Source organism: Ruegeria arenilitoris (assembly GCF_013031355.1).
Classification (GTDB): Bacteria; Pseudomonadota; Alphaproteobacteria; order Rhodobacterales; family Rhodobacteraceae; genus Ruegeria; species Ruegeria arenilitoris_C.
In genome coordinates this window covers 1-57,671 of record NZ_WPZO01000009.1, presented here as the reverse complement: position 1 = coordinate 57,671, position 57,671 = coordinate 1, and the positions used below count along the sequence as shown (strand labels likewise).

Here is a 57,671-nt window from a genome sequence, read left to right as displayed (position 1 = left end):
TCGAAGTCTGGATCCGTCCAATAGGCGCCCAACACCGGTGCGCCGATCGCATTGGTGTAAGTTGCATTTTCCGGATCGACGGTGTTGCCGACGGGGGCATCGCACCGATGATCCGACGCCGGGCCGCGATTGCCCGCGCAGGCAATGTCATAGATGGCCTCATACGTGTTGCCCTCGGCATCCAGCCATCCTTTGACGACCTGCACACGGTCCAGATTGGCGCCATCCGGATCACGCAGGGTGCGGACCAGAAAGCGTGGCGCCTGACCGTCCGCGGGGGCTGTCAGATCACCCCCCATGGGGACGCCTGCCGCATAACCATGGGCCGCGAAATCCGGGCGGGCCAGGTCCTCTTCGACAAAATCAAAGCCGGCAAAGACACGCACGTGCAGGCGGGTGCCGGTGGTCGCATAGACTTCGCGCCGTTTCATCGCGTCCCAGATCGCTTCGCGGGTGTTTTCGCGGGCCCAGACTGCGGCCAGACCCGACGCCGAACTGTAGGCAGCCGTGATGTCGTCAGATGGGTCATCCGGCGTCAGCGCCCCGGTAATGGCTTCTTCCATGCGGATGGGATCATTGGTGGGCTCCAGCGCGGAAACCTTGCCGAAAAAGTTATCCTCGGTGGATGTGGCAAGGCCGGTATGACTGTCGGTTGACCCCACCACGCCGATTTTAAAGGGATTTTCGCCCAGATCGCGTTGATAGGCCAACCCACGTTTCAACGCTTCGCGCGCGTACTCGCGCGGCAGCATGTCGGGGGTCTTGAGTTGCGTTCCAAAGCTGCCCTTGTCCCAGGTTTCGAAATCGGCGAACTCGTCTTCAGGTGACAGGAAAGGATGGGCCTCACCGTCACCTTTTATCTGGGTGACCTCGTAGATCGGCTCCCACCTTTGGCGACGGGCGGCGTAGTCCGCACTGAGTGGCTCACCCGACAACGTGACGTCATCGAACATCAAGCCATTGGACAGGTTGCCGTTATGGGCCAGCGCCAGAACCTGCCCGCCGGTCTTGTCTTCATAGGCCTGCAGCCAATCCCAGAGCTCTTCGGGATCTTCCGTATCATATGAAGACAGGGGAATGATCTGATCCGCCATGTCCTTGCCGTCACGGAAAATGACGTTTCGGTGCAGGTTGTTTCCAGTGGGCGAGCTAGTCCACTCGAAGCCGATGAAGGTTGTAAACGCGCCGGGTTGATAGTGGCGCTCGGCAGCCTCGGTGGTTTTGGCCCAATAGGTTTCGGCCAACCCTGTTCCGGCCATCGGGTCCGTTGCGCCGGGTATGTTTACCTCGCCGAACCAGATACCATACGCTTCGAGAACGGCGTCCATCGTTCTTGGCTCAAAAGCTTCGGCGATCGAGCGGCTCCAATCATTCGATTGCATCACAGGATCGCCCGAATTCAGCGCGGCGGGAAGGCCCAGATTTTCGGCGTGATCCGTCACCACCATCCAATCCAGCGGCCGCGCCAGACGGGCGGGAACCCCCAGAGAGGACGTCACGGCCTCACCTTTGGCGAACCGATAGGCGTCGTCAGGGGACAGGGAGGCCAAAGCCAGACCGGCATCGGCCGAATAGGCCGTATGCAGGTGGGTGTCGCCGAAAAATACCTGATTGGGGAAGTCCTGTTCCAGATATGGCGAATACCCGGCGCTTTCCGGCGGAATCTGAATCGCTTCCTGAGCTGCGGCCGGTGACGCGGCAAGAACAACGAGGATGGTTTTCAGCATAGGTGTTAGACGCATTTTTGCCTCCACTGCCAAGACACAAAACTCAAGGGGAAACGCCACCGTACGCAGTACCTGAGTCCATTGTTATTCACATGTTAGAATGAAAATTTCACCGCAACGCAATGGAGCATTTCTTGAGGAGGGATAACTTCTTGCGAGTGCCAAAGGGCGGTAGGTTTTAGATCAAAGCCGTTGCCCGTTGGGAAGGTTAAGTCGATCTAAGCGTCAGATTTTAAAATACATTTGATCCCCTAGGTGGGCTTCAATCTGATAACGTGTTGCGCTCCGCACGATCTGCCAGATAACGATCGCCTTCCGGTTATTCCGAGCGGGACCCAGTGAAACGCTGGACGGCGAAAACCAGCACATTGGACATATTTCTCCAGATGCTGTTCCAATGGGAAGGCGACACCACCTGTTTGGGGCAGCGTGTTCCAAAGATCCGGTCCATTGTCCAAGCGGTCATGAACCGGCCAGCCATCGCACCGGTGCAATATTGGCATTTCGACCCCGGGCTTGGCTACGAGGACGCCTGAAACACTCTGCCCTGTGATCAATTGGCAGAAAGGGTTGAAGATATGCAGTATTTTGATTTGGGAAACTATTCATGGCCGGTCACAACACAATTCCCGGTGGCCCAATTGTGGTTCGATCGCGGGCTTGCCTGGGTCTATGGTTACAATCACGAAGAAGCCATCGTCTGTTTTGAAAACGCCCTGAAAGAGGACCCCGGCTGCGCTATGGCTCATTGGGGGATCGCCTATGCAATCGGGCCGAACTACAACCGCTGGTGGTTCACCTACAGCCCCGAGGAGCGGGCAGAAGTCCTTGAGACGGCGCATTCCGCCCTGCAGGCAGCGGACGCGCTGAAATCCGAAGTTTCACCGCTTGAGGCCGCGTTGATCGAGGCTTTGTTCATGCGCTACCCGACCTCGGCCGATGTGGAGGAGTTCGGCCCCTACAACGATGCCTTCGGCGCGGCGATGCGTGACATCTACAAGGCCAATCCCGGCAATCTGGATGTCTGCACGCTGTATGTCGAGGCGCTGATGAACCGAACGCCATGGCAATTGTGGGACTTGCAGACAGGGGAACCTGCCGAAAACGCGGACACTCTGGAAATCGTTGCCGCGATGGACCACATCTTTGAAACCGACCCGAAGGCCTGGAACCATGCCGGTCTGCTGCACCTGTACATTCACACGCTGGAAATGTCGCCTTTCCCCGAGCGCGCTTTGCGTCATGGCGATGCGCTAGGCGGTTTGATCCCTGATTCAGGCCATCTGTGGCATATGCCGACCCATGTTGATGTGCTGTGCGGCAACTACCAGATGGTCGTTGAACGCAACCAGAAGGCCTCCGAAGCGAACGCCAGATACTATGCCTATCGCGGTGGAAACAACTTTTACACCTTCTACCGGATGCATGACTATCACTTCAAAATCTACGGTGCGATGTTTCAGGGGCAACGGTCCGTTGCCCTGAAAACGGCTGACGAAATGGTTCAGTCCATTCCCGAAAGCGTCATCATTGAACTTGGCGATTTTCTGGAATGCTATCTGTCGATCAAACAGCATGTGCAAATCCGCTTTGGCATGTGGCAGGAGATTCTGGCCGAGCCTCTGCCGGACAAGCCCGAAATCTACAGCTATTCCATTGCGACGTTGCGATATGCACGGACCATTGCGCTGTCCAACCTAGACCGCCTGCAAGAGGCCGAAGCCGAAAAAGCGCTGTTCTATGAAGCGGTTGCGCAGGTGCCAGAGTCTCGGCGAGTGGTGAACAACCTAGCATCAGACGTGTTGAAAATCGCCGAGAATATGATGCTGGGTGAGCTTGAATACCACAAAGGCAATTACGAACAGGCCTTTACGCATCTGCGCGAAGCGATCCATTTGGACGACACCCTTGAATATGACGAGCCTTGGGGATGGATGCAGCCCACGCGCCATGCTCTGGGGGCCTTGTTGATGGAGCAGAACCAGTTGGAAGAGGCCGAACGCGTATACCGGGCGGATCTGGGGCTGGACAAAACCCTTAGCCGAGCCTGTCAGCATCCGGGCAATGTCTGGAGCCTGCGTGGATTAATGGAATGTCTGGAACGGCGGGACGAGACTCAGGAACTGCCCCATATCCGGCGCAGTTTCGAAATCGCCGCAGCGCGATCGGAAGTTCCGGTGAAGGTCTCGTGCTATTGCAGGACGGTCGGGATTTCCTGACCAAAAGTGCAGGGCCTGGGTTTCCAGGCCCTGCAGACGAAGCCCGGTTGCCTGCCTCCTAGTGGAACAGCGTATCCCCGACACCCAAAGATATAGTCGTGCCCTTTTCCCCTCGAACCGCGGCGGGGACATCGGCCAGAGCGCAAATGATGGCCCGACCACCGGTCTCTCGCACGAAATCCTGCGCGGCCTGCACTTTTGGGCCCATCGAACCGGCGGGGAAATCGTATGCGTCCAAAGCGTCGGGCGTGATTGACCGGATACCTTTCTGGTAGGGCGCACCCCAGTTCAGGAATACAGCCTCGGCATCTGTTGCAATGACAAAGAAATCTGCGCCAAGGTTCTGGGCCAGTAGGCAGGAAGCGAAATCCTTGTCGATGACGGCTTCGACACCCACCAGTTTTCGGTCGGCCTCCTTGTCGTACATCGTCGGAATTCCACCACCACCGGCGGCAATGACCGTTGCGCCTTTTTCAAGTATCCAGCGGATCGGCTCGACCTGAAAGATGCGCTTTGGACGGGGTGAGGGCACGACACGGCGCCAATACTCTCCGTCCGGTTTCACCGTCCAGCCTTTCTCGGCCGCTTCCTTCTTAGCGTCGGCTTCAGAATAGACCTGACCGATGAACTTGGTCGGATTGTCGAAGGCAGGATCGTTGGGATCAACCTCGATCATCGTCAGCAAGGTGGCGATGTGGTGTTCGAAGGGCAGGATGTTGCCCAACTCCTGCTCGATCATGTAACCGATCATGCCCATGGTTTCGCCGACCAATACGTCCAGCGGGTATTCCTCGACATCGGTGTACATGATCTCTTGCAGGGCCAGCATCCCGACCTGCGGACCATTGCCATGGGTGATGACGGTCTCATGCGCTTCGCAGAGCGGAGCGAGGGCTTTGGCGGCAATCTTGGCATTCTTACGCTGATTGTCCGCCGTCATGGCCTCACCCCGTTTGAGAAGCGCGTTGCCGCCGAGGGCTATAACAACGCGTCCCATGGATCAGGACCCCAGCGTGGCGACCAGGATCGCCTTGATGGTGTGCATCCGGTTTTCGGCCTGTTCAAAAGCGATGTTCATATCGCTTTCGAATACCTCCTCTGTCACTTCCATTTCCGTGATGCCGAACTGTTCGTGGATATCCTGTCCCACCTTGGTTTCCAGATTGTGGAAGGCGGGCAGGCAGTGCATGAACTTGACGCCCGGGTTCCCGGTTCTCTTCATCATGTCCATGTTGACCTGATAAGGGCTCAGCAGCTTGATCCGCTCGGCCCAGACCTCTTTCGGCTCACCCATCGAAACCCAGACATCGGTATGGATGAAATCAGCCCCTTCGACGGCCGAGGTATCGTCGGTGATCGTCACCCGCGCGCCCGACTTTGCGGCGCGTTCCATCGCCAGTTCGCGCACATCGTCATGGGGTTGCGTTTCCTTGGGTGAGATCATGCGGACGTCGCAGCCCATAATCGCACCCAACATCAGCAGCGAATTCCCCATGTTCGACCGGCAATCACCTGAATAGGCATAGACGATGTCTTTGCGTGGTTTGTCGGCATGTTCGATCATGGTTTGCATATCGGCGAGCATCTGGGTCGGGTGCCAGTTATCCGTCAGGCCGTTGTAGACAGGCACACCGGCATAGTCCGACAGGGTTTCAACCATGTCCTGTCCCGCACCGCGAAACTCGATCCCGTCGAACATACGCCCCAATACGCGGGCGGTGTCTTTCATGGATTCCTTGTGACCGATCTGCGAGCCCGATGGGTCAAGATAGGTGATGTTCGCACCCTGATCGTAAGCCGCAACTTCAAACGCGCAGCGGGTGCGGGTCGAAGTTTTCTCGAAGATCAAACAGATGTTTTTCCCCTTTAGCGACTGCTGTTCGGCACGTGCGTATTTTGCACGCTTCAGGTCGCGGGCCAAATCCAGCAGATACAGCATTTCACGTTGGGTGAAGTCGGCAATTTTCAGATAACTGCGGCCTTTGAGATTGAATGCCATTTTTGTTTCTCCCTAACAAAAAGTCTTTGGGCGCAAGGGGTCGCGCCCATCATGAATTCAGTACGCGGGGTCACGATCGATCGGGCAGGTCATGCAGTGTCCGCCACCGCGGCCACGGCCCAACTCTTGTCCCGAGATTTCGATCACCTCGATCCCCGCATCGCGCATCTTGCCGTTGGTGAAAGTGTTGCGCGCATAGCCAACGACAACACCAGGTGAGAGGGCCACGACGTTGTTGCCATCGTCCCATTGTTCGCGTTCGGCCTGAAATTCGTTGCCCCCGGTCGAAATGACTTGCAGCGAGTTCAGCCCCAAAGATTCTTTGTAGACGTCGAAAAGGTGCTCTTTTTCCACACGGATATCCAATTCCCCGCGATCCCCGGGGCGGATCGAGATACAGGTGATCTGATCGGCAACCTCTTTGAATGCGGTTACCTTGTCGTGGTCGAGGCAGGTAAAGACCGTATCCAGATGCATGGCGGCGCGGCTTTTGGGCATTGCACAAGCCACAATACGCTCAGCCCCGCCTTTGCGGAACAAGGCTTCGGCCACCTGTGCCACGGCCTGCCGGGTTGTTCGCTCGCCCATGCCGATAAAGACAGTGCCGTTGCCGACTGGTTGAACATCGCCGCCTTCGACCGAGGCGAGCCCGAAATCGCCGTCACTGTCGCCCCACCAGAATTCGAACTCGGCGTTTTTGAACATCTTGTGGTGCCGGTAGACGGTTCGCATGATCAGGGTTTCCGGCTTGCGTGCGGGCCAATACATCGGGTTCGTCGTGACGCCGTTGAAAATCCAGCAGGACGGGTCGCGCTGGAACTGTGCATTGGGAATGGCGGGCAGGATGAAATCCCCCAGCGTGACCAGATCGCCGAACTGTTCATCGATCATGCCTTTGGGAAGGTCCGCAAAGATGATCCCGCCCAGCATGTGACGCGCCAGCAATTTGGCGTCCATTTCGTCCAGCCAAGCCCGCATTTCGACCGAAAAGCCAAGTCCGACCATGTTCGGAGTGATCAGACGATCCAGCAGGAAGGCCCGTGCCGCCGGATCTGAGGCAATCGCTTCGGCCAGCAGATCCTGAATGTCATACACCTCGACCCCGCGTTCGCGCATCAGCGAGCAGAATTCGGCATGGTCCTTGCGGGCTTGTTCAACCCAGATAACGTCGTCGAACAAAAGCTCTTCGCAGTTTCGCGGTGTCAGGCGGTCATGCGCCAGTGAGGGACGCGAGACGATCACCTTGTTGAGCTTTCCGATCTCGGAATGAACGCCGAATTTCATGGCAACTCTCCTTTCGAGGCATCATTTTTCTGAATGTCTTCTGCTTCCTTTGCCTGGCTCCAGCGGACCCAGACATGGATCGGCACACCCGCCAGTAACAGGACGGTGCCGATCAGAACGGTTTCGGCCCCTGATCCGATGAAGGCCCAGACCGAATAGATGAACCCCAGCGCGCCAAGCACGACCACCTTGGCCAGTTCAGGGCCGCGCAGCAGCTCTCCGCCTTTCAGGCGGATCATGATCTCTGCAACGGAACAGATGGCATAGGGAAGAAGGCTTGCGACAACGGCTAGCAGGATGACGAAATTGAACGCGGCCACGAGGCCCTGGGCGTAGTTCAAGATGATCAGGACCGAAGCCAGCACGTTCGACAATATCAGCGCGTTGGCAGGTGTCCCGAACTTTGATTTCTGCGCAAACGTGGCAGGGAATACCCGATCCAGCGCGGCGCCGTAAGGGACCTGACCGCTGAGCAGTGTGAATCCGTTGAGTGTTCCGAATGTCGAGATTACCGCACCGCAGGCAATGAGAATGGCCCCGAACGGGCCGAACATAATCTCTGCGACCGCGGCCAGAGGGGCGGCAGATTCCGCGAGGATATGCGGAGGCAGAACCCCCATCGAAACAGCGGTGACCGAGATATAGACCGCCGCGGCGATGATCACGCCGATGACGGTAGCCCGCGGGATGGTCTTTTCCGGCTCGATCACATCGCCCGAGGGCACAGTGGCAGATTCAAGACCCAGATAGGCCCAGAGCGTTAACGCCGCCGCCGCCGAGATCGCCGAAAACGCCGTTGTTCCACTGTGGTTGATCGGGATGTAGTTTGCAGGTTCGATCCAGAAAACGCCCAGAATGCCGATCAGAAGCAACGGTGCGAGCTTCAAAACTGTGGTCACGACCTGCACCGCTCCGGCGCCTTCGACGCCTCGAATGTTGATCAGCGTCAGGGACCAGATCGCAACCAGCGCGGTGGCCAGCCCGTACATCGGAACCTCCACGATGATCGGGAACAGGAAGCCCAAATACCCCACTAGCGCAACGGCGACTGCCGCGTTCCCGGTCCAGAGCGCGATCCAATACCCCCAGGCAATGATGAACCCGGCGAAATCCCCGAAGGCTTCTTGGGAATAGGCGTAAGGTCCTCCGGGTTTAGAGACGATCCGCGACAGGCGCCCGAAAATGATCGCCAGTACGAGCGCGCCCGCCGAGGTCAGAACCCATCCGCCGATTGCAATCGGGCCAAGCGGAGCCAGCGAGGCCGGCAGCAGAAACACTCCGGACCCGATCATGTTCCCTACGACCAAGGCGATACATGCGGTCAGCCCGAGGGCGCCGGATGTCGTCTTGGCTGAGGTCTGATCGGTCATGGCGAAACCTCAGTTCGCTGTGCTGTCCGAGGTCTCAGTCGCTGGCCCGTCTATGCCCGGATCCACCATCGCGCCAACCGTCAGTGCCGCGCAGATGATGACGGCCAGAATGAGCAGCAGCGGGAAAATGAAGCGTAGCCAGCGGTCATAAGAAACCCTCCCGATGGCCAAACCACCCATGACCACCGCAAAGGTTGGGTTGAACAGGTTCACCCAGCCGTTCGCCGACTGGTATGCAGTCACGACCAGATCGCGCCCGACGCCCGCAAAGTCGGCCAGCGGCGCCATGATCGGCATCGACAGCGTCGCCAGCCCCGAGGACGAGGGCACAAGGAACGACATCAGAATCTGAATGCCAAACATGGCGTTGATGAAGGCAAACTCGCTGAGCCCCGAGACAAACCCCTCGGCGCTGGCCAGGATCGTATCGGTGATCTTGCCCGCGTCCATGATGACGACCACACCGCGCGCGACTCCGATGATCAGCGCGACGGCCAGCAGGTCGCGAGCCCCATCAACGAAGGTGTCGACAAAGGCCGCCTCATCCATGCGCGACCCTTCGTCCAGCTTGCCGACCCACCAGACGATGATCGACATGACCAGAAACAGGCCCGACATCTCGGCCATCCACCACCCCAGCGCGACCACGCCATAGATCATGATGGCAAATGTCAGGCCGAATAGTATCAGGATGACCGACCGGATGCGGGTCATCTCGGGGAAGGCGTCATCGTCTTGGGACCCTTTAAGGAAATGCGCCCGGTTCGACTCGGCCTGATCCGCCACAACGGACCGCGAGGGGTCGGCCTTGACCCGCGACGCATAGCGCATGACGAACGCGATCCCGGCGCCCAGGCACAAGGCCAAAATGATGAACCGCAGCACGATCCCGTTGGTGAACGGAATACCGGCCCCCTGTGAGGCGACAACGGTTGCGAAGGCGTTGAAGGTCGATCCAAGCGTTCCGATGCCCGCGCCCAGCATGATCACCGCAACGCCAGTCAATGAATCGTACCCCGCCCGGATGAACACTGGAATAACCAACGCGTAAAAGGCCAGCGACTCTTCGGCCATGCCGTAACTTGTTCCACCAAAGGCAAAGGCGGTCATCAGGATCGGGATCATCAGGATTTCCCGCCCCGCAAGCCGATGCAACAACCACCCAATCCCCGCATCGATCGCGCCCGTTTTCGTCACAACCATAAGGAAGCCGCCAATAATCAGAACGAAGAACGCAACATCAATTGCGGCACTCGACGAACTGCCCAGAAGGCTCGGGTCATACATCCCCGCGATAGGGGCCAGAATGACCGAGGTAATCCCCTGCGGGTTTGCCTCAACCTCGTGATAGGTGCCTGGAACCGGTGCCTCGCTGCCAAGCGCTTCGTTCATCTGGCGTTCGTATTCACCGGCGGGAATGACCCAAGTCAGGGCGGCCACAACGGCAATCAGGATGAACAGGATCGTGAACGCGGTAGGAAATTTGAACTTCGACATAAAGAACCTTCGCTATGCGGTATCTTTTTCAAACATTCGAATTTTATGGTATCAAATTAATACTAAGATGACAGATTTTCGTTTACGTCAACAATTTGTAACGCTGACGTGGGAGCACCTTGGTACCGATCGCTGTAGCCCTGCTACTCGCCTGAAAGATGAGGCATCAGGAACGGAACGTGCTGATTGGCCTGCCAAATTCTTTGGTGAATGAGCGACCCAGCGCTGACGCGCAGGAAAATCCGCATCGCAGGGCGATCTGCTCAGTGCTCAGGCGCGTTTCCTGCGCCAGGTATCGCGCGTGCTGCAGGCGATAGAGCTTGTAGTATTTTCCGGTCGTCATCCCCAGTTCCTGCGCGAATGCCCGGTTCAGGGTCCGTTCTGACAACGAAACACGTTCGGCCAGTTCGAATGTGGTCAGGGGGTGTTCGACATTCTCTGCGATGATGTTGAGCGCATTCAGCAGTTTGGGTGATCCGCGGTCGCGCAACCAGGCAGCGCCGCGCTGTTGATCCTTTTGGCGGGCGGGATCGAAAAGGAACATGCTCGACGCGTCAAATGCCGCTGCCGGGCCAAACGTGTCCTGGATAAGTTCAAGAACCATTTCCAACGCGGTGCTGGCCCCACCGCATGTCATGAAAGGCCCCGATCGTACAAACCGGGCGTTGGAAACATCCACGTTTGGAAAGGCCTCCTCGAATGCATCCAGCTCCTGCCAGTGGATGGTTGCGCTATGGCCGTCCAAAATCCCCGCTTCGGCCAGCAGCCACGATGCCGTATCCAGCGCCAGCACACGCCGCGCGTTACGGGAAGCCACCCGGATCAACGAAACCAGTTCCCGGTTGACCTGTTCGCGCACACTGTAACCGGCCACGATGACAAGTGTGCCTTTGGTCTGGTCGGGGTCAAACCGTCTGTCCGGCGAAAGCTTCAACTTGCTCGAGCTGGTCACGGTCAGGCCATCCAGAGTTGTGACCTCCCAATCCAGACTGGCGAACATCGCGCGCATTTTGACGTCGCGCAGAGGTTCCAGCGCGCTGGCCAGAACCATGTTTGAAAACCCGTCCAGCAGCAGGAATTCGAACTTTTCGTGTGATTCTGACGACAAATGTATTCCTCCTGACGAAAATTGTATCGTTTCCGCAGGAAAGTTGAAAGTAGCTTCGCGTCAATTCGTCACCAGACGATTCACACTTTCTGCCGACCGGAGGCCTGTTTCACCATGCTGGATGCTGACCTTCTCTGGACACCCAGTGTCGAACAAATCTCGCAAACCCGGCTTGCTGCGTTTCGCGACCTTGCAAGCCAGCAGGCGGGAAAGGCGTTTAACGCCCACGCGGATTTGCATCGCTGGTCGGTGGATCAGCCCGGCGCATTCTGGCGTCTTGCATGGGAATTCTGCGGTCTGGTCGGCGAAGCAGGGGACGCGGCGCTGATCCCAGACGCCGATCCTCTGAATGTCCGGTTCTTCCCCGAGGCACGCCTGAACATTGTCGAGACCTTTCTGAAGAATCCCGACGACCGCGATGCCATCATCTTCTACGGCGAAGACGGTCGCCGCCTGCGGTGGAGCCGCGCCGAGCTGAAGCAGGAAGTCGAGCGTCTGGCCGCCGCCCTGAAAGACGCGGGCATTGTCGCGGGCGACCACGTCGTGGGCTATGTCCCGAACATGCCGCAGACCGTGGCGGCCATGTTGGCGACGGCGTCGTTGGGGGCGGTGTGGTCCTCTTGCGCGCCGGAAAGCGGGCCGGACGTGGTCGTGGACCGTTTCGGGCAGATCGCGCCGAAACTGATGTTCGCCGCCGACGGCTATTTCTACAATGGCAAGGTTTTTGATACCCGTGAGGCCATCGCCACTGTCACATCCCGCGTGCCGACGATCGAACAGGTCATCGTCTGGCCCTATGCAAAGGACGGGGCTGACCTGCCCGAAGGCACGACCGCCTATGACAGCTTCAAGCCCACTGACGCGCCCACGCTGAACTGCCGTCCGATGGGGTTCCGCGATCCTCTTTACGTGATGTTCTCGTCTGGCACGACGGGCAAACCGAAATGCATCGAGCATTCGGGCGGTGGCACCCTGCTGCGCATGTTGGTCGAGCAACAGTTGCATTGCGACCTGCGCGCGGGCGACCGGATGTTCTATTACAGCACCTGCAACTGGATGATGTGGAATTGGCAGGTTGCCGCGCTGGCCTCTGAGGCCGCTATCATCCTGTTCGATGGCAACCCGGCCTATCCGGGTATCACCCGCCTGTTCGACCTGGTCGAGGCGGAGCAGGTCACTCATTTCGGAATCTCGGCGAAATTCATAGATGCCGCGCTCAAACGCGGTGTTCGGCCGGTCGACAGTCACTCTCTTCCTTTCCTTCGTGTAGTGCTGTCGACCGGTTCGCCCTTGTCTCCGGACGGGTTTGACCATGTGTACCGGGACTGGAAAGCAGATGTGCAGCTGGCCTCGATCTGCGGTGGCACGGATATTCTGGGCTGCTTCATCGGCGGCTGCCCCACGCTTCCGGTTCACAAGGGCGAGATTCAGGCCCCGATGCTGGGGTTGGACGTGGCTACGCTGGATGCTGATGGCAACCCGGTGTCAGGTTTGGCCGGAGAACTGGTCTGCCGCAATGCGCACCCGTCGATGCCTACCCGTTTCCTGAACGATCCGGGACAGTCGCGGTATCGCTCCAGCTATTTCGAAACTTACCCGAACATTTGGCGGCAGGGCGACTTCACCATCCAGACGAACCAAGGTGGCTATGTCGTTCTGGGCCGGTCGGACGCGACGCTGAACCCCGGCGGCATCCGGATCGGCACCGCCGAGATATACCGGCAGCTGGACAAGATCGAACAGGTCGAGGACTCGGTCGTTGTCGGCCAGAACATCAACAATGATGTGCGTGTCGTCCTGTTCGTGACCACTCCCACGGATGTGACCCTTGATTGCGAATTGGTGTCCCGGATCAAATCCGAAATCCGCACCAATGCCTCACCGCGGCACGTCCCGGCAAAGATCATCAAAGTCGCGGATATCCCGCGTACGAAATCCGGCAAAACCGCCGAACTGGCCGTGCGGGATGCCGTTAACAACCAACCCATCCGTGACCTGACCGGCCTGATCAATCCCGGCGCGCTGGCACAATTCACGGACCACCCTGACCTTAAATGTTGATTGAAGGATACTCATCATGCCTCTCGCAATGAATCGTGAAGTTTTCATCACCTGCGCCGTGACCGGTTCGGGCGGCACTCAAGACAAATCCCCCCATGTTCCGCGCTCTCCCGAGCAGATCGCGAACTCGGCCATCGATGCGGCCAAGGCGGGTGCTGCCGTTGTGCACTGCCACGTGCGTGACCCTGAAACCGGTGCGCCGTCGCGTGATCTGGGCCTGTATCGCGAGCTGACCGACCGGGTCCGCGATGCCGAGGTGGATGTGGTTCTGAACCTGACCGCCGGTATGGGCGGCGACATCGTGTTCGGCTCGACCGAAAGCCCGTTCCCGGTCAACGAAGCAGCGACTGACATGATTGGTGCGACCGAGCGGATGGCGCATATCGCCGAATGCCTGCCCGAGATCTGCACCCTGGATTGCGGCACCATGAACTTTGCCGAGGCCGATTATGTGATGACCAACACCCCCGGGATGCTGCGGGCGATGGGTCAGATGATGACCGATCTCGGCGTGAAGCCGGAAATCGAAGCCTTTGACACTGGCCACCTGTGGTTCGCCAAACAGCTGGTGAAAGAGGGCATTCTGGAACCGAACGCGCTGGTGCAACTGTGCATGGGTGTGCCGTGGGGTGCGCCGAACGACATCAACACCTTCATGGCGATGGTTAACAATGTGCCGTCCGACTGGACCTGGTCGGCATTCTCGCTGGGCCGCGACCAGATGCCTTATGCCGCGCAGTCGGTTCTGGCAGGCGGCAATGTCCGCGTCGGTCTGGAAGACAACCTGTTCCTGGACAAGGGTGTTCTGGCCACCAACGCGCAACTGGTCGAGCGCGCCGTGACCGTGATCGAAAACATGGGCGCCAAGATCATCGGCCCCGACGCCGTGCGTGAAAAGCTGGGCCTGACCAAGCGCGCACCCGTCGCCAAGGGCGTTGCGGCATGACGCAACGCGTTCTCGTAACAGCAGGCGCGGCTGGAATTGGTCGCGCCATTGCCGAACGCTTTCTTGAAGATGGTTGCCGCGTTGCGATCTGTGATGCAGACCCAACAGCCGTTGCCGAATTTGCGCAAAGCCACCCCGACGCTGTGGCTTCGGTTGTCGACGTGACCTCCGAAGCAGGAATGGACGCATTTCTAAGCGGGCTTGAAGTCGATTGGGGCGGCATTGACGTGGTCTGTGCCAATGCTGGCACCGGTGGTCCTGCCGGTCCGATCGAAGACCTTGATTATGACGCCTGGCAACAATGTGTCGCCACCAACGTACACGGGTCTTACCTGACCTGCCGGTGGGCGGCACGGGTGATGAAAGCGCAGAAAAGCGGGTTGATCGCAATGACCTCATCGACAGCTGGCATCATGGGCTATCCGCTGCGCTCGCCCTATGCGGCGGCGAAATGGGCCGTCGTGGGTATGACGAAAACGCTGGCGATGGAGTTGGGACCGTTCGGCATCCGCGTGAACGCGATCTGCCCCGGCGCGGTCGAAGGCGAGCGGATGGACCGCGTGATTGCCAACGAAGCCGCAGCACGTGGCGAAAGCGAAGACACCGTTCGCGCGTCTTATGTGACCGGCGTGTCCATGAAAACATGGGTCAAAGCGCAGGACATCGCAAATAGCATCCATTTTCTTGCCTCGGAGGCAGGTAACAAAATTTCTGGACAGGTCCTGTCCGTTGATGGCCATACGGAGACACTTGCACCATGACACAAAAAGCAACCATCGTCGGCGGCGGCGTGATCGGCGGAGGCTGGGTCGCCCGGTTCCTGCTGAACGGCTGGAACGTATCAGTTTTTGACCCGGACCCCGAAGCAGAGCGCAAGATCGGCGAAGTGCTGGCGAACGCCCGCCGCGCCCTGCCTGCGCTCTATGACAAGGCGATGCCTGCCGAAGGTACATTGACCTTTCATGACGACATGGGCGAAGCGCTGGCCGGTGCTTCATGGGTTCAGGAAAGCGTGCCAGAGCGTCTGGACCTCAAGCACAAGATTCACGCGCAGATTGACGAACTGTCGCCAGCGGAGGCGGTGATCGGATCGTCGACTTCGGGGTTTAAGCCCTCCGAGTTGAACGAGCATGGCGGCCGCGTCGTTGTTGCGCACCCGTTCAACCCGGTTTACCTGCTGCCGCTGGTTGAGCTGGTTGGTGAGGCGAAAACCTGCGCCACAGCATCGGACATCCTGCGCTCGGTCGGGATGTACCCGCTGACCGTCCGCAAGGAAATCGACGCCCATATCGGTGACCGTCTGCTTGAAGCTGTCTGGCGCGAGGGCCTGTGGCTGATAAAGGACGGCATCTGCACCACAGAAGAGCTGGACGAAGTCATCCGCATGGGGTTCGGCCTGCGTTGGGCGCAGATGGGCCTGTTCGAGACCTATCGGATCGCCGGTGGCGAAGCAGGCATGAAACACTTCATGGCGCAGTTCGGCCCGGCCCTGCAGTGGCCCTGGACCAAGTTGATGGACGTGCCCGAGTTCACCGATGAACTGGTCGACCTGATCGCCGGTCAGTCCGATGCGCAATCCGGCCATATGTCGATCCGTGAGCTGGAACGTCTACGCGATGACAACCTGATCGGCATGATGCGCGCGCTGAAGAAGACCGGCAGCGGCGCAGGCGGCGTGCTGAACACGCACGAAGCCACCATGCCCGAACCGGCGATTGATGATCTGCCCGTCACCGTGGATCGCACCATTCCGCAAAGCTGGACCGACTATAACGGCCACATGAACGAGGCGCACTACCTTGAGGCTTCGGCCCAGGCGACCGACCGGTTCATGGAGATGATCGGCGCGGATGCGGACTATGTCGCGGCAGGCAACAGCTATTTCACCGTTGAAAACCACATGCAGTTCCTGGACGAGCTGCACGCGGGCGACCGGCTGAAAATCACCACGCATGTGCTGCAGGGTGAAGGCAAGAAAATGCAGCTGTTCCATTGCCTTTATGGTGAGAACGGCCAACTGGCCGCCACGGTCGAAACCCTGCTGATCCACATGGACCTGAACGCACGCAAGACGTCCCTGCCGACCGACGCCGTGGCCGCGAAACTCGCGACTTACGCTCAGGATCACGCAAAACTGCCTGCGCCTCAGGGTGTCGGTCGTCACGTCGGCCTGCGGGCCTAAGAAACGCATGTGCCGCCTCTTCCTCTCCCCGATTTAGAGACGGCATTCACTGGCGGATCGGGTCAACAGAACCCGATCCGTTTTTTGGGAGACATCCAAACCAAAACATCAATGACAGATCATTGTCAGAAAGGGAGGGCTCGATGGACGAGCAACATCAAAACTCACATCTTGTGGCGAAGGAGGGTTTCTTCACCGGCCTTCACCCGGGAATGGGCATTGCAGCGAAAGGAATGATCGCAGCCTTTGTCATTTTCACGGTCATGAACGTGGAATTTGCAGGCGGTCTGTACAAATCCATCCGCAGCTGGATCGAAAACGGCCTGAGCTTTTACTACATCACGCTGTTTGCCATCGCGTTCTTTTTCTGCCTCTGGCTGATGTTCTCGAAATTCGGGTCACTGCGTCTGGGGGACGATGACTCGCGCCCAGAGTTTGGGAATTTCAGCTGGGTCGCCATGCTGTTCTCGGCCGGTATCGGTATCGGCATCCTGTTCTTCGGGGTGGCGGAACCGATCTTCTACTTCGACAACTCCCAGGTCTGGGGCTATCCGAACAACCCCCATGCCGATCTGGCGGGCCACACGGAAATGAACATGCAACGCGCCATTGACGCAATGCGTGTCACATATTTCCACTGGGGTCTGCATGGTTGGGCGCTGTATGTACTCGTCGGACTGAGCCTCGCCTATTTCGGTTTCCGCAAGAAATTGCCGCTTACCATGCGCTCGGCTCTGTACCCTCTGATCGGTGAACGTATCTATGGCCCCTGGGGTCACGCTGTGGACCTGCTGGCGGTGTTCGGCTCGATCTTCGGGATCGCCACCTCGCTTGGCCTGGGGTCAAGTCAGATGGTTACGGGCCTCAACGTGCTATTTGGCATCGAAGGAACGACGGCGCTGCAAATCGGCCTGATCGTTTTGGTCAGCATCATCGCCATCGTCTCGACCGTATCGGGCGTCGGCAAAGGCATCCGTATCATCTCGGAATGGAATATCTGGCTGTCGATCCTGCTGCTTGCGCTGTTTGTCATCATCGGCCCGTTCCAATGGCTGATGGGCTTTTTCGTGACGTCCATGGGCGACTACCTGTGGAACTTCGTTCCGATGGGGTTCTGGGCGGCATCCTCTGATGAACATATCGCCTGGCAGGGTGGCTGGACCATCTTCTATTGGGGCTGGTGGATCGCATGGGCACCGATGGTCGGCATGTTCATCGCACGCATCTCGCGCGGTCGCACGATCCGCGAATTCATGGTGGGCGTTCTGTTTGTACCGACCGTCATGGTGTTCTTCTGGCTCTGCATGTTTGGCGGCAATGCCATTTGGCAAGAGCTGCACATGGGTGCGGGTCCGGCCTCGGAAAACGGGGCAGGTGTGATTGCAACCGTGCGGAACTGGGATCTGCCCGCCGCGCTATACGGCACCATCGGCAACCTAGGTACCACCTCGTGGATGGGCGACATGGAATGGATGGCGTGGCCGATGTCGGCACTGGCGACCATCCTGCTGTTTTCGTGGTTCGTAACTTCGGCAGATTCGGGCACGCTGGTCATCACCACCATGCTTTCGATGGGCGACGACAACCCACCCAAGAAGTTCCGCATCATCTGGGGCGTCGGGATCGGTGCGACCGCGATTGCATTGATGTTGGCGGGCGGTCTGGCCGCATTGCAAACAGCATCGATCGCTGCAGCCTTTCCGATCTCCTTCGTGTTGATCGCAATGGTATGGGGCCTGATGAAGTCGCTGAACGAGGATCCGTCGGCAGCCCCGATCCAGGAACAGAGTGTTGCGCCTGATGGCACGAGGCTTAAACAAGACCTGCACGCGTAACAGCCTGCGGAATTGAAAACTCCACTGGGCGGTTTCGCCCAGTGGTCAAGGCAACGACCTTGCCCAACCAGCAGCGCTTTCAAATGGTGCGCGTTACGCTGGCAGGCGCATTTGATGCGCAAATGCCCCGAAATCGCTCAACTTTGGATGGACGGTGTCCGGCGTTCTCTTTACCAATCACCAGAACAGAAAAAGCACGCGCTTAACGCCTGTGCAGGGGTATCAGAGACCGGAGCATACATTATGGCCCAAGGCCAAACGATTTCTATTCAGGATGCCTTTAAACTGGCGATGTCGCATTATCAGAAGGGCGAACTGAAACCGGCGGCCACGTTGTTTTCCGAGATTGTCAAAGCCGCACCAGCCCATGCGCACGCGCATCAGATGGTCGGCCTTACCGCATTTCTGGCAGGGCAGGGGGACGTTGCCGTCAAAGCCATGCGCGAAGCGGTTCGGCTGCAGCCGAACGACGCCGTGTTTCTGGCGAATTTCGTGGAAATCCTGCGCTCGGCCGGTGAGCTGGACGAAGCCGTCGAGATTGGGCACCGCGCAATCCGTCTGGCGCCTGGCAGTGCCGCGGCGCATTCCAACCTCGGCCTTGTTTACTACGACCAGAACAACTTGACCGAGGCCGAAGCCTCGCAACACCGCGCGCTGGCACTGGACCCCGATTTTGACCGCGCCATCAACAACCTTGGCAGCATTGCCCGCGATAATGGCGACAGGACGAAAGCGGCAGAGTTTTACCGCAAGGCGCTGCGGATCAACCCGACCTCGACAGAGACCGCCAACAACCTGATTTCCGTTCTGATCGAGGCCGAGAACCCCTCAGACGCCCGCACCGTGGCCGAGGCTCAGATGCAGCGCACCCCGCAGGATGCGGAATTGCATCGGAATTTCGGCAGGATTTTCCTGCTTGAAAACGATCTGGACAAGGCGGAGGCCGCCTTTCGCAACGCGATTGCGATCGACGGGAAAAAGGCCGAAAGCTATGTGGGGCTGGCACAGGTTCTGTTTGAAAAGAACCATCCCAAACTGGCCTTGATCGAGGCCGAAAACGCCGTGCGCCTTGATCCGGACTGCGCTGTGGCCTTCCATCACGTCGCCATGGCCAAGGCTCATCTGGGCGACCTGACCAGTGCCATTGCGAACTATGAAAAAGGGCTGGAGCTGAAACCGGACATGGCGGCCAGCCTGCTGGCGCTGGGACATCTGGCGCTGGAACAAGGTGACGCTGACATCGCCCGCGCCCGGTTCGAACAGGCCGCTGAGACCGCGGAAGACAAGCTGGGCGCGTTGCTTGCGCTGTCAAAGGTGGACAAGACCACCCCGGACAGCCCGATCTTTCACCAGATGGAAGCGGCTCTGCCCACCGCTGCCGACATGCTGCCCCAGAAAGCGGCGGCCTATCACTATGCGATGGGCGAATGTTACGAGCAGTTGAAGCGGTACGATGAGGCGTTCCGGCAATTTGATACCGGCGCCCGGTTAAAGCGTGGCTTGGTCGACTATGACGCGGCGGAAACGGATCGGTTGACGGACGATCTGATTACCACCTTCGACAGCAAGATGATGGACAGGCTGCGCGGTTGTGCCGTGGACAGTGACCGGCCGATCTTTGTGCTGGGGATGCCCCGATCGGGCACAACGCTGACCGAGTCTATTCTGGACGCGCACAGTAATGTCTTCGGCGCAGGTGAGCTGAATGACATGCAAAACCTGTTCAGCCGCTTGGATGGCAACCCGGCCACGGTGCCGGAAACTGTCAGGGCCCTATCGGATAGCCGGCTGAATCAGCGGGCCGAGGACTATGTCGACATTCTGACCGCGCACGCGCCTTCAATACCGCACATCGTGGACAAGATGCCCGCGAATTTTCAGCTGCTGGGCCTGATCCACGGTCTGTTCCCGAACGCCAAGATCGTTCACGTCGCCCGCAACCCGTTTGACACCTGCCTGTCCTGCTACACACGCCTGTTCGAGCGCAGTCAGCTGCACAGCTATGATCTGGTCGAATTGGGACGCTACTTTAACAACTATGTGCGCCTCATGAACCACTGGCACGACACGCTGCCCGAAGGCGCGTTTCTGACGGTTCATTACGAAGCGTTGGTCGATGATATCGAAGCCCAGACCAAGCGCCTGTTGGACTATTGCGGGTTGGACTGGGACAGCAACTGTCTTGACTTCCACGCTCGCAAACGGCGCGTGCGAACCGCGAGCGTTCAGCAGGTGCGCCAGCCCCTTTACAGGTCATCCAAGGCCAAATGGTTGAAATACGAAGATCAACTGAAGCCGTTGGTCGAGACAATCGGCGACCATGCGATAGATTTCTGAACGCCGCGCCTGCTGGGCCAAAAGCCCGGCAGCTCTCGCTTCAAATGAAGGCGGGGTAGGGCGGTTGATCCGCCATACCCCAATGCTCATGGTCTGACCGGTTCTGAACCTATCAGAAAGACCACCGGAGTCCGGCCCGGAAGTTCGGTCCCTGCGCGTCGCTGCCAATTTCCTGCTCGGCATTGGCCTCGAACTGCATGTTCGGGACGAACTCATGCTCGTACCCGACCAACACGCTGCCGCCGGTGAAATCGTTCGAGGCAAAAGACAGGCTCTGCGTGGTCGAGAACACCGTCACCGATGCATCGGAATCGCCCAGATCCCGCCGCAGCACGCCCGACAGCTGACCAACCAGAATGCCGCCATTGTTCAGCGCCCTCTCCACATCGACACCCAAGCGGGCCTCGATCACTTCGGTTGTGCTGTCCCCGACCGTGGCATTGGCCGAGGAACCGGTCTCGGTATAGCCGTCATCCTTCTGGCGGGTATAGCGCACATCGCCAAAACCCATCAGCGAGAACGCGTTGCTGACGTCGAATGGCCGTTCGGCGCCCAGATAAGCGGTCACCAGTGTGCTGTCATATTCGGCATTCGCATCGGCGCTGCCGGTGATTTCGCGGGACCGGTCGGTGGACAACCAGCCGAAACCCAGACCGGCTTCAACCGTATACAAGCCGAACTGACGGCCCACAGAGGCATCCAGATACACGCCATCAGTGTCGAAATCCGTGGTGTCCGTATCCCCGTCCGAGCGGAACAGCCCCAGCCCCAGAGCTAGCGCCAGACCATTGTCCAGCTGTCCGGAGTACCCGACGCTGCCGTTGAACAATGTAACATCGGTGTCGGTTCCTGCGTTTTCGAACTGGCGCGATGCGGCGTCGATCATCACATAGGGGCGGAAGGGGCCAAAGCTGATACCAGGCACCCGGCCGGTAGTCGAGTTGCGCGTGACCTGAGCCTGCGCCCCGTAGTTCAGCGCATTCACTGAGCCGTTGACCGCAACGCCATAAAAGGCCGTCACATCGGCCGACGTCAGCAGTTCCGAGGAATCGACACTGGCGTATACAGGTGCCGCACCGCCTTCATCCTGCACGAACCAGCCCGAGCGCCCATCCGAAACCGTGGTGGTAAACACCCCGGACCCCACTGCGGCATCTTCGAAGTAAAACACCGTGCTGCCGCCATTGGCATCCAGATTGACGTTGTGATCCTGCACCCGGATCAAGCCGCCGACCGTGTCGGTGCTGACCAGGTTCAGGGTCCCGGTGCCGGTGCCCAGAAAGATCGCATAGGCATCGCCAGCTTCGGAGGTTGCCGAGATATTGCCAACTGCCGTGATTTCACCATCAAAGTTATCGAAGTACAGTCCATAGGCGTTGACCATTTTGCCGCCCGAAGCGGTCGCCTGAATAACCCCGCTGTTCGAGAAATTGCCCTGCATGTCTTCGATGTAGAACCCTGCCGCGGTGCCGTCGGCGCTGGCTGTTGGATTGACCAGCGCAGCCGTTGCCGTCACGGTCCCCGAGTTGGAGACATCCCCCGCCATCGTGTCGTAGAGCAGAACGGCTTGCGCCCGCGCGCTCTCGGCCCCTTGGGCAAAAGCGGTGATGTCACCGCTGTTTTGCACTGACCCGCTGGTGCCCCCGCGTATGTAAATGCCGCGAGCCGAGGAATCCTCTGTCGGGGACACGCTTTGTGCGGTGATCGTGCCCGAATTGGTCAGCGAACCATCAAGACCATCGCGGATGAACACACCTGCCACATAGGCGCTGTGACCCTGTGCCTGAACCGCGATTGCACCGCTGTTGCTGACGTTACCGTTGACGCCTGACCCGGTGTAAAAGCCATAGGCCTGCGCCTCGGTGTCCTGAGAGGTTGCGTGTGCCGTCACCGAACCCGAATTCGAAAAGTCACCGTTGACGGTTTCATCGACATAGAACCCGTGGGCCTCAGCTTCGTCTTGCGCCGAGGATTGCACGGTTACCGAACCAGTGTTTGTGATGCTACCGTTGAAGTCATCGGCGCTACCATCCCCACCGACATAAAATCCGTTGGCGATTGCAGTGTTATTCGATGAACTCGCCGTGACGGTAATTGCGCTTTGGTTGCTGAAGTCACCCGTCATCCCGTTTTGTGAATAGACCCCCGATGCAAGCGCCTGTTCCCGGGCTTCTGCCTGAACTACCACTGATCCTGTGTTGGTCACATTGCTGTTGGGCGCTTCATGATCAAAGTAGATCCCGTAGGCGTTGGCATATTCATCATCTGAACTGGCTTTTACTGCGAAAGTGCCAGAGTTGTTGATATCCGCATCCACCGCGTCATTTCGGGTCAGAACGCCATAGGCTAACGCCTCTTCCTCGCCGGCATCCGCAATGGCAAGGATGGTGCCGGAATTGTTCAACGCACCGTTCCAGTGCTGATTGACGTAGATCCCGGCAACGGTGACTTCGGTCGCGCCGATCCCCTGAACCGAGATTGCGCCCGAATTGATGATATCGCCGTCCAGCCCCGAAACGATGGAAATGCCGTACCCCAGCGCGTCATCGGTATGGCTCTGGGTGACAATTGAGATCGTGCCCGAGTTCAGGATGCCTACCTCGGCCTCACCGGACACTCTCAGCCCGATCGCTTCGGCCTCACCACCGGCATTTGCCTGCAACGTAATCACGCCGCTGTTGCTTATATCATCAGTGGCACCGTCGCGAATGCTAACGCCGTAAGCGTCCAAATCATCCTCATCCGTGTGGCCGATGACCTCGATCGTGCCCGTGTTCGAGAATGCGCCGTCCAGACCGCCATCGATCCGGATGCCGTAGACATCGGCCGAGGTCCCACTGTCCACTTCGCTGCGGATCAGGCCGGAGTTTTCGACATTCCCGGTTACACCATCATGGGCAAACAGGCCAAACACATAAGCCTGCCTGTTCTCTCCAGTGCCTTTGATCGACACGGTTCCGGCGTTGCTGAACCCGCCCTGAATGTGGCCCGTGACATCCAGCCCCGTCACCATGACATCCTCGTGAAAGGCGTGCGAAGCGGAGGCTTCAACAGTCAGGCTGCCCGTGTTTGAAAAGATTCCCGTCAGATCGCCATTGATCTGGAAACCTGACGCGGTAGCCGTGTCCACCCCTGAAGCCGAAATGGAAACCGACCCACCGTTCGAGATGTTTCCGGTCATGTCGCCATAGGACACCAGACCATAAGCCAAAGCTTCTGATGAGCCCGCAACAGACTCGGCACGGATCGAGCCGGAATTGCTCACATTCCCGACAAAGCCTCCGCCGACACGCAGCCCGGCTGCATTGGCTGTTTCCGATCCTGCATGTGCAACTGCCGTAACACTGCCTGAGTTGGTGATGCTGCCTGTTAGTCCGCTGGTGATGTCCACGCCGCTGGCCCGCGCGCTTGAATTGCTGGCATCAGCCTTGACCGTGATGTCGCCGCCGTTGTTGAGGTCGCCTGTTAGGCCGCCGGCAATGTCGATCCCGTTGACCGAAATCTCGTCAGACCCCGAGGCATTGACGGTAATTGTGCCGGTATTTGTCACTGTCCCCGTCAGGCCGCTGCTGATATCAAACCCATCTGCGCGGACCTCTGACGACCCGGACGCGGTGACTGTGACGGTGCCCGAGTTCGTGAGGTTTCCAGTCATCCCACCGGCGATGTGCAAGGCCTCTGCCGATGCTCGACTGAAACCACCAGCCGCATTGACCGAAACTGTTCCGGAGTTCGTGAAATTTCCATCAAACCCACTGGAGACATTGAAAGCACTGGCGTCGGCCGCCGACGTGCTGTTCGATTTGACCGTGACCGTACCGGTGTTCGTGATGTCCCCGGTCATGCCACTGCTGACGTAGAACGCGTCCGCATCGCCTTCGCTGAAGCCGCTGCTGGCTTTGACCGTAATGCTGCCGGAGTTCAGGAAGCTACCGGTCAGGCCGCTGCTCACATAGAACGCGTCCGCATCGACCGAGGACGAGCCCGCCGCGTTGACTGTCACTATGCTGGAGTTGGTGATGTCGCCAGTCATCCCGCCGCTGACATAGAATGCATCGGCATCGGTTTCGTTAAAGCCACCCTGCGCGTTGATCTGGATGCTGCCCGAGTTCAGGAAGCTGCCCGTCAGGCCACTACTGACATAGTATCCATCAGCGGCCACGGATGATGACCCCGAAGCGGAGATTGTCATCGTACCCGAATTGGTCACATTCCCCTGCAGGCCGTTGTTGACGCGGACACCATCGACATCTGAGCTGGTCTGACTGTTGAGTGCTTTTACCGTGATGTTCCCGGAGTTCACCACGTTGCCTGTCAGGCCGTTATCAACCTGTACACCTGTGACTTGTGCCGTTTCGGCACCGGAATTGGTCTGAACGGTGATGGTGTTCGAATTGACAATGTCTCCGTTTACCGCGCCCTCTACATCGACACCGGCCGCCGAAACACTGGCGCCGCCGGCCGTTGTTGCACTCAGGGTTCCGGTGTTGCTGATGGTGGTGTTGACGTCATCGCCAAACTGCAGCGCCGCCGCTGTCGCGTTCGAGGATCCGGCTGCAGCCACAGCGGAAATTGTTCCTCCGTTATGGACCGATCCGGTTGCCTGAACGCCGTCCTCGAACCCGGCGCCGACGGCGACTGCATTATCTGCAATAGTCGCGGCGTTGGCCGACAGCGTACCGGAATTCTGGAACGTCCCGTCGAAATCGCCGTTGGTCAAAAAGCTCATCGCCGTGGCATTGCTGGTTCCAGCGGCAACAGTTGCGCTGATCGCGCCATTGTTCACGATCTGGCCGGAGGGCAGCACCTGAGTGTCCACCAGCAGACCAATAGCTGTTGCATTGGCCGTTGCCGACACGGTGCCATCGTTGGTCAGAGTGCTGGAATAAACCGGATCGAGCGTCACGGCGGGGGCCGTGGCCGTGGAAACGACCACCGAGCCTGTGGACGTGATGCTGTTATCCTCGTCGTTTGCAAAGATCACCGGAGAGGTTTGCGGAGTGGAAATAACCTCTGCCACGGCCATTCCCGAAGGCACTGTCCCTATGGATGCCGAGGCCAGAAACACCGAAGGTGCAATGCTGGCAATCCTGCCTTTCCATTTGACAACACGACCACCTCTGGCCACGCGCGCCTGCACGGACCGCCCCAAACCGCCTGTATTCACGGATGTCTCCCCTCAAAGGCTTTTTTTATTAGCTAGAAGGTTCTCTAAGAACGAAACCCGGCCTAAATGTGGCAAACTCAAACGCTGTGAATGTAAAATTCGCACGCAGCGTTTCAATCTGAGTCCGGCAAGTTTCAAATTGATATTTTACAGCAATTTCATATTGATACACTTCAAAGCGAGTTGGGCGTTAACTTGAAGGTATGTTTGGAATTAAGCCCGCGGGCAGTGGCATCTCGGACCTAGCCAATCAGCGGGTAAATCGGGCGGTGTATCGACGTTCTCGCCCCTTTTGCACGCATGCCCAAAGGCAGGAAACGGCTTTGAACCGGTCCTACAACATCAGGCGCACAGGGTCTGCGCCCATCGTTACCGAGCTGCGTCCTTGTCCGGAGCATAGTGCGACAGGAACATGTTCACACAGTCATCCATTATGCCCGACGTATCCTGACGCTCGCCCAGCAGATAGACCGGCCAGAAGAAGAACGTCTTGACCAGACCAAGAAGTTGGCTGGCCGCATAAGAGGGATCGGCCTTGCGCATGGTCCCGGCCTCCATCGCACTGGCGATGAGCTGCGTGATTGGGTAATCATGCGTTGTCAGTTCGGCATAAAATGCCCGGGCGCGGTCGAGATCTCGCAAAAGTTCTGCGTTGACCATGCGGTTCAATCCCAACGTTTCTTTGTCGGTGATCACCACGACGTACTGATCAAGCGCGTCTACAAGCTGCGCCTTCAAGTCACGATCCGCGTCATAGGGGACCGGCGCCATGACGCAGTTTCGCTCGATCATGATCTGGGCGATTGCTTCGAACAGCGCGTCCTTGCTTTCGAAGTGGTTGTAAAGCGTTCGGCTGGAAACTCCGGCACGTTTGGCGATTCTTGTCGTGTTGGCACCGTGAAACCCATGCTCGCGGAACTCTTCAACCGCGGCTTCGATGATATTTTGTCTTTTTATTTCAGTCAGTTTCATAAGGCGGCCCACGGGGTGCAACTGCGCGTTACCTGTCAGTGCGCATCCAGCACACAATGCGCAAAGCTCTTGATACACCGTTTGACAACGGCTGACTACCAAGTCTGTCGCTGTTAGTCCGTGATGCTATAATGGCTTAAGCATCTATGATTGTTCGATAAATCGCAACAACACCGCCGCAACCTGTCACGACGTCAGGTCATTCGGCCCCCAACGGCTGCCTCAATGGGACCCATTGCGCATCTGGATTGTCAGGCTGTCAGTTTTTTCGACTTCAATGCCTGATAGTGCGGAAGGTGATGGTCGAGGTACTCGCGCAATTGCGGCGCTGTTGCGGCCTGAGCTTCGAACTTGTCGATCTGGCGCTGGCGCTCACCTTCCTCGATCGGGCGGATACCGGTCGCTTGACTCACGTCTCCGTGCCATCCTTCGACCTGGCCCCAATCCCTTGGCACATCGCTTTGCCAGTCAAAGGCGTGATCCGCAGGGGCCAACCCCCAAGCGCGCCACAGCGCATTCATCACACCGCGAGGGTCGTCGCGCATGTCCTCGGCGGAAATGACCGGAGCCGCCTGACCGGTGACTGCCTTGATCCCGTCATGCAGCCATCGCTGCGCTTCGAGGCCAATTTCCTCCTCCGTCACCTCAGGGTCCAGTCGGTGGTATGACGCAATCGAGGCTACGGGCTCGCGCACCAGAAATCCGTGGGTCAAGCGGTTGAGAAACGCCACGTCTTCAAGAATTTGAGGCAAAACGTAGTAGGCCATGTCCTTGAAGAACACCGGACGGGTTACGGCCCGGGACAGCAGCATGTCACGAATGTCCTCATACCGCGTAGGATGGCCTTCCTGCACGTCAAAATGCGGCATGACTCGCCTTTCGCGATGCACATAGTAGTCATACATGAACGGCTCGTGGGCGCAGTCCATATCGCCGCGTTCCCGCATGATCCGCTCGGTCGCGGTGGACATCGAGCGGGGATGAGACCAAAGCACGATAATCGGGTGTGTCGCCATGGGATACCTTCAGTTCTTCATGCGTTTGTTGTCCGGGTCATAGGGCGGTTGGTCAAGAATTACCGCAGCGCGCCTTTGACCCAGAACCTCGACACTCAGCCCGCTCCGCACGGTCCGGTCGCGCAGATAGGCCAGCGCCAGTGTCTTGCCGGTGCGATGCCCGAAAGCGGCCGAGGTGACGATGCCAACAACGCGGTCGCCCTGATAGACACCGTGGGCGTAATACGGATCGACGTCGGTGGTTTCCACGTCCAGCAACACCATGTCCCAGCGATCTTCGGCCTGCATCCGTGTGGCTAGGGCATCCTTGCCGATGAACTCATGATCCATCTTGATCATCGGACCCGCACCCGTTTCCGTCGGGGTGCGTTCAGTGGTGAAGTCTGCGCCCCATGCGCGGTACCCCTTTTCCAGCCGCATCGCGTTCATCGCATAGGCCCCGAAATAGTCCAGGCCATGCGGTTTACCTGCCTCTTCCACCGCATCAAACAAGGTGGGCATGTCGGCAGATTTTACATGCAACTCCCAGCCGAGTTCGCCGACATAGGACACCCTCAGCGCCCGGACGGGAATACCAGCCACGTCGATTTCTCGCACGGACAACCAGGGGAAGTTCACCCCAAGATCGGTATTGGTAAGCGCAGCCAGTACATCCCGCGATTTCGGCCCCATCAGGCCAAGCACCCCGAAATCGTCGGTCACGCGGGTGATGGTGACGTCAAATCCTTCGGCACGGGCGCGTAGCAGATCGTCATCCATCTCTTCCGCGGCTGCGGCTGAGGTCAGGTAGACGTGATCCTCTGCCAGAACCGATACGGTAAATTCCGACTGAGCTCCGCCTGCCGGAGTCAGGGCATGAGTCAGGCTGATCCGCCCGGGCTTAGGTGCTCGGTTCGCGCCAATGCTGTCCACGAAAGCGCGTGCGTCAGGGCCGGTTACGTCGAACTTGGCAAAGACCGACATATCGGCCAGCCCGACGTGGTTGGCGACGGTTTCACATTCCACCGCCACCCGGTCGAACCAGTTGGATCGGCGGAAGCTTGGTGCGGCTTCGTCCCCCTGTTTGCCCGAAAACCAGTTAGGCCGTTCCCAGCCATAAGCGGCGCCCATCACCGCGCCCCGTGCGACCATCCGGTCATGGACCGGCGACAGCCGTTTGCCGCGTGCGGCGGGGCGTTCTTCGTGCGGGTAATGTACGCCGAACTGCAAGCCGAAGCACTCGATGGCCTTCTGCACACGATAGTCGCGGTCGGCCCAGCTGCCGAACCGGCGGCTGTCCACGGCCAACGCATCCATCGGCGGCGCACCATGCGTCATCCAATGGGACAGGAACCAGCCCGCGCCTCCGCCTTCCATCACTCCCATCGAGGACCCAGTCAACAGCCAGGCGTTGGGCAGCCCGTGGGCGGGACCGATCAGCGGGTTGGCATCTGGGGTGAAGGTAATTGGGCCATTGACCACCGATTTGATCCCGCCGGTTTCCAGCGCCGGAATACGCGCCATCGCCATCATGATGATGTCCTCGACCCGGTCCAGATCGGGCGGCATCAGGTCGGCGCCAAAATCCGGCGGACAGCCGTCAATCGACCAGGCCTCGGCGTTCTTTTCATAAGGGCCAAGGATCAGCCCGTCGCGTTCCTGCCGGACATACCAGCTTTCTTCCGGGTCACGGATCATCGGCAGTTCGGGCAGGCCTGCCGCGATGCGATCGGCCACGGCTCCGACTGTGTCGGTTACAAGGTATTGGTGCAGCACCGGAACCGAAGGGATGTTCAGCCCCATCATGTGACCGATTTCCCAGCCCCAGGTGCCCGCAGCATTGACCAGATGGTGGGCGTGAATCGTGGTCTTTTCGGTCTCGACCACCCAGAACTCGCCCTCGCGTCGGATTGAAGTCACAGGGTTGTAGCGCAGGATCGTGGCGCCGTTCCGGCGCGCCACCTGCGCCATTGCATTGGTTGCCAGTGTCGGGTCCACATGGCCGTCATCGGGTTCGTAAATCCCGCCCAACAGGCCTTCGGTCCGTGCCAGCGGATGCAGGCGCTCCACATCGTCGGGGGTCAGCATCTGCAGATCATAGCCGGTGAACCGGCTCAGCCCCGCCACATGGGCGAACTCATCCATGCGATCTGGGTTCGAGGTAATTCGCATCGCGCCCGAGCGGTGAAATCCGCAGGTGCCGCCGGTCTCTTCCGGCAAGATATCACGATACAGCCGGACCGAGGTGGCGCGCAGTTCCTGAATGGTCGGGTTATGAGCGAAATGCGTGCACAATCCCGCCGCGTGCCAGGTCGACCCGTGGGTCAGATCGTTCTTTTCGGTTAGTACTACATCCGACCAACCCGCCTTGGTCAGGTGGTACATCAGCGACACCCCCATGGCACCGCCGCCGATGATCAGGACCTGAGCTTGCGTGACCGTCATGATTTCATCCGTTCGTTCTTGGGGTCAAAGGGCGGGCGCATCAGCGGGATCGCCGGATAGTGTTTGCCGGCCACCTCGATGGTGAAGCTGCGGTCGCAGGTCTGGGGCAGGGTTTCACCTGGCGCGATCTCGACCAGCCCCAGTGCATAAGTCTTGCGGGTGCGGGCACCTCGTGCGCCCGAAGTGGTGGCACCGACCACGCGACCACCTTCGTGGATCAATTCGTCATGCAGAATGAGCGGTTTGTCCGGCAGCTCAAAGATCACCGCGCGACGACGCGGGCCTTCGGCCTTTTGCCGGACCAGTGCCGCCTTGCCCAAAAACTCTTTGTCCCACGCCGCGGCAAAGCCCAGCCCGGCCTCCAGCGGAGAAATATCAGGGCCAAGGTCATGACCCCAATGTTTGAACCCTTTCTCGATCCGGCACCCGTCCAGCGCGAAATGACCCATCGGCCGCGCACCTTGCGCGTAGAGCGCATCAAATACCGGCCCGCCTTGATGAGCGGGAATGTAAAGCTCCCACCCCAACTCCCCTACGAAACTCACCCGCAGCGCACGGCAGGGGATGCCGGCCACGAAAACGTCACGGGCGTTGGAGAACGGGAAGTCCTGCCAGTCGGCGTCAGACAATGCCGCCAGAATATCACGCGACCCGGCGCCCATCACGCCGATCACCACCACGTCTTCGGTGACGTCCCGGATCACTACGTCACGCCCTGTGCCGTGACGCCGGAGCCACGCAAAGTCCTTCTGCCGGGTTGCGGCTCCGGACACCATTCGGAAATGATCCGAGCCAAGGCGTAGGACAGTGACGTCGGCCTCAACCCCTCCGCGAGCATTCAAAAGTGGCGTATAGACCGCGCGTCCGGGCGCGACGTCCAAATCGGCAGTTGCCAGATATTGCACCAGCGCCAACGCATCCGACCCGGTGATGTCGAACTTGCCAAATGGCGACAGGTCGATCAGAGCCGTGCCATGCTCCATGATCGCGGCCTCGCGGTGGATGATCTCCTGCCAGGGCTGTTCTCCGACGGAGTAGGGCAGTTCCCGTTCGCTATCGTCCCGCGCATACCACAGCCCGCGTTCCCAACCCACGGTGAGGCCGAATTCGGCCCCTGCCGCCGCCCATTTGTCGTGCAAGGCCGATTTGCGCAGACCGCGCCCGGCCTTGGGCTGTTTGAACGGCCAGTGCAGGGCAAAGGCGTCGCTGACCGCCTCTTCCATCCGGGTTTCGATATGGTCGGCAGCGGAAGCCAGAGGATCGACGCGCGCCACGTCCACCTCCCACAGGTCCATCGGCGCTTCGCCCGCGATCATCCAATCGGCCAGAACCCGTCCGACACCGGCCGACGACATGACACCGACCGAGTTCATACCCGTGGCCACATACAGCCCATCCACTTCGGGGGTCTGACCGATCAGGGGGCGAGTGTCATGGGTAAAGCTCTCGGGACCGTTCATGAAATGCTGGATGCCCGTCTCGGACAGCGCCGGGATCAATTCCAGGGCACCCTCCATGAAGGGCATGAACTGGTCCCAGTCCTCGGGCAGTTCCAGAAACGGGCGGTCGCCCTCGGGGCCGAAGGCATCCCAGCACTTCGCGTTCGGCTCAAAGCCACCAATCACCAGCTTGCCCGCATCACCTTTGACGTAGAAACCACGGTCCAGATCACGCAATACCGGATAGGGGTTAGGCAATCCGGCCATCGGCTCGGTCACTACATACATATGTTCCACCGCCTGTAAGGGCAGGGCTACCCCCGCTGCATCAGCCAGCTTTTTGGACCAGGCTCCGGCACATAACGCCACGCGATCCGCCAACAACTCGGTCCCGTCGGCCAGAGCGACACCTTTGATCCCGCCGCCTTCGACCAGCAACCGGTCCACCCGCACACCTTCCCGGATCTGCACCCCCTTGGCGCGGGCGGCCTTGGCGTAGGCCATGCACAGATCCACGGGGTTCACGTTTGCGTCCTCTTCAACCCGCAACGCGCCGACCAAGCCATCTGTGCTGAGGCCGGGGACGTCGATTTGATCGGGGGACAGGATGGATGGCGTCAGCCCAAGATGTCGACCTAGCGACGCAATGCGATGCAGTTCATCCATTCGGTTGGGGTCACGCGCCAGCCAATAGCCACCGGTTTGACGATACCCGGTGGACAGGCCTGATTCCTCTTCCAGCTTGGGGAATAGCGTTCCGGCATACATCGCCAACTGGGTCATGTTCGGCGTCGCGCGCAACGGGCCGACAATTCCGGCCGCGTGCCAGCTGGTGCCCGAGGTCAGCTGGTTGCGCTCAAGCACCTGCACATCTGTCGCCCCGGCTGAGGCCAGATGATAGGCCAGGCTCAGCCCGATCGCGCCGCCTCCAATAATGATGGTTCCCGCCATGAATGGCACTCCTCGCTCTTGCCGTCCATGTTCGCCGCGACATGAAAGGGATCAAGTGTCACCTATCATCATAACTACAACTAATGATAAGCAGAGCTTGCGCCGTTCCTGCCCAGGGCGTATCGCGCAATCGGCTGCAATTAACGGGAAAGAGGGCGCAAATGACGCGCAATGAGACTGAAATCAACCTGTTTCGGGCCATCGAAGTGTTCATGGCCGTCGCGGAGATGCGCCATGTGACGGCGGCAGCACATGCCTTGGGGATCACCCAATCGGCAGCCTCGCAGCATCTGAAAAACCTGGAAAGCGCCTTTGGCGTGACATTGGTCGACCGATCTCACAGGCCGCTGGGGCTGACCCATGCAGGTGAGGCGATGCAGCGGCACGGGTATCGCATTCTCAACGAGATCGAAGACCTGAAATCGGACCTGCGCCACCTGAAAGCTGCCACGCTGCCGGTGTTGCGCGTTGGGCTTCTGGCCTCAATCGCCACGACGCTGACACCGGGCCTTTTCGACTTTGTCGAACATGACCTGCGGGTGCCGGAATTGATCCTGTCGGCGGGCTTGGCCAGCGACCACCAAAGTGCGCTGACCGCGCGAAAGATCGATATTGCCGTTACCTCGGAGCTGTTTGTGATGAGCGACGATTACGACACCTATCCCGTTATGGAAGAACCATTTTTTCTGGTATTGCCCGAAGGTTACGACGGTCCCGAAGACGATATCCACGCCATTTCCAAACGCTTGTCACTCGTGCGATTTGGCGCGCTGACCCCAGTGGGTCGACGCACGGATCAGCACCTGCAACGCTGTCGCCTGAACCTGCCCCGCGCGATCGAGGCGGACCGGTCCTCGATGGTGGTGGCCGGCGTAGTGACCGGCAAGTGTTTCGCGATCCTGACGCCCTCACTGTTGATCGACGGCGTGGCCGAAGGGATGCCGCTGCGCATTGTGCCGTTGCCGTTTTCCGGCTTCAAACGTGGCGTGCAGGTGGTGTCGCGCAAAGAGGATCTGGGCGATATCCCGGCCCGTCTGGCCCATCAATGTGCTGATATTCTGCGTACGCATTTCGAACACCGCTTTCCGGACATCGCGGATCAGATCACATACTTCACCGGCGCTAATCCCAATCATTAGGATTTCCGATCAAAGGCCTCTCCCCCTGTTCGCGACCCGTTTCCAATGCATAGTCAGGGAACCGGCACGGGCTCCCGCGCCGTATCCAACAGGAATTGGGGAGGCACCACATGTCACGTCGTTCAGGCCGCAAATCGCGCGTTCAAGCGCGGGCCGCCAAGGGGGCGGTATCCACCCCCTATGTGACGCGGCGGATCGGGCTGGTCAGCCTGATCGACGACGAAGCTATCGCTATCATTGAGCGCAATGCCGACCGAATTCTGGACGAGATCGGCATGGAGTTTCGCGGTGACCCCGACACGCTGGACCTGTTCAAGGCCCACGGCGCGCGGGTCGAGGGCGAGCGGGTGCGGTTTGACCCCGGCTGGTGCCGTGACAAGATCAACACCGCGCCGTCTGTCTTTACCCAACACGCCCGCAATCCCGCCCGGTCGATTCAGATCGGCGGAAAGGCTCAGGTCTATGCCCCCAGCTTTGGCCCGCCCTTCGTGCATGACATGGAAAATGGACGGCGCTATGCCACGCTTGAAGATTTCCAGAATATCACCAAGCTGCACCATCAGTTGGGCGCCGTGAACCATTCTGGCGGAGTGGTGGTGGAACCGGTCGATATTCCCGTGCCACTGCGCCACCTGCAGATGGCACATACCCATCTGACCATGAACGACAAACCTTTCATGGGGGCCGTAACCGCGCCCGAGCGGGCCCGCGATACGATCGAGATGTGCAAGATCGCCATGGGCGCGGACTTCGTTGACGAAAACTGCGTGCTGTATTCCGTGGTCAACACCAACGCGCCTTTGGTGATGGATGAAACCATGCTGTGGGCGCTGAAGGAATACGCGCGGGCAGGGCAGTGCACGGTGGTCTCTCCATTCGTGCTGGGGGGCGCGATGTCGCCGGTTTCGGTGGCTGCTACGTTGGCGCAAGTACTGGCCGAGGTGATGGCATCCGTCGCGTTGATCCAACTCATCCGCCCCGGTGCTCCGGCTGCTTTCGGGACGTTCTTTTCACCCATATCGCTCAAGACCGGAGCGCCAACCTTCGGCACGCCCGAAGGTACGCAACTTCAGATGTGCGCCAAGACGCTGGCGGACCGGCTGGGTCTGCCGTTCCATTCGGTTGGCGGTCTGACCGCCTCCAAAGTGCCGGACGCGCAAGCGGGGTATGAAAGTCAGGCCCAATTGATGGGGGCCGCGTTGGCTGGGGTGAACTTCATCATCCACGCCACGGGGTGCCTCGAAGGGCTGCTGACCACCGGTTATGAAAAGATCGTCATGGATGCGGATCGCTGCGCGGCGATGCAGCGCTTTGTTCAGGGCGTCGATTTTTCGGAAAGCGCGCAGGCGATGGAGGCGTTTTCCGAGGTGGAACCCGGTGGTCATTTTCTTGGCGCGCAACACACGCAGGACAATTTCGAAACCGCCTTCTGGATGGGCGACATGTCCGACAACGGCACCTACGAACAATGGGCGGCCGAGGGTGCCTATTGGCAGCATGACCGTGCCACCGCCCGGGTGAAACAATTGATCGAAGACTACGAAGCCCCGGCCATGGACGCCGGAATCCGCGAAGCCCTAGAAGAATTCGTCGCCCGCCGCAGCCGGGAAATCGAAGGAGAACAGCCATGAACATGCAAACCGACTGGACCCTGAACGACACCGCTCGGCGGCGAGATACCTTTTACGCCGCAAGCCAACGCAAGTTTGTCCCCTTCAAAGAGCCGATGGTCTTCAAGAAGGGCTCGATGCAGTACCTCTGGGATGTCGAAGGGCGCAAATACACCGACCTTCTGGGCATGAACGTCTGCATCTCGGTCGGGCACAGCCACCCCAAGGTGGTCGCCGCGGCGATGGAGCAGGCACAGGAACTGACCCATTGCACCACCATGTTCTACCATCCGGTGCCCGCCCATTTTGCCGAGGAGCTGGCTGCCACCATGCCCAACCCCAACGGTGACATCGAATGGGTGGTGCATTTTACCAATTCGGGCTCTGAGGCGGTCGACCTCGCCATGACCATGGCGCGGAGCTTTACCGGTAACCTTGATCTGCTGGCGTTGCGGTCGGCCTATCACGGCCCGACGGCTGCGGCGCAATCGATCACCGGGATCTCGGGCTGGCGCCATCCGGGGGTGCCTGGCAACGTCGCCTTTGTGCCTGACCCGCATCAGTATCGCGGCATCTTTGGCGAAAACGCGGGTGCGCAGCCCTATCTGAACGAGATCGAGCGCACCATACACGCCGCCACAACCGGCCGCGTCGCCGGGATTTTCGTGGAAAGCGTGCAGGGCTATGGCGGCATCGTCGAAATGCCCAAGGGGTATATGACCGGTGCCGCCGAACGGGTGCGGGCGGCCGGAGGGCTCTATATCGCGGATGAGGTGCAATCCGGGTTCGGGCGCACCGGGGATCACATGTGGGGGTTTGAGGCCGATGGCGTCATCCCGGATATCGTGGTCATGGCCAAAGGCATAGGCAACGGCTTTCCGTTGGGCGCGGTGGTCGCGCGCAAGGAAATTGCGGCCCCAATGGCTGAGAAGTTCATGTTTCACACTTACGGTGCCAATCCGACCTCCTGCGCGGCAGGGCGGGCTGTTCTGCAGGTGATCAAAGGGGACAAGGTGCGCGAAAACGCCCGCGACGTGGGGTCCGCCTTGCTGGAGCGCCTGCACGTGCTGAAGGACAAGTACTCGGTCATCGGCGATGTGCGCGGGCGCGGTCTGATGCTGGCTGTCGAGATGGTAAAGGACCGCAAGACCAAAGAGCCGGACCCGCAGACCACCGCCGCCGTTTTTGAGGCCACGCGCGAAAGCGGGATTATCCTGTCGAAATCGGGCGCATACCAATCCTGCTTGCGCATGGTGCCGCCGATGTGCCTGTCGATGGAAGACGTCGATCACGTGGCGGATGGTCTGGATCAGGCCTTTAGCCGCGCCACGGGATAGCGCCTGAAAGCAAAAGAGCCAGCCGACGCGACTGGCTCTGTTCTTGAAGGCGTCGGCTTAGCCCCGCAGCACTTTACCCGCTGCGTCAAACGGCGGCTCGTGCAGGATAACCGCCTTGTGCGGGCGCCCGAGAACCATGACTTCGACCTCATCCCCCGGCTGGGCGTTCTTGACATACCCCAAGGCCAGCGACATGCCGACGGTGTAGCCATAGGTACCCGAAGTCACGCGTCCAATGCCGTCGCCATCCTTAAAGATCGGCTCACCGCCGGTTGCGTCCGCGTTCGAGGCAGTCACGTCGGCCTCGTCCAGATGCAGCAGAACCAGTTGTTCGCGTGCGGGGTTCTCCAGCACTTTCAGCGCTGCCTCTTTGTTCAGGAAGTCCTTCTCGAACTTACACAGGCGCTCCAGACCAACCTCATGCGGCCAGTATTCGGGGCTGTATTCGCGGCTCCACGAACCATAGCCCTTTTCCACCCGCATCGACATCAGCGCGCGGCTGCCAACGGGGCCTGCGCCGAAATCCTTGCCAGCCTCGATCAGCGCGTCATACAGGCGAGCCTGATCTTCGGTGGCGCAGTGTAGTTCCCACCCCAGATCACCTGTGAAAGACACACGCAGGGCCAGAACCTCGACCCCTGCAAGCTCGATCTTGGCCGAACGCATGAACGGGAAGTCCTCGGTCGCCAGTGAAGCGTTGGTCAGGTGCTGCAGGATATCGCGCGATTTCGGGCCAGCTACGTTAAAGCCGCACATCGCTTCGGTCTTGCTTTCGAAGGTTGTGCCTAAGGGCAGCGAAACCTGCTTGAAGAACCGCTTGTGATAACGCTCGGCCATGCCCGAACCGATGATCCAGAACTCGTCCTCGGCCACGCGAGTGACGGTGAAGTCACCTGCGATTCCGCCGCGTTTCGAAATCAGCGGGGTCAGGCACGACCTCCCCACCGCCTTGGGCATGGTGTTGGCGAAGACGGCATTCAGCCATTCGGCAGCACTTGGACCTTTGCAGACGTATTTGGCAAAGTTCGAGATATCGATGATGCCCGCGCGATCTCGCAGCATCTTGCATTCTTCGCCCACAGGCCCCCACCAGTTCTGACGGGTGAAGCCGTTGGTATCCACGGCGCCCGGTTCATCTGCGAACCACAGCGGATGTTCCCAGCCGACATTCAGGCCGAATAGCGCACCCATGGCTTTCTGGGTTTCATAGATCGGGCGCACGCGTGCAGGACGGCCTGCGCTGCGTTCTTCGTTCGGGAAGTGGATGGCAAAACGGTGTGCGTACTGGTCCTGCACCTTGGCCATGGTGAATTCCCTGGTGGCCCAGGTGTCGAACCGCGCCATGTCCCAGGCGAACATGTCATATTCGGTCTCGCCCTCGATGATCCACTGCGCCGCCATCAGGCCCATGCCGCCGGATTGCGAGAAGCCGGGGATGATGCCGTTACAGCAGAAATAGCCGTCCACTTCGGGGACTGGTCCCATCAGCACGTTCGAGTCCGGCGACCAGATCATCGGGCCGTTGATGACCCGCTTGATCCCGGCCTCACCCACGGCGGGCAGACGTTCGATGGCGTTCATCATGTTCTCTTCGATGCGCTCCAGATCGTCGGGGAACAGGTCGTGCGCGAAGTCCAGCGGGGTACCTTCTTCGGCCCAGAACTTCATGTCCTTCTCATAGGCACCGACCAGCAGGCCGTTGCCTTCCTGGCGCAAATAGTATTCGCCGTCACGATCCGAGACCGAAGGCAGGCGGGTGTGGTGGGCCTGAACGTCCGACATCGCTTCGGTCACGAAATACTGGTGCTCGGTCGGCTGCAGCGGCAGATCGATCCCGGCCAGTTTGGCAACTTCACGGCCCCACAGGCCAGCAGCGTTTACCACCCATGGCGTTTTGATGTCGCCCTTCGGGGTTTTGACGATCCAGGTGCCGTCGTCCTGCTGTTCGGTCGCGGTGACAGGGGTAAAGCGGTGAATCTCGGCGCCGCGCTGGCGCGCACCAACCGCGTAGGCGTTGGTCACACCAGAGGGATCGACATTGCCGCCGTCAGGTTCAAACATCACGCAACGGATGCCTTCGTAGTTGACCAGCGGATTCAGGCGCTGCGCCTCTTCGATGCTGATCTCATAGAAGTTCATGCCATAGAGCTTGGCCTTGGCCGCCTGCAGTTTGAGCTGATGCTCGCGCTCTTCGGTTTGGGCCAGGTACAGCGAGCCGGGCTGGAACACGCCACAGCTTTGGCCTGTTTCCTCTTCCAGCGCATTATACAGGTTCATCGTGTAGTGCTGGATACGGCTGATATTGGTGCTGTCATGCAGCCCGTGGATGTTCGCCGCCGCGTGCCAGGTTGAGCCAGAGGTCAACTCATCCCGTTCCAGCAGCACAACGTCCGACCAACCCAACTTGGTTAAATGATAAAGGATCGAGCATCCGATTACACCGCCGCCGATGACTACGGCCTGAGCTTCTGTTCGCATTTTGTTATCTCGCGCGTTTTGTTTCGCTGAGTTTCTTTCACGAACCGGTGCCCATCGACAATGTCCACAAAATTCAAGGTGGGGTGAGGTGGGTTAAACCTAAGGGCCAGCGGCAAGAATACGGGGGCATTGCCTGAGAGGCATTGCTCCCGCTGTTTCAAAACTCCAGACGATGCGCGCGACCACGTTCGAAGAGCTTTTGGTTCAGCTCATCCGCTTCGGGTGCGCCGAATTCCAGCGCAAACACGAAGGCATGGGTCAGGTAAAAGCAGGCCGCGTCGTGGTCCTGACGCTGCTCTGCCTGATTTGCCGCCTCGTGGTATAGGCAGATCAACGCAGGTACATCGTAATCCGAATGTGCCTGCAGGAGTTTCTTATCCAGGTCTTCCAGATCCACGGTCAACCTTTCAGCGAGATCGCAATGTTCTTGGTACGAACATAGTTGTACAGCGCCTCCAGCCCTTTTTCACGTCCGAAACCGGATTTACCGACGCCGCCGAACGGGGTCGAGATGCCTCCGGCAAACCATTCGTTGACGAAAACCTGCCCGGCCCGCAGCTTGCGTGCCACCCGATGCGCCCGTGCCAGATCGTGAGTGAAAATACCTGCGACCAGCCCGAATTCAGTGCCATTTGCCATAGCGATCGCTTCGGCTTCGGTATCGAACGGAGTAAAGCAGGTGACGGGGCCAAACACTTCGTCCTGCGCCACGCGGCTTGCGGGATCGACATCTGCCAGAATGGTCGGCGCCATGAAATACCCATTGCGGTCCAGTCGTGCACCGCCCGCTGCAACGCGTGCGCCGTCCTGACGGGCGGTCGAGGTGATCTCTTCCACGCGCTGCAATTGCAGGGCCGAAATAACCGGCGTGTGATCAGGGTTTTCAAGACCGTGACCGACACTCAGGCCGTTGGCCAGTTCTGCGGCGCGCTCTACAGCCTGATCATAGATCGAGCGATGCACCAACACCCGCGCCATGGCCGAGCAGACCTGACCGGCATTGTAGAAAACACCGCTTTGCAGGCTGGACATCAGCGTATCCAGATCAGCATCGTCAAAGGCCACGGCCGCGGACTTGCCACCCAATTCCATCAGCGACGGGATCACGTTGTCCGCTGCCGAGCGCAGGATGTTCTGGCCTGTTGGGACCGAACCGGTGAATACGATCTGATCGACCTGCGAGCTTGCTACAAGCTTTGCACCCAGATCCGAGCCGATACCATTCAGGATCGACACTGCACCCGCGGGAACCTCGGCGCGCTCCAGCGCAACGCCCAACATGGCCAGGCCGATCGGGTCCAGTTCCGGAGATTTGATGATGGTCGAGTTGCCGGCCGCCATGGACGGTGCCAACGACCGGCCCGCGATCGATACCGGGAAGTTCCACGGCACGATCTGCGCCGATACACCATAGGGTTCAAACACGGTGTAGTCCGCATAGCCGGGACCCAGTGGGATCGATTTGCCTTCGATCTTGTCGGCGACGCCGCCGTAGTATTCGAAATACTGCGCGGCCTCGATGAATTCGTCCCGGGCAGCCTCAAGCGTCTTGCCGCTTTCCCGGCAAAGCAGAACGGCACCTTCATCCGCAATGTTACGGATTTCCTGCGCGATGCGGATCATCAACCGACCACGTTCCGCCGGGTTCATATCGGCTAGATCGCCCCGTTCGAACGAGGATCGCGCCGCCTCAAGCGCCTTGCCGACGCTTTCTTCACCCGCGCGTGCGCAGTCTGCCACATGATCTTGATTGCCCGGATCTTCGACGGCAATGGACGCGCCGTTGTCGCCGTCCACCCACGATCCGGCCAGAAAATTCCTGGCCAGACCGTCCTTCAGAAAGTCGCTCATGCTTCTGTGCGACCTTTTTCGATCTGAGTTGCGACCCAATGGTGGAAGCAGTGCGTCGGCCCGTCCATTGCGGGCGAGAAGCGGCCCCCGTCGAACAGAACGCCGTGGCGGCCTTTTTGCATGCCTTCAACAACAAACACGTCTTCCTCGAACACGGTTTTCCAAAGCTGCGAGTTTTTGGCGCGCAAAGGTTCATGCTCGGGCGCGTCTTCGGGCTTTTTGGCGTAGTACAGCTCGATATGTTCGATGGTTTTTTCGTGGTTCACGGGCTCGAGGATAAAGGCGAAGCCGTGGTCGCGCTGAACGCCCAGCATCACGTTCGGGTAGACGACGATGTATTCTGCGCCTTCATTCCACTTGTCGCTCAGGCCTTCGAAGTCGTCCAGTTTTTCACCGTCCTGACCTTCGAACTGGCGGTAAACCAGCGTTCCCTGACCCGAGTATTTGCCAAGCTCGTTAATGTTGTAGTGGTCTTCCAGACGCGAATAGCTGTTCAGTCCGGGGTGAACCCAAGGCAAATGATAGCTCTCGCAGAAGTTCTCGACGGCGAGCTTCCAGTTGGACTCCAACTCAAGGCGCACGGATGCGCCGGCGCCACCGTGATACATCGGCTTTTCGAACTCTTTCCAGCGCTCCATCAGCTCGCCGTGGACCTCTTCGAATTCCGGGGCGTTGCCGTCAACGTTCACGAAGACAACGTCGCGCCAGACGTAGGACCGGATGCGAACCAGACCCAGTTCGGCGAAATCCAGGTCTTCGTGCGTGTTCTGACCGGGGCCACCCACGTGCGGTGCGGTGCGCAGTTCGCCATTCAGGCCATAGCACCAGCTATGATAGGGGCAGCGGATCGCACCTCGAATTTTCTGAGGTTTGTCGACCAGAATCATGCCGCGGTGACGGCAAGTGTTCTGGAACACGCCGATCTCACCATTGCGGTCGCGGACCATCAGGATTGGCATTCCCAGGAAATCGACCGGTTTCGCATCGCCTGCTTCGGGGATGTCCTTGCCAAAGCCGATACCGGACCAGTTCGCGAACAGGACGGAGGCCCGTTCCTCGGCGAAGACGGCGGGGTCGATATAATGTTCGTTCGGCAGCCCCTTCGCTGTGTTTACCGGGGTCAGAACAGACGAAAGCGATGCGTGCTTGTTCATCAGTCACTCCTGAGTTTGTCTTTAGCTTTGGATTTCCTTCCCATTGGCAGCGCAAAAGGTACGTCTTCAATACCAAAAATCCTAACCGTTGCGTGAGGCTGGCTAAACCGATCCGCCTTGCACTTCGTTTAGCAACCAATTTTTGAGGGCCAGCGCACCTTCGGAAAGGTGTTCATCTTCGCGCCCGACCAGAAAGAAATTATTTGGGGCGGGAATGCTGAACTCTTCAAGCGCCACCAGCTTGCCCGAACTGAGCATCGGTTGAATCAGACGCTTCCACCCCAGCGCCAAGCCGGCCCCCTTGCGGGCCATCTGCAGGGCTAACGCATAACTGTTAACCCGCGATTGGGCCGGTAAATTTCCGGTATAGCCAAGTTCTTGAAACCACTCCGGCCAGGTGGTCCAGGTATTGTCCCTGGTTTCCAGATGGATCAGGCGGTGCTGCGTCAGGTCACCGAGGCTGGCCCCCTTCAACTCCGCGGCCAATTCGGGGCTGCACACAGGCGTCAGGGTATCGCGATAGAGTTTTGTATGCGGCAACGAGGAGTTCGGCTCCTGCCCGTAACGGATGAAGAAATCCAGATCAGGGCGGTCCGCAAAAGACGTATCCTGCGCCATCTGGTTCACTTTCACATGCGGGTATTCCTGCCAGAACCGGATGACCGACGGCGACAACCAAAGGGCCGCAACGGCGGTGGTCGATCCGACAGTGGCGTGGTTCTCGGAATCACCGCTGCGAACTTGTTCCAACACTTTGGACACCTTGAGGAAAGATGTGCCCAGAACCTCGTAGAGCGCCTCGCCATCTTCGGTGAGTTCGACGCCCCTATGCTTGCGAACAAATAGCGGCGTGCTCAGGTCGGTCTCCAGCGCCTTGATCTGATGGCTCACGGCACCCGGGGTGACGGATAGCTCGCTTGCGGCTTCCTTGAAGCTCAGATGGCGCGCCGCCGCCTCAAAAGCGGACAGCGTGGCAAGTGGAGGTAGGTTGTAGTGGCGTCGTGACATGCGTGCTGCGTGGTCCTGGGAATTTACGTGAGTGTGCTTCAACCGAATATGAGAAATTTTGCAATTGAAAAATATGTTTTTTTCTGCAGTTTTGTTGCCGGTTGCGAAACCGGCAAAACACAATGATGGGAACCCTGATGAACACACAAGCCGCGCGCCTTGTCCGAAAAACCGAACTGAGCCCGGATACGTCGGATTTCTGTTTCGAAATCCTCGGTGGCCGGTTCACAGGCCTCGAACCCGGCGCCCACGTGGACGTTCATCTGACCGAGGATCTGGTGCGCCAGTACTCGCTTTGGAGCTGGAGCCAAGACGGCCGCATGATCAACGTGGCCGTTAAACGTGAGGATGACGGGCGCGGCGGATCCCAGGCCATGCATGATCTGGAGGAAGGCGCTGAGCTTGCCATCGGCGGGCCACGCAATCACTTTCCGCTGGAAAGCCATGATCGCCACGTTACCCTGATTGCGGGCGGTATTGGAGCCACTCCGCTGGTGGCAATGGCACGCGAGTTGCTGAACCGGGGACAGGATTTCCGCGTCTATTACCTCGTGCGTTCGAAAGACTATGCCGCGATGGACAAACAGTTCCGCGCTCTGGGTCTGGATGAGTGGTATCACTTGCATTGTGACGATACCGATGGAGCGTTCGATCTGGCGGCGGTGATGCAATCCATGCCGATGGGGGCCGACGTCTATACTTGCGGCCCCGAGCCGATGTTGAACGCCGTATTGGAATCCGGCACTGCTCTGCGCGGTGGTGCGATCCATTTCGAACGGTTCGCCGCCGCGTCAGAGATCGAACACGCACCCAATGACAGCTTTGAGATTGAGGTTCATTCCACCGGCGCCGTCTACTCGGTGTCTAAGGAAGAAACGATCCTCGAGGTGCTCAAGACCAACGGCGTCCATGTGGATTTCGGCTGTTCGGAAGGGCTCTGCGGCTCTTGCATGGTTGATGTCGTTGAAGGCGAAGTGGATCATCGCGATGGCATCCTTACACCCGAGGAGCAGGCCACGAACAGCTATCTCTGCACCTGTGTGTCGCGCGCAAAATCCGACCGTCTGGTGCTGGCGCTCTAGCATCAGGCACACCCCGGACGCGCATCGTTTTGACCCTTGGGAATAAAACCCGCACGTCTTTGATCTTCGCTAAAGCAATATCCAACGATGCGCTTTGAATCCTTCAATCGCGGGCAAGACGGGTGCGGTTTGGGACATTGCACCAAGCCCAAAGGGACACGGTGCAATGTGTTTACAATCGATCAGGACAGCGCGGTTTGAACGTCCACGTTGCCCCGAACGGCGTTCGAATAAGGGCAGATTTTGTGGGCTGCTGCGGTCAGGCGTTCGGCCTCGGATTTGTCCACACCCGGCAGGGTAACCGTCAGAGAAACGGTCAGTCCAAAACCGCCAGCCTCACGTGGGCCAATGCCAACGGCAGCTTCGACTTTAACATCGGCTGGGACTTTCGGCAGGCTGCTGTCCTGCGTCGCCGCGTATTGCATAGCCCCAATATAGCAGGCCGAGTACCCAACCGCGAAAAGCTGCTCGGGATTATTGCCGTTCCCATTGCCACCCATTTCCTTGGGCGTGGCCAGATTCAGAATCACGTCGGAACCGGTGATTGTGCCTTTGCCGTCACGGCCACCGGTTGCGGCACCGTGGGCTGTGTAAAGGGGGGATACGGACATTGCGCTCTCCTTTATCGTTAGCGATTTAATCGTGCGCGATCAAATAAGAGGTGATTTCCTACCTGTCAATCTCTTGCGATTAAGTCGCTCGCGATTTAAATAAACCAAATGACCAAACAGGCCTTACCTCTGAACCAGCAACTTTGTTTTGCACTGTATTCCGCCAATAACGCGATGGGGCGCTTGTATCGGCCGTTGCTGGCCGAGCTTGGGCTGACTTACCCGCAATACCTTGTCTTGCTGGCGCTTTGGGAAACCGACAACCGTTCGGTCAGCGCGTTGGGTGACGCGCTGACGTTGGAAAGCAACACGTTGACCCCATTGCTCAAAAGGATGGAGGGGGCTGATCTGGTGCAGCGCCTGCGCAATCCGCAAGATGAGCGGAGCGTGACGATTTCGCTGACCGAAAAAGGGCGGGCGTTGGAAGAAAAGGCGTATGAGATCGGCCTGTGCATCTCGCGCGCAACAGGCCGGGACGATGACGAGCTGAACGCGCTGCGGAGTCAAATACAGGCCCTTGCCGCTCGCTTGCGATCAGAGGTCTGATCGGACATCGGCGGGACATTCAATCCATCCGCTTCCTGTTTCTGAGTTGGTACGGAGTTTCGCCGAATTCGGCCTTGAAGCACCTCGAGAAATGGCTGGGCGTTTCGAACCCGGTGGCCAGGGCAACATCGATGATCGGTTGAGATGACTGAATAAGCAGCCGGTAGGCCTCTCTCAGGCGGATTTTTCTGTAATGCTGTTTTGGGGTGATACCCAGGTATTTCTTGAAGAGCCGCTCGATCTGCCGTCGCGAGATACCGGCCTGATCCGCCAGAACGGCGGGTGACACCGGCTCTTCGATCTGTTTTTCCATCGCTGCGATCACGCGCGATACTGTGCGGTTTGGAACTGTCAGACTATTTGGGATACTTGTGTCGACGGATTTCTGAATCTGCCTGAGCGGCGTGTAGCACATACATTCAGCAACGCCGCTGGCGAAATCCGCGCCGTGATCCTGTTCGATGAAGTCCAAAAACAAGTCGATGGCAGATACACCGCCCGAACTGGAACAGCGCAGGGACTCTGAGACATGGGTCTGTCGGCTGAGTTCCACACCTGGATGGGTTTCCTTGAAACCGACCCTGTACCAAGAGTGAATCGCGGCAGTTGCGTCTTCCATCAGGCCCGCCTGAGCCATCAGTATGGCCCCGGTGCCCAGCCCGGTGACGCGCACCTCGCCGCGCGCGAGGCGCCCAAGGCTGACTTCAAGGTCGAATGCGTCCAACTCAAAGACATGCTCGCCCGAAACCACAACGATATCCCGGGCCGCCGCGACATCCTTCAGCGCGAAATCAACCGCAACATCACATCCGATACTGGATCGAACGGCCTGTTCTCCGGTGCCGCACAGCGTCCAGTCATAGAGCTTTCTGTCCGCAACGAGGTTCGCATTCTGCAACGTCTCGATGGCCGAAATCAGCGACAAATGTGAAAAATGCGGCAGCAGGACAAAGTGAAACAGATGCGGTTTTGGGCCGGTATCTGTAACAGGGTGATCATGTGAAAGGGGCGGCTTCATTCCGGTCTGACGCGTGTCTTTTTGTTTTTCTAAATAATGATTGATCCCCTCAACTTAGTCCAGTCAGAGTTCTCAAGCTGAAACGCTCGACCACCAGGCTTATGGTGGGCCGGAAAGCTGGCCCTGGATGTTCCGGTCAATAGTTCCATCGGCCAGGGCAGAGATGTTCAAGTGTTCGAAAACGCACAAGGACATGTGAAGACGGGAAGTGGACGCAACAGGGTAAAAAGTCTATTGCATTTCTTCATCAGGAATTTATGGGAAGGAAGAGCGCTGCAGAATTGCGCCTGATGGATTTTCATTCTGCGCCGCCTTGCCTGAACAAGTTTCTAACACCCTGAGTGGCACCAAAAGCCGCTCAAATCACGACTATTTCTTAAGACAAAACACCGAACGGAGACGCAAAAGATGCTCAGAACCCGAGCCTTCCTGCTTACGTCATTGACTGTATTGCTTTCCGGTTTGACGTCCTTGGCCGCAGCGCAATCCAACAATCCAGTGCCGGTGACCGTTGTAACGTTGGAAGCGCAGGACGTGACCCTGTTTTCCGAACTGCCGGGCCGCGTCGCGGCGCTGGGTGTGGCCGAAGTCAGGCCGCAGGTCTCTGGAATTGTTGTCGAACGTCTGTTTCAGGAAGGCGGCACCGTTCAGGAAGGCGATGCTATGTATCGCATCGACGATGACGTCTATGACGCGCAGGTGCAACAGGCCACTGCGAGTGTCGCTCAGGCCAAGGCTCGGCTGACGGCCGCGGAAAAGGAAGAACAGCGCGTGGCAGAGCTGTTGCTGCGTAACGTAGCCAGCCAGCAGGCGGTTGACAGCGCTGTGGCAGAGCGCGACGCGGCCAAGGCGGCTTTGCTGGTGGCGCAGGCACAGTTGCAAACCGCAAAGATCGACCTGCAGCATACAACGATCCGCGCACCCCTTTCAGGCCGCGTCGGTCGGGCGCTGGCCACGCAAGGCGCGCTGGTCACCGCACAGCAGGCCGAACCGCTGGCTGTCATCCGACAGATTGACCGTGTCTATGTGGACGTTGCTGTCTCAACTCAGGATGTGTTGCGGTTCAACCGGGCCGTAGCCTCGCAGACGGCAGCTCTGCAAACGATCGACCCGACAGTGACGGTTTCGCTGGCGGACGGGTCGACCTTTGATCAGACCGGAACAGTTCTTGCGGCGGAACCACAGGTAGACCCGCAGACAGGTGTATCGGTTCTGCGGATCGAGTTCCCGAACCCCAACCAGATTGTCTTGCCCGGCATGTATGTCACTGCGCATCTGCCGGTCGAGGTTCTGCGGGGCGCAGTGCTTGCACCGCAGCAGGGCGTCGCGCGCAACCGGCGCGGCCAGCCGACCGCGATGGTGGTGGACGAAAACAATACGGTGGCCGAACGGATTCTGACCGTGCGAGGCACCGAAGGCAACAAATGGATCGTGACGGACGGCCTGAAGGCCGGTGACCGCCTGATCGTTGCGGGGCTGCAAAAGATAGGGGTCGGCGCGACGGTAGCCCCAACCGAGGAACCGGAGTCCTGAACCGCGCGGACGGACTAAGGCGCTCAGACTCCCGCAACAAAATGTGAAAGTTCCCCATGGCACGTTTCTTTATCGACCGACCTGTTTTTGCATGGGTCATTTCCATTCTGCTGATGGGCATCGGCACGCTGGCTGTTTTCAACCTGCCGGTTGCGCAATACCCGCAGATCGCACCGCCGACGGTTGAGGTCACTGCGTCTTACTCCGGCGCTTCTGCCCAGACCGTGAACAACACCGTGACGCAAGTGATCGAGGAGCAGATGACCGGCCTTGATGGGCTGCGATACATCAACTCGTCCTCGACTTCGACCGGGACATCCACGGTCACGCTGACCTTTGAAACCGGCACCGACCCGGACATTGCGCAGGTGCAGGTGCAGAACAAGCTGAGCCAGGCGACCCCGCTGCTGCCGGAAACGGTTCAACGGCAAGGCGTTATCGTCGAGAAATCCTCGGGTGGTTTCCTTCTGGTGGCAGCACTTGTGTCGACCGATGACCGCCTCGATGCGGTGGATTTGTCGGACTATATGGTGTCCAACATGGTCGACGAATTCAGCCGTCTGGAAGGGGTCGGCAACGTTCAGGTCTTTGGCGCGCAATATGCGATGCGTATTTGGCTGAACCCCGAACAGCTGGCCGCTTTCGAGTTGACGCCCGCGGATATCGTACAGGCGGTGTCGGAAGAAAATGCTCAGGTCTCGGCGGGGTCATTCGGCGCTCTGCCAGCGGTCGAAGGGCAGGCCCTGAACGCCACGATCACTGCGCAATCGTTGTTGTCCACGCCTGAAGACTTTGAACAGATCGTGGTGCGCGCGGAAACCGATGGCGGGCTTGTCCTGCTGCGCGACGTGGCGCGGGTTGAGATAGGGGCCGAAAGCTATACCACATCCGCGTGGTTCAACGGCAAGCCCACTGCGGGCATGGCCATCCGGCTGGCCTCGGGCGCCAACGCACTGGATACGGCAGAGCGGGTGAAGCACAAGCTAGACGAGGTTTCGGCCTTTTTCCCAGACGGCGTGGAATACGTCGTACCCTATGACACCACGCCCTTTGTCGAGATTTCGATCGAAGAAGTGGTCCACACGCTGATCGAGGCGATCGTTCTGGTCTTTCTCGTCATGTTCCTGTTCCTGCAAAGCCTGCGCGCAACAATCATTCCGACCCTCGCGGTGCCGGTCGTGTTGTTGGGAACGTTTGCGATCATCTCGGCCTTTGGTTTCACGATCAACACGTTGACCATGCTGGCGATGGTTCTGGCAATCGGCCTGCTGGTGGATGACGCCATCGTCGTGGTCGAAAACGTTGAACGGATCATGGAGGAAGAAGGGCTTTCCCCTTACGAAGCCACCAGGAAATCCATGGGTCAGATCACCGGCGCGCTGGTCGGGATCGCTCTGGTTCTGTCCGCCGTGTTCATCCCGATGGCGTTCTTTGGCGGCTCGACCGGGGTCATTTACCAGCAATTTTCGATCACGATCGTCTCGGCCATGATGCTGTCGGTTGTGGTGGCGCTGACTCTGACGCCCGCCTTGTGCGCGACGCTTTTGCGCAAGCCCGATCATGACAAGCGCAATCGCGGCCTGTTCGGATGGTTTAACCGCGGGTTCGACCGGCTGACCGAGAGTTATTCGTCGCTGGTCGGGTTCTCGATCCGGCGCCCGCTGCGTGTGGGATTGATCTATCTGCTGATCGGTGCCGCGATGGTGTTCCTGTTTGCCCGCACACCGACCGGCTTTTTGCCCGAAGAGGATCAGGGCATCCTTTTCACTCTGGTTCAGGGCCCGACCGGCTCTACCGCTGGGGCGACCGAGGAAGTGTTGGAACAGATTGAGCAGTACTATTTGGAGAATGAGGCCGAAAACGTCGAGTCGGTCTTTACCGTGCGCGGCTTCAGCTTTGCCGGGCTGGGGCAGAATATGGGCATTGCCTTTATCAGCCTGAAGGATTGGGACGAACGCAAGACCCCGGATCGCAGCGTTCAGGCCATCGCAGGCCGGGCCTTTGGTGCCTTCTCGCAGATTCAGGAAGCCTTTGTTTTCCCGATTGTGCCGCCCGCAGTGATCGAGCTTGGCAACGTCAGCGGTTTCGACTTTTACCTGCAGGCCCGTGATGGCCAAGGCCATGAAGAGTTGATGCAGGCCCGAAATCAACTGATGGGCCTAGCCATGCAAAGCGAGAAGATAGCCTCGATCCGCCCGAACGGACTTGAGGACGCGGCCCAGTTCAACATCAATCTGGATTGGCGCGCCGCCGGTGCGATGGGGCTGTCCGCGCAGGAAGTAGGTGAGCTTTTGTCGGTGGCCTGGGCCGGGCGCTATGTGAACGACTTCCTGGACCGGGGCCGGATCAAGCGCGTCTACGTTCAGGGCGACGCGCCGTACCGCATGGTCCCCGAGGATATCGAGGCTTGGCGGGTGCGCAACGATTCCGGTGGGCTGGTGCCCCTGTCGAACTTCTCGTCCGCGAATTGGCAATTCGGGCCGCAGGGGCTGTATCGCTATAACGGCGTGTCGGCCATTCAGCTGCAGGGCAGCCCTACACCAGGATTCACCACGGGTGAAGCAATGGCCGAAATCGAGGCGCTGGCACAGCAATTGCCGCCGGGATATCAGATCGCCTGGACGGGTCTGTCGCTGGAAGAACGGGAATCCGGGGATCAGGCAGGGATGCTTTATGCCCTGTCTTTGGCCGCAGTGTTCCTGTGTCTTGCGGCCCTGTACGAAAGCTGGACCATTCCTTTCGCGGTGATGCTGGCGATGCCGATCGGTGTCACCGGATCATTGGTCGGGGCCTGGCTGGGCGGGTTTGAAAACGGCGTTTATTTCCAGGTTGCACTGCTGACGGTGATTGGTCTGACCGGTAAGAACGCGATTCTTATCGTCGAGTTCGCCCGCGACAAGGTCGTAGCCGGAGAACCCTTGCTGCAAGCTGTCAAGGACGCGGCGCATCAGCGGTTCAGACCGATCCTGATGACTTCGATGGCGTTCTCGCTGGGGGTTCTGCCGCTGGTCCTGTCCACCGGCGCGGGTGCCGGGGGGCGTACGGCGATGGGCTCGGGCGTGATGGGTGGCGTCATCTCGGCCACGGTGTTGGGCGTTGTCTTCGTGCCGGTCTTCTTCGTGATGATCTACCGCGTGGTCAGACGCGTCGCGACGGAATGAAAAAAGGCGCTACCCAGCTATTTGGGCAGCGCCAGTCGGTCACAACTGACGGAAGACAGTTGTGGGGGGTTTCAGAAGTGGACGTAAAGCTCGTCCCCTTCCTGCGAGACGTCAAAGCGGCGTGTTTTGATGGACGAGTCCACCAGAAACTCGCCACTGCGAATGTCGAATTCCCATCCGTGCCAGGCGCAACGGACGATCTCACCGGCGCGGTCATAGACGAACTCGGTCGAGTCGGTTTCGCGGGTGGTGCCGCAAACCGGCCCTTCGCACAGGGCGGCACCTTTGTGGGGGCAGATGTTCAGCAGCGCGTGATAGCCGTCATCCAGTTTGAATACGCCGATCGGCATGTTTGACACGGTGACGATCTTGGCCGCATTGGCGGGAACTTCGTCGGTTTTGCAGGCGAAATGCTTGTTTGCCATGGTCGAAAGCTCCTTCTTTATTCTGCGGCGTGCGCCATAGGGCGCGGCAGGCGGGTGTAGACGTCCAACGCATTGAGCCCGAAGATTTTCTCGCGCCATGCAGGCGGGACGTGCAGCTTGTTGACGTCGTCGTAATCCCAGTGCGGATAGTCCGACGCGAACATCAGGGTGTTCTCGCCATCCATCGCCTCGAGCGTGGCCCACAGGTGCTGGATGTTCTCGGGCTGCTCCAGCGGCTGGGTCGACATGCGGATGTTTGATTTGAAGTACTCGGACGGCAGCCGCTTGAGCCACGGCGTTTCCTTGCGCAGCGCCTTGTAGTTCGAGTCCAGACGCCACAGGACCGATGGCACCCAGGCGACGCCACATTCGATGATCACCACCTTCAGCTCTGGCCATTTTTCGAACACACCATGGGCGATGAGGCTGGCCATGTGAGTCATAGCCGTTTGCGGCAGGATCGCATGGGTTTCCCAGAAGAAGGTCGAAGGCCCGGCACCGATGGGGGTCGAGTTGATACCACCCTGTCCGCCAAGGTGCATGGCAAACGGCAGGCCCATTTCGGCACAGGCTTCATAGATCGGATGGTAGAAGGGATCGCCGTAGGGGCGGGCGGCGCCGTGGCTCACCAAAACCTGAACGACACGGGGATGGCCGCCGACGCGACGGATTTCAGCAGCGGCGAGGTGCGGATCCTGCGGTGCCACCACGATTGATCCCCAGAACCGCTCGTCCTTGGGCAGCCAGTAGTCGATCATGTAGTCGTTATAGGCTTTGCACAGCGCATTGGCGTAATAGGGGTTGGCCAAGGTCGAGGCTTCGATCGGTTCGTCGCCGGTCAGAATTGCAACGTCGATATTGTATTTATCGAGGTGCTTTTCTTTCATTATCAGATAGTTATCGTCTTCCTCAATCGGGTTCACATCATGGCGGGCGAAACCTTCGGGGTGGAACCATGGGCGGTGGCCGTGGGGGAAGGCACCGCGCGGGCCGGTCCGCTCGCCGCGGACAAACATGTCCTTGAACAGACCATCCATATACGGTTCCAGAACCGTGGCGCTGCACCAATAGTTGTGGCAGTCGCAATCGACGATGAACATGAACTTCTCCTGTTGCTGGCGCCAAAAGGGCGGGCTTTTTATCTTGTTCAACGACGCTTGATATCTGCGAAGTTTTGACAAATAAATGCAATTGAAACTCATCTATCAATCGAGATTTTCGATTAAATGAACCGCCAACTGCTAGTGACCTACATGGATGTTCTGGAAACGCGGAACTTCAACCGCACCGCCGAACGTCTGAATGTGACCCAATCCACAGTCAGCGCCCGCATCCGCCAGTTGGAGCAGGAGCTGGACACGCGCCTGTTCGAGCGCGGTCGGGGCGGGGCCGAGCCCACGGCTGCGGGTCGGCGATTTGAAACCCATTGCCGATCGCTGCTGGCCGCCTGGAGCCTTGCGCGGCGTGATGTCGAGGCCGGTGGCGGTGGCAAAAGACAGCGTTTGCGGATTTCCGTTCAGTTCAGCCTGGCGCGATCTGTGCTGATCGATTGGGCGAAGGTGGTCCGGGAAAGAAACCCGCATCTGGATCTGTATCTCGAGGCCAACTTCTCACAACAGATTCAACGCGATGTTTTGACCGGTGAGACTGATATCGGAATTGTCTTCGTCCCGCAGCAGGCACCGGACATGTTTGTCAGCGAATTGGGCAGCGAAAGCTATGTAATGCTGTCCACCGATTGTGACCGGGTCGAGGATGTATCCTGGCCGCGTTACATTCAGGTCGCCTATACATCCTATTTTGACCGCCAGCATGATGAGGCCTTTTCGGATCAGCCGCAAAGCTCGACCGTTGTTGGAAGCGACGATCTTGCGCTGGACTTCCTGAAATCCAGCGGTGGAACCGCCTATTTCCCCGGCTTTGCCGCCCCGGGCCTGTGCGCCGAGTATCCGTCATTGCAACGGGTGATGGATGCACCCGTGATCCCCCAGCCCATCTATTCCATCGTTCATGTGCGAAAACGTCATGATGCGTTGGTGGCGCAGGCCGTCACCCTGTTCAAAGAACTGATCCAGTACCGATCAATCGTTTTAACCGATTGATACCGCAATTCTGCGCCGTTTTTCAGTTCCACTGCACCATTATCCTCGCGCGAACCCTATTCTGGAGGTTTCCGCAAGATGCTCGTTGCGACGGACAGTCCGTTTTCCCTGAGTTCAGCCAATAACCAACCCTGCTACGCGGGTGGGCCTGCCACTTTGACCTGCAAGGCGGTGATCGACGAAACACATGACAGCAAGACCTTCGTCTTCGAAGACACGCAAAGCCGCAGCTTCGACTTTAAGCCCGGCCAGTACGTGACCTTCTGTTTCGAGATCGAGGGCAAGCCGCATGTGCGCGCCTATTCGATCTCGTCCACGCCGACCCGGCCTCACAACATTCAGGTTACAGTCAAGCGTGTTCCGGGTGGGATGGTGTCCAACTATCTGAACGATCAAATGAAACCCGGCATGGAACTTGAGATCGCGGACATCACCGGCGGCTTCAATTGGGTGGATATTCCCAGCGACAAGCCTCTGTTCCTGTCCGGTGGTTCAGGCGTCACTCCGGTTATGTCGATGCTGCAATACGTCACCGACGTGACCTTGCCCAAGGACATCGTTTTTGTGCATTTCGCGCGCTCGCCGAAAGACATCATCTTCCGCGATCAGCTGGAATTTCTGAACCGACGCTTTGCCAATGTGACTGTCCACATGATTGTGGATGAGGCCGAAGACGGGTTCGTGGGCGAAACCGGTCAGATATCGGCTGACCTGCTGCAGCGTCTTGTGCCTGATCACGCCGAGCGCAGCATTTTCATGTGTGGCCCCGAGGGTTTCATGAAAGCAGCGCGCGACGTGGCCTCGGTCATCCCGTTTGCTGCGGTGCACGAGGAAAGCTTTGGCGAGAAGATCACCATCGAAGAAAGCAGCGGCACAGGGGGTGAGGTCTATTTCTCGCTCAGCGGTCTGCATGGGCACGCGGACGAAGGCCAAACCCTGCTTGAGGCAGCGCTGAATGCCGGGGTTTGGATCGATTCCGCCTGTCAGCAGGGCGTGTGTGGCAACTGCAAAGTGCGCCTGACCCAGGGCGACGTCGAAATGCAGGACATGGGCGGGCTGCAACCCGGCGATACCGAACAGGGCTACGTGCTGGCCTGCTGCAGCTGGCCTAAAGGACCGGTCGCGTTGGACGCGTGACCGGCAAAAACCACAACAAGAACAAATGAAAGCGGAGGAACCGTTTCACCCAAACAAGAGACAATCCAAAGGGAGGACTTAGGATGTCAAACGACGACAACAAAATCGCGGAGCCATTGACGGACCTGCCGATTAAAACCGCAGATACCGGGTTTTATTCGGGGTTCAGCGTTGATGTAACCGTAACGGCAAAGCTCGCGGTAGGCGGCCTTGTAATTTGGGCGGTCGCCTTCCCCGAGCAGGCCGGAACGGTCCTGTCCGGGTTCAACAGCTTTATCCTGTCCAACTTTGCCAGCTGGTACATCTACGTGATGGCCCTGTTCGTGCTGGTTTGCATTGGGTTGGCAATCTGGCCCGCAGCGGGCCGGCTGAAAATCGGCATGGATGACGATGTGCCGGAGTTCTCCAACTTCTCGTGGTTTTCCATGATGTTCGGGGCCGGGATCGGTGTGGGGATGCTGACCTGGGCCGTGGCTGAACCGGTCTATCACTTCAAGAACAACCCGGATGTGATCCAAGGCCTTGCGACCGGGGCAGGGGCGGACAACGTCTTGAATGCCTATAAATGGTCCTATCTGCACTGGGGGTTCTCGGCCTGGGCGTCCTATGCGATTGCCGGTCTGGGGCTGGGCTATTTCGCGTATCGCCGTGGCCTGCCGCTGACCATCCGGTCGTCGCTGACACCACTTTTCGGTTCCAGCCTGTCGGGCTGGCTGGGTCACGCCATCGATATCGTTGCGGTGATCGCCACCATTCTGGGCGTTGCGCAAACGCTGGGCTTCGGGGTCGAGCAATTCGTTGCTGGCATGGCACGCATCGGAGTAGGTGAGTGGCTGCTGAATGATGAAGGCACGGCCTCCTCGGTCGGGATCATATTTGCTATCGTCGTCATTATGGGGGCCTCTACCTTGTCGGCCCTGTCCGGCGTGGGCAAAGGCATCAAGTGGCTGTCGAACCTGAACATGGTTCTGTCCATCTTCCTGCTGTCGTTCTTCCTGATTTTTGGCTCGACCTTCTTTGGCCTGCACGCCCTGTTTGTCGGCGTCTGGGAATACCTGGTTGCGCTGCCGGGCATGCTGTTTACCGTCTTCCGCGGTGACGGGGCCGGAGGCGTCGCCGACAGTCTGGAAGGCTGGCAGGGCGGCTGGTCGGTGTTCTACTGGGCCTGGTGGGTCGCATTCGCACCGTTTGTCGGCCTGTTCCTAGCCCGCATCTCGCGCGGCCGCACCATTCGCGAGTTCGTTCTGGGTGCGGTGATCGTGCCTGCGATCATGTGCTTTGTCTGGTTCTCCTTCGCGGGTGGAACTGCGATTGATCTGGAGTTGAACGGTGGCGCAAATGACGTCATCTTCAGTGCCTCCGACGGTGACAAGATCTTTGCGATGACCGGTTTCATGCTGGGTGAGCTGCTGGGTTGGATGATGGCGATCGTGATCGTTGTGCTGCTGATGACCTATCTGGTGACCTCGGCGGACTCGGCGGTGCTTATCGTCAACACCATCAACGCGGCGGGCGACGAAGGTCCAAAGGCGCGGCCTCACATCATCTTCTGGGGCGTTGCTCTGGGGCTGGTTGTTGCGGCACTGCTGCTGGTTGGCGGGTTGAAGGCGATCCAGACAGCGATGGTGATCGGTGCGCTGCCGTTCTCACTGGTGATGGTTCTGATGTGTATTGCCCTGATCAAAGCGATCTGGCGCGACAGCATCCGGTCGTCGCATGGTGTGCAGAGTACCTTTGCCGAAGCTGAAGAAGCTAACTGACGAAATCCCGGCCAGCCCTGATGGGCTGGCCAAGTCGACGCGGTCAACCGCACAAAAAATGCGAGGGCGCAAACCCTCGCATTTTCTGTTTTACAGGCTTGAACGGTTCAGGCCGCAGCGATCTGGCCCGCTTTCTCTACCAGTACTTCAGCCTGACGGATCGACGCATAATCGATCAGGCGGCCGTCCAGCGAAACCGCGCCTTTGCCTGCGGCTTCGGCCTCGGCCATGGCAACAAGAATGCGCTGAGCCTTGTTGACCTCGGCGTCGGACGGCGACATCACCTCGTTCGCCAGCGCGATCTGGCTGGGGTGGATCGCCCATTTGCCTTCGCAACCCAGAACCGCCGCACGTTTGGCCGCGGCACGATAGCCGTCGGGATCCTGGAAATCGCCGAAAGGCCCATCAATCGGGCGCAGGCCATTGGCGCGGGCGGCAACCACCATACGGGCCAGAGCGTAGTGCCACATGTCGCCCCAATGGGTCATGCGACCACCATCCGCGTCCGCATCGGTCAGCACCGAGTAGTCGGGGTTCACGCCGCCGATGATCGTGGTCCGCGCGCGGGTCGAGGCCGCATAGTCGGCAACGCCAAAGTGCAGGCTTTCGTTGCGCTTCGACGCGGCTGCGATCTCGCTGACATTCTGCATCCCCAGCGCAGTTTCGATGATGTGCTCGAAGCCGATGCGTTTCTTGTAGCCCTTGGCGTCTTCGATCTGAGTAACCAGCATATCGACGGCATAGACATCAGCGGCGGTGCCGACCTTGGGGATCATGATCAAGTCCAGCCGTTCACCAGCCTGTTCGACCACATCCACCACGTCGCGGTACATGTAGTGGGTGTCCAGACCGTTGATCCGCACCGACATGGTCTTGTTGCCCCAGTCGATGTCGTTCAGCGCTTCGATGATGTTCTTGCGCGCCTGTTCCTTTTCATCGGGCGCAACGGCGTCTTCCAGATCAAGGAAAATGACGTCTACATTCGACTGCGCCGCCTTTTCGAACATACCGGGCTGACTGCCCGGAACGGCCAGCTCGCTGCGGTTCAGACGGGCAGGGGCTTGTTCAATGGAATGAAAGCTCATGGTTCGGGTCCTTCAACTTACAGGTTGGGATAGATTGGGAATTTGGCGCAGAGGTCTGCGACCTCGGCTTTGACCTTGGCTTCGACTTCGCCGTTGCCGT

At 59.0% G+C, this 57,671-nt stretch carries 40 protein-coding genes (1 of these 40 running past the window's edge); 18 read left to right on the top strand and 22 right to left on the bottom strand.

Going from position 1 to position 57,671, the window contains the following annotated elements:
* Window positions 1-1,742: the 5' portion of a DUF3604 domain-containing protein gene (locus GOX63_RS18085; RefSeq protein ID WP_170327690.1), read on the bottom strand. Its footprint begins 163 nt before the window's first position; 1,742 of the gene's 1,905 nt are visible here — the first part of the coding sequence; it begins with the start codon at window positions 1,740-1,742; its stop codon lies beyond the left edge, outside the window.
* A 323-nt stretch (window positions 1,743-2,065) separates the two neighbouring features.
* On the opposite strand from GOX63_RS18085, the gene GOX63_RS18080 reads away from it, so the two are divergent.
* On the top strand, window positions 2,066-2,263 hold the full coding sequence (locus GOX63_RS18080) for a hypothetical protein (protein WP_170327691.1): 198 nt from the start codon (window positions 2,066-2,068) through the stop codon (window positions 2,261-2,263).
* A gap of 42 nt (window positions 2,264-2,305) precedes the next feature.
* Complete coding sequence (locus GOX63_RS18075; RefSeq protein WP_170327692.1) at window positions 2,306-3,946, top strand: tetratricopeptide repeat protein; 1,641 nt, start codon at window positions 2,306-2,308, stop codon at window positions 3,944-3,946.
* A gap of 58 nt (window positions 3,947-4,004) precedes the next feature.
* On the opposite strand, the gene arcC is transcribed toward GOX63_RS18075, so the two are convergent.
* From arcC to GOX63_RS18045, 6 genes are all read right to left on the bottom strand, one after another.
* A complete protein-coding gene (gene arcC / locus GOX63_RS18070) occupies window positions 4,005-4,943 on the bottom strand; it encodes a carbamate kinase (RefSeq protein WP_170327693.1) in 939 nt (312 codons plus the stop codon).
* Window positions 4,944-4,946: 3 nt separating this feature from the next.
* Window positions 4,947-5,945 (bottom strand): ornithine carbamoyltransferase, encoded by a 999-nt coding sequence (locus GOX63_RS18065; protein ID WP_170327694.1) that lies wholly within the window; start codon window positions 5,943-5,945, stop codon window positions 4,947-4,949.
* Window positions 5,946-6,002: 57 nt separating this feature from the next.
* Window positions 6,003-7,229 carry an arginine deiminase gene (locus tag GOX63_RS18060; RefSeq protein ID WP_170327695.1) on the bottom strand — a complete coding sequence of 409 codons (1,227 nt, stop codon included), beginning with the start codon at window positions 7,227-7,229 and terminating at the stop codon, window positions 6,003-6,005.
* Window positions 7,226-8,599 (bottom strand): amino acid permease, encoded by a 1,374-nt coding sequence (locus GOX63_RS18055; protein ID WP_170327696.1) that lies wholly within the window; start codon window positions 8,597-8,599, stop codon window positions 7,226-7,228. The genes GOX63_RS18060 and GOX63_RS18055 overlap by 4 nt, the downstream gene beginning before the upstream one ends.
* 9 nt (window positions 8,600-8,608) lie before the next feature.
* On the bottom strand, window positions 8,609-10,096 hold the full coding sequence (locus GOX63_RS18050) for a YfcC family protein (RefSeq protein WP_170327697.1): 1,488 nt from the start codon (window positions 10,094-10,096) through the stop codon (window positions 8,609-8,611).
* A gap of 166 nt (window positions 10,097-10,262) precedes the next feature.
* Window positions 10,263-11,204, bottom strand: coding sequence for a GlxA family transcriptional regulator (locus GOX63_RS18045; protein WP_254436004.1), 942 nt, complete (start codon window positions 11,202-11,204; stop codon window positions 10,263-10,265).
* 114 nt (window positions 11,205-11,318) lie between these two features.
* Here GOX63_RS18045 and GOX63_RS18040 point away from each other — a divergent pair, with 114 nt between their 5' ends.
* The 6 genes from GOX63_RS18040 (at window position 11,319) to GOX63_RS18015 (ending at window position 20,565) form a co-directional block, all read left to right on the top strand.
* Window positions 11,319-13,265: an acetoacetate--CoA ligase gene (locus GOX63_RS18040; protein WP_170327698.1), complete on the top strand. Its 1,947-nt coding sequence runs from the start codon at window positions 11,319-11,321 to the stop codon at window positions 13,263-13,265.
* 16 nt (window positions 13,266-13,281) lie between these two features.
* The gene (locus GOX63_RS18035; protein WP_170327699.1) at window positions 13,282-14,211 is read left to right on the top strand and encodes a 3-keto-5-aminohexanoate cleavage protein; all 930 of its coding nucleotides are present in this window, start codon (window positions 13,282-13,284) and stop codon (window positions 14,209-14,211) included.
* Window positions 14,208-14,972: an SDR family oxidoreductase gene (locus tag GOX63_RS18030; protein WP_170546698.1), complete on the top strand. Its 765-nt coding sequence runs from the start codon at window positions 14,208-14,210 to the stop codon at window positions 14,970-14,972. Before GOX63_RS18035 ends, GOX63_RS18030 begins: the two co-directional genes overlap by 4 nt.
* The gene (locus tag GOX63_RS18025; RefSeq protein ID WP_170327701.1) at window positions 14,969-16,393 is read left to right on the top strand and encodes a carnitine 3-dehydrogenase; all 1,425 of its coding nucleotides are present in this window, start codon (window positions 14,969-14,971) and stop codon (window positions 16,391-16,393) included. The genes GOX63_RS18030 and GOX63_RS18025 overlap by 4 nt, the downstream gene beginning before the upstream one ends.
* Window positions 16,394-16,536: 143 nt before the next feature.
* Window positions 16,537-18,228 carry a BCCT family transporter gene (locus tag GOX63_RS18020; RefSeq protein ID WP_170546695.1) on the top strand — a complete coding sequence of 564 codons (1,692 nt, stop codon included), beginning with the start codon at window positions 16,537-16,539 and terminating at the stop codon, window positions 18,226-18,228.
* Between the two features lie 243 nt (window positions 18,229-18,471).
* On the top strand, window positions 18,472-20,565 hold the full coding sequence (locus GOX63_RS18015; RefSeq protein ID WP_170327703.1) for a tetratricopeptide repeat-containing sulfotransferase family protein: 2,094 nt from the start codon (window positions 18,472-18,474) through the stop codon (window positions 20,563-20,565).
* 112 nt (window positions 20,566-20,677) lie between these two features.
* Here the strand turns inward: GOX63_RS18015 and GOX63_RS18010 are convergent, their stop codons facing one another.
* The 5 genes from GOX63_RS18010 to GOX63_RS17990 all read right to left on the bottom strand — a co-directional run bounded on the left by GOX63_RS18010 (window position 20,678) and on the right by GOX63_RS17990 (window position 32,534).
* On the bottom strand, window positions 20,678-25,732 hold the full coding sequence (locus GOX63_RS18010) for a beta strand repeat-containing protein (protein WP_170546694.1): 5,055 nt from the start codon (window positions 25,730-25,732) through the stop codon (window positions 20,678-20,680).
* 369 nt (window positions 25,733-26,101) lie between these two features.
* Window positions 26,102-26,704 (bottom strand): TetR/AcrR family transcriptional regulator, encoded by a 603-nt coding sequence (locus tag GOX63_RS18005; protein WP_170327705.1) that lies wholly within the window; start codon window positions 26,702-26,704, stop codon window positions 26,102-26,104.
* A gap of 251 nt (window positions 26,705-26,955) precedes the next feature.
* The gene (locus GOX63_RS18000; RefSeq protein WP_170327706.1) at window positions 26,956-27,720 is read right to left on the bottom strand and encodes a hypothetical protein; all 765 of its coding nucleotides are present in this window, start codon (window positions 27,718-27,720) and stop codon (window positions 26,956-26,958) included.
* Window positions 27,721-27,729: 9 nt separating this feature from the next.
* Window positions 27,730-30,144, bottom strand: coding sequence for a GcvT family protein (locus GOX63_RS17995; RefSeq protein WP_170327707.1), 2,415 nt, complete (start codon window positions 30,142-30,144; stop codon window positions 27,730-27,732).
* The gene (locus GOX63_RS17990; protein ID WP_170327708.1) at window positions 30,141-32,534 is read right to left on the bottom strand and encodes a GcvT family protein; all 2,394 of its coding nucleotides are present in this window, start codon (window positions 32,532-32,534) and stop codon (window positions 30,141-30,143) included. The genes GOX63_RS17995 and GOX63_RS17990 overlap by 4 nt, the downstream gene beginning before the upstream one ends.
* A 161-nt stretch (window positions 32,535-32,695) precedes the next feature.
* Between GOX63_RS17990 and GOX63_RS17985 the strand changes: the two genes are divergently transcribed.
* From GOX63_RS17985 to GOX63_RS17975, 3 genes are all read left to right on the top strand, one after another.
* The gene (locus GOX63_RS17985; protein WP_170327709.1) at window positions 32,696-33,673 is read left to right on the top strand and encodes a LysR family transcriptional regulator; all 978 of its coding nucleotides are present in this window, start codon (window positions 32,696-32,698) and stop codon (window positions 33,671-33,673) included.
* Between the two features lie 110 nt (window positions 33,674-33,783).
* On the top strand, window positions 33,784-35,304 hold the full coding sequence (locus GOX63_RS17980; protein WP_170546691.1) for a trimethylamine methyltransferase family protein: 1,521 nt from the start codon (window positions 33,784-33,786) through the stop codon (window positions 35,302-35,304).
* The gene (locus GOX63_RS17975) at window positions 35,301-36,620 is read left to right on the top strand and encodes an aspartate aminotransferase family protein (RefSeq protein ID WP_170327711.1); all 1,320 of its coding nucleotides are present in this window, start codon (window positions 35,301-35,303) and stop codon (window positions 36,618-36,620) included. The genes GOX63_RS17980 and GOX63_RS17975 overlap by 4 nt, the downstream gene beginning before the upstream one ends.
* Before the next feature lie 57 nt (window positions 36,621-36,677).
* Here GOX63_RS17975 and GOX63_RS17970 read toward each other — a convergent pair whose 3' ends face one another.
* The 5 genes from GOX63_RS17970 to GOX63_RS17950 form a co-directional block, all read right to left on the bottom strand.
* Window positions 36,678-39,098: a GcvT family protein gene (locus GOX63_RS17970; RefSeq protein ID WP_170546689.1), complete on the bottom strand. Its 2,421-nt coding sequence runs from the start codon at window positions 39,096-39,098 to the stop codon at window positions 36,678-36,680.
* 157 nt (window positions 39,099-39,255) lie between these two features.
* On the bottom strand, window positions 39,256-39,495 hold the full coding sequence (locus GOX63_RS17965) for a hypothetical protein (protein WP_170327713.1): 240 nt from the start codon (window positions 39,493-39,495) through the stop codon (window positions 39,256-39,258).
* Window positions 39,496-39,497: 2 nt separating this feature from the next.
* Window positions 39,498-40,949 carry an aldehyde dehydrogenase family protein gene (locus GOX63_RS17960; protein WP_170327714.1) on the bottom strand — a complete coding sequence of 484 codons (1,452 nt, stop codon included), beginning with the start codon at window positions 40,947-40,949 and terminating at the stop codon, window positions 39,498-39,500.
* Window positions 40,946-42,103, bottom strand: coding sequence for an aromatic ring-hydroxylating oxygenase subunit alpha (locus GOX63_RS17955; RefSeq protein ID WP_170327715.1), 1,158 nt, complete (start codon window positions 42,101-42,103; stop codon window positions 40,946-40,948). Before GOX63_RS17955 ends, GOX63_RS17960 begins: the two co-directional genes overlap by 4 nt.
* A gap of 102 nt (window positions 42,104-42,205) precedes the next feature.
* Window positions 42,206-43,111, bottom strand: coding sequence for a LysR substrate-binding domain-containing protein (locus tag GOX63_RS17950; protein WP_170327716.1), 906 nt, complete (start codon window positions 43,109-43,111; stop codon window positions 42,206-42,208).
* 137 nt (window positions 43,112-43,248) lie between these two features.
* On the opposite strand from GOX63_RS17950, the gene GOX63_RS17945 reads away from it, so the two are divergent.
* Window positions 43,249-44,193: a PDR/VanB family oxidoreductase gene (locus tag GOX63_RS17945; protein WP_170546686.1), complete on the top strand. Its 945-nt coding sequence runs from the start codon at window positions 43,249-43,251 to the stop codon at window positions 44,191-44,193.
* 182 nt (window positions 44,194-44,375) lie between these two features.
* Here GOX63_RS17945 and GOX63_RS17940 read toward each other — a convergent pair whose 3' ends face one another.
* A complete protein-coding gene (locus GOX63_RS17940; protein ID WP_170546684.1) occupies window positions 44,376-44,804 on the bottom strand; it encodes an organic hydroperoxide resistance protein in 429 nt (142 codons plus the stop codon).
* Between the two features lie 108 nt (window positions 44,805-44,912).
* Between GOX63_RS17940 and GOX63_RS17935 the strand changes: the two genes are divergently transcribed.
* Window positions 44,913-45,350 carry a MarR family winged helix-turn-helix transcriptional regulator gene (locus GOX63_RS17935; protein WP_170546681.1) on the top strand — a complete coding sequence of 146 codons (438 nt, stop codon included), beginning with the start codon at window positions 44,913-44,915 and terminating at the stop codon, window positions 45,348-45,350.
* A gap of 19 nt (window positions 45,351-45,369) precedes the next feature.
* On the opposite strand, the gene GOX63_RS17930 is transcribed toward GOX63_RS17935, so the two are convergent.
* Window positions 45,370-46,368 carry a GlxA family transcriptional regulator gene (locus GOX63_RS17930; protein WP_170546678.1) on the bottom strand — a complete coding sequence of 333 codons (999 nt, stop codon included), beginning with the start codon at window positions 46,366-46,368 and terminating at the stop codon, window positions 45,370-45,372.
* Between the two features lie 408 nt (window positions 46,369-46,776).
* On the opposite strand from GOX63_RS17930, the gene GOX63_RS17925 reads away from it, so the two are divergent.
* Together GOX63_RS17925 and GOX63_RS17920 are read left to right on the top strand one after the other, a co-directional pair.
* Window positions 46,777-47,901, top strand: coding sequence for an efflux RND transporter periplasmic adaptor subunit (locus GOX63_RS17925; protein ID WP_170546675.1), 1,125 nt, complete (start codon window positions 46,777-46,779; stop codon window positions 47,899-47,901).
* 56 nt (window positions 47,902-47,957) lie between these two features.
* Window positions 47,958-51,062, top strand: a complete 3,105-nt coding sequence (locus tag GOX63_RS17920; protein WP_170327722.1) for an efflux RND transporter permease subunit — start codon at window positions 47,958-47,960, stop codon at window positions 51,060-51,062.
* 71 nt (window positions 51,063-51,133) lie between these two features.
* On the opposite strand, the gene GOX63_RS17915 is transcribed toward GOX63_RS17920, so the two are convergent.
* Together GOX63_RS17915 and GOX63_RS17910 are read right to left on the bottom strand one after the other, a co-directional pair.
* On the bottom strand, window positions 51,134-51,487 hold the full coding sequence (locus GOX63_RS17915) for a Rieske (2Fe-2S) protein (protein ID WP_170327723.1): 354 nt from the start codon (window positions 51,485-51,487) through the stop codon (window positions 51,134-51,136).
* A gap of 17 nt (window positions 51,488-51,504) precedes the next feature.
* Window positions 51,505-52,587 carry an amidohydrolase family protein gene (locus tag GOX63_RS17910; RefSeq protein WP_170327724.1) on the bottom strand — a complete coding sequence of 361 codons (1,083 nt, stop codon included), beginning with the start codon at window positions 52,585-52,587 and terminating at the stop codon, window positions 51,505-51,507.
* A gap of 126 nt (window positions 52,588-52,713) precedes the next feature.
* Here GOX63_RS17910 and GOX63_RS17905 point away from each other — a divergent pair, with 126 nt between their 5' ends.
* The 3 genes from GOX63_RS17905 (at window position 52,714) to GOX63_RS17895 (ending at window position 56,486) form a co-directional block, all read left to right on the top strand.
* Window positions 52,714-53,589 (top strand): LysR family transcriptional regulator, encoded by an 876-nt coding sequence (locus tag GOX63_RS17905; protein WP_170327725.1) that lies wholly within the window; start codon window positions 52,714-52,716, stop codon window positions 53,587-53,589.
* A 78-nt stretch (window positions 53,590-53,667) separates the two neighbouring features.
* Window positions 53,668-54,726 (top strand): hybrid-cluster NAD(P)-dependent oxidoreductase, encoded by a 1,059-nt coding sequence (locus GOX63_RS17900; protein WP_170327726.1) that lies wholly within the window; start codon window positions 53,668-53,670, stop codon window positions 54,724-54,726.
* A gap of 83 nt (window positions 54,727-54,809) precedes the next feature.
* Window positions 54,810-56,486 (top strand): BCCT family transporter, encoded by a 1,677-nt coding sequence (locus GOX63_RS17895; protein WP_170327727.1) that lies wholly within the window; start codon window positions 54,810-54,812, stop codon window positions 56,484-56,486.
* A gap of 107 nt (window positions 56,487-56,593) precedes the next feature.
* On the opposite strand, the gene GOX63_RS17890 is transcribed toward GOX63_RS17895, so the two are convergent.
* Window positions 56,594-57,571 (bottom strand): HpcH/HpaI aldolase/citrate lyase family protein, encoded by a 978-nt coding sequence (locus GOX63_RS17890; protein WP_170327728.1) that lies wholly within the window; start codon window positions 57,569-57,571, stop codon window positions 56,594-56,596.
* Window positions 57,572-57,671 lie beyond the last annotated feature (100 nt).

Excerpts from the sequence above, each read along its gene's own strand:
- GOX63_RS18075 (WP_170327692.1), top strand. The coding sequence starts at position 2,306 with ATGCAGTATTTTGATTTGGGAAACTATTCATGGCCGGTCACAACACAA.
- arcC (WP_170327693.1), bottom strand. The coding sequence starts at position 4,943 with ATGGGACGCGTTGTTATAGCCCTCGGCGGCAACGCGCTTCTCAAACGG.
- GOX63_RS18065 (WP_170327694.1), bottom strand. The coding sequence starts at position 5,945 with ATGGCATTCAATCTCAAAGGCCGCAGTTATCTGAAAATTGCCGACTTC.
- GOX63_RS18060 (WP_170327695.1), bottom strand. The coding sequence starts at position 7,229 with ATGAAATTCGGCGTTCATTCCGAGATCGGAAAGCTCAACAAGGTGATC.
- GOX63_RS18055 (WP_170327696.1), bottom strand. The coding sequence starts at position 8,599 with ATGACCGATCAGACCTCAGCCAAGACGACATCCGGCGCCCTCGGGCTG.
- GOX63_RS18050 (WP_170327697.1), bottom strand. The coding sequence starts at position 10,096 with ATGTCGAAGTTCAAATTTCCTACCGCGTTCACGATCCTGTTCATCCTG.
- GOX63_RS18040 (WP_170327698.1), top strand. The coding sequence starts at position 11,319 with ATGCTGGATGCTGACCTTCTCTGGACACCCAGTGTCGAACAAATCTCG.
- GOX63_RS18035 (WP_170327699.1), top strand. The coding sequence starts at position 13,282 with ATGCCTCTCGCAATGAATCGTGAAGTTTTCATCACCTGCGCCGTGACC.
- GOX63_RS18030 (WP_170546698.1), top strand. The coding sequence starts at position 14,208 with ATGACGCAACGCGTTCTCGTAACAGCAGGCGCGGCTGGAATTGGTCGC.
- GOX63_RS18025 (WP_170327701.1), top strand. The coding sequence starts at position 14,969 with ATGACACAAAAAGCAACCATCGTCGGCGGCGGCGTGATCGGCGGAGGC.
- GOX63_RS18020 (WP_170546695.1), top strand. The coding sequence starts at position 16,537 with ATGGACGAGCAACATCAAAACTCACATCTTGTGGCGAAGGAGGGTTTC.
- GOX63_RS18015 (WP_170327703.1), top strand. The coding sequence starts at position 18,472 with ATGGCCCAAGGCCAAACGATTTCTATTCAGGATGCCTTTAAACTGGCG.
- GOX63_RS18005 (WP_170327705.1), bottom strand. The coding sequence starts at position 26,704 with ATGAAACTGACTGAAATAAAAAGACAAAATATCATCGAAGCCGCGGTT.
- GOX63_RS18000 (WP_170327706.1), bottom strand. The coding sequence starts at position 27,720 with ATGGCGACACACCCGATTATCGTGCTTTGGTCTCATCCCCGCTCGATG.
- GOX63_RS17995 (WP_170327707.1), bottom strand. The coding sequence starts at position 30,144 with ATGACGGTCACGCAAGCTCAGGTCCTGATCATCGGCGGCGGTGCCATG.
- GOX63_RS17990 (WP_170327708.1), bottom strand. The coding sequence starts at position 32,534 with ATGGCGGGAACCATCATTATTGGAGGCGGCGCGATCGGGCTGAGCCTG.
- GOX63_RS17985 (WP_170327709.1), top strand. The coding sequence starts at position 32,696 with ATGACGCGCAATGAGACTGAAATCAACCTGTTTCGGGCCATCGAAGTG.
- GOX63_RS17980 (WP_170546691.1), top strand. The coding sequence starts at position 33,784 with ATGTCACGTCGTTCAGGCCGCAAATCGCGCGTTCAAGCGCGGGCCGCC.
- GOX63_RS17975 (WP_170327711.1), top strand. The coding sequence starts at position 35,301 with ATGAACATGCAAACCGACTGGACCCTGAACGACACCGCTCGGCGGCGA.
- GOX63_RS17970 (WP_170546689.1), bottom strand. The coding sequence starts at position 39,098 with ATGCGAACAGAAGCTCAGGCCGTAGTCATCGGCGGCGGTGTAATCGGA.
- GOX63_RS17960 (WP_170327714.1), bottom strand. The coding sequence starts at position 40,949 with ATGAGCGACTTTCTGAAGGACGGTCTGGCCAGGAATTTTCTGGCCGGA.
- GOX63_RS17955 (WP_170327715.1), bottom strand. The coding sequence starts at position 42,103 with ATGAACAAGCACGCATCGCTTTCGTCTGTTCTGACCCCGGTAAACACA.
- GOX63_RS17950 (WP_170327716.1), bottom strand. The coding sequence starts at position 43,111 with ATGTCACGACGCCACTACAACCTACCTCCACTTGCCACGCTGTCCGCT.
- GOX63_RS17945 (WP_170546686.1), top strand. The coding sequence starts at position 43,249 with ATGAACACACAAGCCGCGCGCCTTGTCCGAAAAACCGAACTGAGCCCG.
- GOX63_RS17940 (WP_170546684.1), bottom strand. The coding sequence starts at position 44,804 with ATGTCCGTATCCCCCCTTTACACAGCCCACGGTGCCGCAACCGGTGGC.
- GOX63_RS17935 (WP_170546681.1), top strand. The coding sequence starts at position 44,913 with ATGACCAAACAGGCCTTACCTCTGAACCAGCAACTTTGTTTTGCACTG.
- GOX63_RS17930 (WP_170546678.1), bottom strand. The coding sequence starts at position 46,368 with ATGAAGCCGCCCCTTTCACATGATCACCCTGTTACAGATACCGGCCCA.
- GOX63_RS17925 (WP_170546675.1), top strand. The coding sequence starts at position 46,777 with ATGCTCAGAACCCGAGCCTTCCTGCTTACGTCATTGACTGTATTGCTT.
- GOX63_RS17920 (WP_170327722.1), top strand. The coding sequence starts at position 47,958 with ATGGCACGTTTCTTTATCGACCGACCTGTTTTTGCATGGGTCATTTCC.
- GOX63_RS17915 (WP_170327723.1), bottom strand. The coding sequence starts at position 51,487 with ATGGCAAACAAGCATTTCGCCTGCAAAACCGACGAAGTTCCCGCCAAT.
- GOX63_RS17910 (WP_170327724.1), bottom strand. The coding sequence starts at position 52,587 with ATGTTCATCGTCGATTGCGACTGCCACAACTATTGGTGCAGCGCCACG.
- GOX63_RS17905 (WP_170327725.1), top strand. The coding sequence starts at position 52,714 with ATGAACCGCCAACTGCTAGTGACCTACATGGATGTTCTGGAAACGCGG.
- GOX63_RS17900 (WP_170327726.1), top strand. The coding sequence starts at position 53,668 with ATGCTCGTTGCGACGGACAGTCCGTTTTCCCTGAGTTCAGCCAATAAC.
- GOX63_RS17895 (WP_170327727.1), top strand. The coding sequence starts at position 54,810 with ATGTCAAACGACGACAACAAAATCGCGGAGCCATTGACGGACCTGCCG.
- GOX63_RS17890 (WP_170327728.1), bottom strand. The coding sequence starts at position 57,571 with ATGAGCTTTCATTCCATTGAACAAGCCCCTGCCCGTCTGAACCGCAGC.